This is a genomic window from Mesorhizobium sp. WSM4847 (assembly GCF_055811335.1).
On sequence record NZ_JBVVPY010000006.1, the window covers coordinates 1 to 57,105 of the forward strand.

47 protein-coding genes and 2 pseudogenes are annotated in these 57,105 nt (G+C 62.0%); 15 read left to right on the forward strand and 34 right to left on the reverse strand.

Annotation, left to right across the window (positions count from 1 at the left end):
• Positions 1-171 precede the first annotated feature (171 nt).
• Positions 172-735 carry a DUF6931 family protein gene (locus AC0L28_RS09960; protein ID WP_473477099.1) on the reverse strand — a complete coding sequence of 188 codons (564 nt, stop codon included), beginning with the start codon at positions 733-735 and terminating at the stop codon, positions 172-174.
• Between the two features lie 190 nt (positions 736-925).
• Here AC0L28_RS09960 and AC0L28_RS09965 point away from each other — a divergent pair, with 190 nt between their 5' ends.
• Entirely contained in the window at positions 926-1,456 is a 531-nt protein-coding gene (locus tag AC0L28_RS09965; RefSeq protein WP_023801284.1) for an OmpA family protein, read from the forward strand.
• 54 nt (positions 1,457-1,510) lie between these two features.
• Here the strand turns inward: AC0L28_RS09965 and AC0L28_RS09970 are convergent, their stop codons facing one another.
• From AC0L28_RS09970 to tagH (AC0L28_RS10005), 8 genes are all read right to left on the reverse strand, one after another.
• Positions 1,511-3,130, reverse strand: coding sequence for a caspase family protein (locus AC0L28_RS09970; protein ID WP_473477102.1), 1,620 nt, complete (start codon positions 3,128-3,130; stop codon positions 1,511-1,513).
• A 186-nt stretch (positions 3,131-3,316) separates the two neighbouring features.
• On the reverse strand, positions 3,317-5,650 hold the full coding sequence (locus AC0L28_RS09975) for a M23 family metallopeptidase (protein ID WP_473477104.1): 2,334 nt from the start codon (positions 5,648-5,650) through the stop codon (positions 3,317-3,319).
• Complete coding sequence (locus tag AC0L28_RS09980; protein ID WP_473477106.1) at positions 5,647-6,153, reverse strand: DUF1036 domain-containing protein; 507 nt, start codon at positions 6,151-6,153, stop codon at positions 5,647-5,649. Before AC0L28_RS09980 ends, AC0L28_RS09975 begins: the two co-directional genes overlap by 4 nt.
• An 11-nt stretch (positions 6,154-6,164) precedes the next feature.
• Entirely contained in the window at positions 6,165-8,831 is a 2,667-nt protein-coding gene (locus tag AC0L28_RS09985) for a serine/threonine-protein kinase (protein WP_473477108.1), read from the reverse strand.
• Positions 8,832-8,836: 5 nt separating this feature from the next.
• Entirely contained in the window at positions 8,837-9,604 is a 768-nt protein-coding gene (locus AC0L28_RS09990) for a PP2C family protein-serine/threonine phosphatase (protein ID WP_128172598.1), read from the reverse strand.
• Between the two features lie 159 nt (positions 9,605-9,763).
• Positions 9,764-13,327, reverse strand: a complete 3,564-nt coding sequence (gene tssM / locus AC0L28_RS09995) for a type VI secretion system membrane subunit TssM (protein ID WP_473477110.1) — start codon at positions 13,325-13,327, stop codon at positions 9,764-9,766.
• Positions 13,328-13,349: 22 nt separating this feature from the next.
• Positions 13,350-14,858 (reverse strand): type VI secretion system protein TssL, long form, encoded by a 1,509-nt coding sequence (gene tssL, locus AC0L28_RS10000; protein ID WP_473477113.1) that lies wholly within the window; start codon positions 14,856-14,858, stop codon positions 13,350-13,352.
• A 416-nt stretch (positions 14,859-15,274) separates the two neighbouring features.
• Positions 15,275-16,354, reverse strand: coding sequence for a type VI secretion system-associated FHA domain protein TagH (gene tagH, locus AC0L28_RS10005; protein WP_473477115.1), 1,080 nt, complete (start codon positions 16,352-16,354; stop codon positions 15,275-15,277).
• A gap of 200 nt (positions 16,355-16,554) precedes the next feature.
• On the opposite strand from tagH (AC0L28_RS10005), the gene AC0L28_RS10010 reads away from it, so the two are divergent.
• From AC0L28_RS10010 to AC0L28_RS10020, 3 genes are read left to right on the forward strand one after another with little or no spacing between them, the layout of a single operon-like run.
• A complete protein-coding gene (locus tag AC0L28_RS10010) occupies positions 16,555-18,882 on the forward strand; it encodes a type VI secretion system Vgr family protein (protein ID WP_473477118.1) in 2,328 nt (775 codons plus the stop codon).
• 8 nt (positions 18,883-18,890) lie between these two features.
• On the forward strand, positions 18,891-19,316 hold the full coding sequence (locus tag AC0L28_RS10015; protein ID WP_473477120.1) for a DUF6484 domain-containing protein: 426 nt from the start codon (positions 18,891-18,893) through the stop codon (positions 19,314-19,316).
• A gap of 7 nt (positions 19,317-19,323) precedes the next feature.
• Positions 19,324-20,406 carry a HEAT repeat domain-containing protein gene (locus AC0L28_RS10020; RefSeq protein ID WP_473477121.1) on the forward strand — a complete coding sequence of 361 codons (1,083 nt, stop codon included), beginning with the start codon at positions 19,324-19,326 and terminating at the stop codon, positions 20,404-20,406.
• A gap of 39 nt (positions 20,407-20,445) precedes the next feature.
• Here the strand turns inward: AC0L28_RS10020 and AC0L28_RS10025 are convergent, their stop codons facing one another.
• The 19 genes and pseudogenes from AC0L28_RS10025 to tssA form a co-directional block, all read right to left on the reverse strand.
• A complete protein-coding gene (locus tag AC0L28_RS10025; RefSeq protein ID WP_473477123.1) occupies positions 20,446-21,393 on the reverse strand; it encodes a type VI immunity family protein in 948 nt (315 codons plus the stop codon).
• A 13-nt stretch (positions 21,394-21,406) separates the two neighbouring features.
• The gene (locus AC0L28_RS10030; protein ID WP_473477125.1) at positions 21,407-21,967 is read right to left on the reverse strand and encodes an SMI1/KNR4 family protein; all 561 of its coding nucleotides are present in this window, start codon (positions 21,965-21,967) and stop codon (positions 21,407-21,409) included.
• A gap of 14 nt (positions 21,968-21,981) precedes the next feature.
• Complete coding sequence (locus tag AC0L28_RS10035; protein ID WP_473477127.1) at positions 21,982-22,926, reverse strand: DUF4150 domain-containing protein; 945 nt, start codon at positions 22,924-22,926, stop codon at positions 21,982-21,984.
• Positions 22,926-23,942 carry a beta-ketoacyl synthase N-terminal-like domain-containing protein gene (locus tag AC0L28_RS10040; RefSeq protein WP_473477129.1) on the reverse strand — a complete coding sequence of 339 codons (1,017 nt, stop codon included), beginning with the start codon at positions 23,940-23,942 and terminating at the stop codon, positions 22,926-22,928. The genes AC0L28_RS10035 and AC0L28_RS10040 overlap by 1 nt, the downstream gene beginning before the upstream one ends.
• A 41-nt stretch (positions 23,943-23,983) precedes the next feature.
• Positions 23,984-25,057: a DUF2169 family type VI secretion system accessory protein gene (locus AC0L28_RS10045; RefSeq protein ID WP_473477131.1), complete on the reverse strand. Its 1,074-nt coding sequence runs from the start codon at positions 25,055-25,057 to the stop codon at positions 23,984-23,986.
• A gap of 23 nt (positions 25,058-25,080) precedes the next feature.
• Positions 25,081-25,353, reverse strand: a pseudogene (locus AC0L28_RS10050) (DUF2169 domain-containing protein); the annotation flags it as partial.
• Entirely contained in the window at positions 25,353-25,880 is a 528-nt protein-coding gene (gene tagF, locus AC0L28_RS10055) for a type VI secretion system-associated protein TagF (protein WP_473477133.1), read from the reverse strand. The pseudogene AC0L28_RS10050 and the gene tagF, both read right to left, overlap by 1 nt.
• Positions 25,877-29,416 carry a type VI secretion system membrane subunit TssM gene (tssM, locus tag AC0L28_RS10060; protein WP_473477135.1) on the reverse strand — a complete coding sequence of 1,180 codons (3,540 nt, stop codon included), beginning with the start codon at positions 29,414-29,416 and terminating at the stop codon, positions 25,877-25,879. The genes tagF and tssM (AC0L28_RS10060) overlap by 4 nt, the downstream gene beginning before the upstream one ends.
• A gap of 1 nt (position 29,417) precedes the next feature.
• Complete coding sequence (gene icmH, locus AC0L28_RS10065; protein ID WP_473477138.1) at positions 29,418-30,740, reverse strand: type IVB secretion system protein IcmH/DotU; 1,323 nt, start codon at positions 30,738-30,740, stop codon at positions 29,418-29,420.
• Positions 30,741-30,744: 4 nt separating this feature from the next.
• Positions 30,745-32,079 carry a type VI secretion system baseplate subunit TssK gene (tssK, locus tag AC0L28_RS10070; RefSeq protein WP_023801305.1) on the reverse strand — a complete coding sequence of 445 codons (1,335 nt, stop codon included), beginning with the start codon at positions 32,077-32,079 and terminating at the stop codon, positions 30,745-30,747.
• A 39-nt stretch (positions 32,080-32,118) separates the two neighbouring features.
• Positions 32,119-32,571, reverse strand: coding sequence for a type VI secretion system lipoprotein TssJ (gene tssJ, locus AC0L28_RS10075; protein WP_027154116.1), 453 nt, complete (start codon positions 32,569-32,571; stop codon positions 32,119-32,121).
• A 4-nt stretch (positions 32,572-32,575) separates the two neighbouring features.
• The gene (gene tagH / locus AC0L28_RS10080) at positions 32,576-34,057 is read right to left on the reverse strand and encodes a type VI secretion system-associated FHA domain protein TagH (RefSeq protein WP_473477141.1); all 1,482 of its coding nucleotides are present in this window, start codon (positions 34,055-34,057) and stop codon (positions 32,576-32,578) included.
• Entirely contained in the window at positions 34,054-35,139 is a 1,086-nt protein-coding gene (gene tssG, locus AC0L28_RS10085; protein WP_128245378.1) for a type VI secretion system baseplate subunit TssG, read from the reverse strand. The genes tagH (AC0L28_RS10080) and tssG overlap by 4 nt, the downstream gene beginning before the upstream one ends.
• Entirely contained in the window at positions 35,103-36,977 is a 1,875-nt protein-coding gene (gene tssF / locus AC0L28_RS10090) for a type VI secretion system baseplate subunit TssF (protein ID WP_473477143.1), read from the reverse strand. Before tssF ends, tssG begins: the two co-directional genes overlap by 37 nt.
• A 1-nt stretch (position 36,978) precedes the next feature.
• Positions 36,979-37,734, reverse strand: a complete 756-nt coding sequence (gene tssE, locus AC0L28_RS10095; protein ID WP_023801310.1) for a type VI secretion system baseplate subunit TssE — start codon at positions 37,732-37,734, stop codon at positions 36,979-36,981.
• The gene (locus tag AC0L28_RS10100; RefSeq protein ID WP_023801311.1) at positions 37,721-38,176 is read right to left on the reverse strand and encodes an Hcp family type VI secretion system effector; all 456 of its coding nucleotides are present in this window, start codon (positions 38,174-38,176) and stop codon (positions 37,721-37,723) included. The genes tssE and AC0L28_RS10100 overlap by 14 nt, the downstream gene beginning before the upstream one ends.
• Positions 38,177-38,227: 51 nt before the next feature.
• Positions 38,228-39,733, reverse strand: a complete 1,506-nt coding sequence (gene tssC, locus AC0L28_RS10105; RefSeq protein WP_023801312.1) for a type VI secretion system contractile sheath large subunit — start codon at positions 39,731-39,733, stop codon at positions 38,228-38,230.
• Between the two features lie 3 nt (positions 39,734-39,736).
• Positions 39,737-40,276, reverse strand: a complete 540-nt coding sequence (gene tssB, locus AC0L28_RS10110) for a type VI secretion system contractile sheath small subunit (protein ID WP_023801313.1) — start codon at positions 40,274-40,276, stop codon at positions 39,737-39,739.
• A 6-nt stretch (positions 40,277-40,282) separates the two neighbouring features.
• Positions 40,283-41,476, reverse strand: a complete 1,194-nt coding sequence (gene tssA / locus AC0L28_RS10115; protein WP_473477146.1) for a type VI secretion system protein TssA — start codon at positions 41,474-41,476, stop codon at positions 40,283-40,285.
• 333 nt (positions 41,477-41,809) lie between these two features.
• Between tssA and tssH the strand changes: the two genes are divergently transcribed.
• Positions 41,810-44,575: a type VI secretion system ATPase TssH gene (gene tssH, locus AC0L28_RS10120; RefSeq protein WP_473477149.1), complete on the forward strand. Its 2,766-nt coding sequence runs from the start codon at positions 41,810-41,812 to the stop codon at positions 44,573-44,575.
• Positions 44,576-44,741: 166 nt separating this feature from the next.
• Positions 44,742-44,981, forward strand: a complete 240-nt coding sequence (locus AC0L28_RS10125; protein ID WP_023801316.1) for a hypothetical protein — start codon at positions 44,742-44,744, stop codon at positions 44,979-44,981.
• 483 nt (positions 44,982-45,464) lie between these two features.
• Here AC0L28_RS10125 and AC0L28_RS10130 read toward each other — a convergent pair whose 3' ends face one another.
• Together AC0L28_RS10130 and AC0L28_RS10135 are read right to left on the reverse strand one after the other, a co-directional pair.
• Positions 45,465-46,157 (reverse strand): DUF899 domain-containing protein, encoded by a 693-nt coding sequence (locus AC0L28_RS10130; protein ID WP_473477152.1) that lies wholly within the window; start codon positions 46,155-46,157, stop codon positions 45,465-45,467.
• Positions 46,158-46,159: 2 nt separating this feature from the next.
• Positions 46,160-46,453: a hypothetical protein gene (locus tag AC0L28_RS10135; protein ID WP_473477155.1), complete on the reverse strand. Its 294-nt coding sequence runs from the start codon at positions 46,451-46,453 to the stop codon at positions 46,160-46,162.
• 858 nt (positions 46,454-47,311) lie between these two features.
• Between AC0L28_RS10135 and AC0L28_RS10140 the strand changes: the two genes are divergently transcribed.
• The 4 genes from AC0L28_RS10140 to AC0L28_RS10155 all read left to right on the forward strand — a co-directional run bounded on the left by AC0L28_RS10140 (position 47,312) and on the right by AC0L28_RS10155 (position 50,426).
• Positions 47,312-47,515 (forward strand): hypothetical protein, encoded by a 204-nt coding sequence (locus AC0L28_RS10140; RefSeq protein WP_023801320.1) that lies wholly within the window; start codon positions 47,312-47,314, stop codon positions 47,513-47,515.
• 141 nt (positions 47,516-47,656) lie between these two features.
• Complete coding sequence (locus AC0L28_RS10145) at positions 47,657-48,943, forward strand: SDR family oxidoreductase (protein WP_473477158.1); 1,287 nt, start codon at positions 47,657-47,659, stop codon at positions 48,941-48,943.
• On the forward strand, positions 48,943-49,416 hold the full coding sequence (locus AC0L28_RS10150) for a DUF2269 family protein (protein WP_473477160.1): 474 nt from the start codon (positions 48,943-48,945) through the stop codon (positions 49,414-49,416). The genes AC0L28_RS10145 and AC0L28_RS10150 overlap by 1 nt, the downstream gene beginning before the upstream one ends.
• A gap of 59 nt (positions 49,417-49,475) precedes the next feature.
• Entirely contained in the window at positions 49,476-50,426 is a 951-nt protein-coding gene (locus tag AC0L28_RS10155; RefSeq protein ID WP_473477163.1) for an NAD(P)/FAD-dependent oxidoreductase, read from the forward strand.
• A gap of 60 nt (positions 50,427-50,486) precedes the next feature.
• Here AC0L28_RS10155 and AC0L28_RS10160 read toward each other — a convergent pair whose 3' ends face one another.
• Positions 50,487-51,104: a TetR/AcrR family transcriptional regulator gene (locus AC0L28_RS10160; protein ID WP_473477166.1), complete on the reverse strand. Its 618-nt coding sequence runs from the start codon at positions 51,102-51,104 to the stop codon at positions 50,487-50,489.
• A 97-nt stretch (positions 51,105-51,201) separates the two neighbouring features.
• Here AC0L28_RS10160 and AC0L28_RS10165 point away from each other — a divergent pair, with 97 nt between their 5' ends.
• Both AC0L28_RS10165 and AC0L28_RS10170 read left to right on the forward strand, forming a co-directional pair.
• Positions 51,202-51,426 carry a hypothetical protein gene (locus AC0L28_RS10165; protein ID WP_023801326.1) on the forward strand — a complete coding sequence of 75 codons (225 nt, stop codon included), beginning with the start codon at positions 51,202-51,204 and terminating at the stop codon, positions 51,424-51,426.
• 37 nt (positions 51,427-51,463) lie between these two features.
• Positions 51,464-51,907 (forward strand): GFA family protein, encoded by a 444-nt coding sequence (locus tag AC0L28_RS10170; RefSeq protein WP_473477169.1) that lies wholly within the window; start codon positions 51,464-51,466, stop codon positions 51,905-51,907.
• A 74-nt stretch (positions 51,908-51,981) separates the two neighbouring features.
• Here the strand turns inward: AC0L28_RS10170 and AC0L28_RS10175 are convergent, their stop codons facing one another.
• The gene (locus AC0L28_RS10175; protein WP_473477171.1) at positions 51,982-52,299 is read right to left on the reverse strand and encodes a hypothetical protein; all 318 of its coding nucleotides are present in this window, start codon (positions 52,297-52,299) and stop codon (positions 51,982-51,984) included.
• Positions 52,300-52,485: 186 nt separating this feature from the next.
• Here AC0L28_RS10175 and AC0L28_RS10180 point away from each other — a divergent pair, with 186 nt between their 5' ends.
• From AC0L28_RS10180 to AC0L28_RS10190, 3 genes are all read left to right on the forward strand, one after another.
• Positions 52,486-53,307, forward strand: coding sequence for an SIR2 family NAD-dependent protein deacylase (locus AC0L28_RS10180; protein WP_473477173.1), 822 nt, complete (start codon positions 52,486-52,488; stop codon positions 53,305-53,307).
• A gap of 81 nt (positions 53,308-53,388) precedes the next feature.
• Complete coding sequence (locus AC0L28_RS10185; RefSeq protein WP_287228727.1) at positions 53,389-53,637, forward strand: hypothetical protein; 249 nt, start codon at positions 53,389-53,391, stop codon at positions 53,635-53,637.
• A 141-nt stretch (positions 53,638-53,778) separates the two neighbouring features.
• Positions 53,779-54,093: a hypothetical protein gene (locus AC0L28_RS10190; RefSeq protein WP_473477175.1), complete on the forward strand. Its 315-nt coding sequence runs from the start codon at positions 53,779-53,781 to the stop codon at positions 54,091-54,093.
• Between the two features lie 13 nt (positions 54,094-54,106).
• Here AC0L28_RS10190 and AC0L28_RS10195 read toward each other — a convergent pair.
• Together AC0L28_RS10195 and AC0L28_RS10200 are read right to left on the reverse strand one after the other, a co-directional pair.
• Positions 54,107-54,436, reverse strand: a pseudogene (locus AC0L28_RS10195) (thiamine pyrophosphate-dependent enzyme); the annotation flags it as partial.
• Positions 54,437-55,130: 694 nt separating this feature from the next.
• Positions 55,131-56,453: an NAD(P)/FAD-dependent oxidoreductase gene (locus AC0L28_RS10200; protein WP_077382116.1), complete on the reverse strand. Its 1,323-nt coding sequence runs from the start codon at positions 56,451-56,453 to the stop codon at positions 55,131-55,133.
• Positions 56,454-57,105 lie beyond the last annotated feature (652 nt).

A 57,105-nucleotide genomic window follows, 5' to 3' on the forward strand; every position in this document is an offset into this window, starting at 1 on the left:
GGCTGGGGATAACGGTGAATGGCGGCTGCAGGTTAGCCAGGCAACTAATTCAGAGAATTCTGCAGCCAAGTGGAATCACCTGGCGTCGCAGGAATGCGGCTTAATCAAAGAGATAGAGCCGGATGCTCAGCTCAATTTGAACGTATCCCGCTCGCGGATCCGGGCGACGGTCTAACTCGCATCCGCTGACTGGCGCAGCGCCTCTGTCTCTGCCAACTGAATGCCCATTTCGACAAACGCGGAAAGAACTGAAAAGCGGTCCTCCAACGCAACACGTGCCAGTCCGGCCAGAACCCCCGCACTCACCGCGCGGGCGGCTGGCGGCAAGGCTGGCGCCTCCACAGCTGAACCGTTGCCATGCCGTCCTGCAGCCAGGGCAATCCAGGCGGCTGGCGTTGTTGGCGGCATTGCCGCAGCCTCGCTCACTTCCGGGCGATGGTGAGGGCTATCCGGTTCGCTGACCCAGTCACGAACAACCGCGAGCAATTCCTGGTCCCTGCTGTCGAGCAGAACGGTGAGGTGGCTCAGGCATTCATGAGCCCACCACACCGCAGCCCGCTCGGGAAGCAGATAGGCACAGAACGTAATCGCCTCCTCTGGCACCCGCCCGGCCAGCAGGGCGCGGCAAAATTCGATTGAAGGCTGTTCGGTCGGAAGTGCCACCATGTCCCTGGAAACAGCGGGGCAGGCCATGAAAAGGTCCCGTGCCGTTTTGAATCGAAGCTCATTGGCCATGGCGCCACGCTTTCCCTAGGGAACAATCGACACTGAAGCCCTGGGCGGGGCGGGTCAAGTCTCCAGTCCCTGGCAAGATGCGACTGCCCTTCATCACTCGTATGCTTGACGTTTATTGACAGACAACCGCTTCGCAATTTGGTATTGTCCGCAGTCGATGAAATCGATGCTCAAGACAGGAGTAACCGTTATGCGGTTGGGCAGTTTAGCCTTCGTGTTTACGGTCGCGTTTTATTCGACCCACGCTTTTGCTGATCCGCTTCAGAAATCAGAAGACATCGTGAAGTTTTTTGACGCGGCGAGCGAGCTCGGCCCGCCGCGTGGAATTTGCGTCGGCACCGAAGAAGAGTGCAACAGCAAGAACAAGGCAGCGCCTGCGGAAAAAACCAGCCTCGACATGCTGATCAATTTCGGCCTTGATTCTGCGGAACTCGATGCGACTGCGCGTGCTGAACTGGACGAGTTCGCCAAGGCACTGAAGGACAGCCGACTGAGCACTTTGAACTTCGTTGTCGAGGGTCACACAGATGCAACCGGCTCGGAGCGCTACAACGAGGGGCTGTCGGAACGCAGAGCCAGATCGGTAACAACCTTCCTCACCTCCAACGGCATCGATCCTGCCCGCATCAAAGCGACAGGCCTGGGCGAAGCGAGTCCGCGCAACCCCAATCCATTCGATCCGGTAAACCGCCGGGTGGAAATGCGGATAAGGACCGAGTAGGGCCGCTCCGGCCACCGAGGCACGGCCCGCGTCGACATGCCTGAAACCGGCTCGTCAGTTGTTGTTGAGCACGCCACCCACGGCCACACCGGTGCCGAAAATCAGCGCCTTGGTCAGGAAGTCGTTGTTGTCCGGCGGCGGAACATCCCGTCGAACCACGACCTGCTGCCTGCGGGGCTTCTGTGCCACCACCGGCTTTTGTGTGCGGGCCTTCTGTGCCACCGGCTTCTTTGTGCGGGCCTGCTGCACCTGTTTCTTCGGCTGTGCTCGAGCCAGATCGGCAGCGTAGCTGGCGCGCACCGATTCCATCATTGGATCCGTCTGGATCACCAGGAACGTCAGTTGCTCGCGTGTCAAAAAGGTCGTCTGCGGCAGGCCGTTTTTCGCTTGCCAGATGCCGATCGCCTGGCGGGTTTTTGGGCCTATGTTTCCGTCGATACGGCCAAGCTCGTTGCCCAAGGCTTCGATGCGCAACTGCAGATCGATACGGCCTTGGCGATCGAGACCGATCGCGCTTTCCGTCAACTCGGTGCCCGGGGCGTGCTTCACCTCGTCCGAAACCCCAACCGAGGTGCGAACGGCTGAGCCGGAAATTGCGTTGGCCTCGTCCTCATCGACTGCCGGGACCTGCCGATCTTCGGCCTTCGGTTCGTTCAACTGGTCGATGTTCAGCCGTGCCACCGTGGCGAAGCGGCCGCTCGGAAACTGTTCAAGATAGGCTTCGTAGAACGGAATGGAATTGCGCTTGGAAGCTTCGTCCCACAGACGCTGCTCAACCTCCCAGGAAGGAGGCTCGTTGGTCACCGGGGCAGGCGCCGGTGTCATCGCGCCGGACGCACCAGCGATCGGTTTTGTGGCAGGCGCCGCTTCCGCTTTGGACTGTCCCAGGAAGACCTCGCGTCCCAGTGATGCGTTGTGCCAAGGTCTTTGGCGACCTTGTGTCGTTTCGGTCACCTGGCCGCGCACACGCGTCAGCGCGCTCTGGATTTCAACGCCAGGTTCAGTCAGGTGTCTGGCGAGCGCCGCGGAGTAGGGACTGTTTACGCCGTTGCCGTCGAAAGCGATGGCGCCGGGGTCGGTTGCATACGCAATCAAGACTCCGCCGGTTCCAACGCCGTCCGATCTTGCTTCAATCGGCGCCAGTCCGGAGCCAAACGAGGCGGAACGGCTCTTCGGCATCGAGGCGGCCAGCGTCCTGGCCAATGGATTGTCGCGGCAGGCATCGAGGATGATGACGCCGATCGCCGGCTCGGCTGGTAACGCTGCCATGAAGTCGTCGATCTGAACGGTGCGGGTCTTGAGATGAGCGGGCGATGTCAGTTCGGCGTCTATCGGAATCAAGAAATTCTTGCCGTCGACCTGCATGCCGTGGCCGGCATAGAAAATGACGGCGAGCTCGGCATCGTAGGATTGCTCGGTAAACCGACTGATGAGGCTGTGCATGCCTGCATTGTCTTGATCGAGCCCCTCGATCACCTGGAAGCCGGCATTGCGTAGCGTGGATGCGATGAGGTGCGCATCGTTGGCGGGATTGGGCAAGGCAACGGCATGGACATATTTACTGTTGCCGATGACCAGTGCCACGCGTTTGGCATCAGGCGCGGCAGCCTCGGCTCCAAGCGACGTGATGACAAACAGGACAAACCCGCTCAGAAAGACGGCAAATGCTTTCATGGTCCAGCCCTCCGCCCCGCCGGGGCGCACTATCGATGTCTGCGCATGCCAAAATGGCTCCTGGCCGTATGTGATCTCGACCACAGTTTTGGTTCACAAAGGCCCAAAAAAAGTTGGCTATAGTAGCACTTGGCAGCAGGAACGCCAATGGACTAACGGCAAACTCGCGCGCCTCGAGAAGCACGTTCAAAGGGTATTCTGCATCGAGCCTATGAGAGCCGTGATCGCCTGCTTGTATTTTTCGAACTCGGGCGATGTCTGCCGGACTTCCGTCGTTGTCGTTGTTTGTTGGCTCGCTTCAACCATCGCCGGGCTCAGCTTCCGCCCCATTTTCCTTTCGGCCCAGCTCACGACATAGCTGGCGGACTTGCCGGTGAGAAACGGGTTGGCTTGAATGACGGCCGATCCGAGCACGGCGCTCAATTGCGCCGAGCCCGGCGACGACAACACTTGATGGGCGCCTTCCATCCCCAAGAAATGACAGAGATAAAGCCGGCCGGCTGTGATCTGGTGGCCGCGTGCCCGAAGATAGGCTTCGCCTTCGCGCGCCAGATTGCTGACCATCTCGCGCGAGATGGTGGCGTCAAAACGCAGAGCGAGCAGGTCGGCGGTTGACAGTGTCCGCGCCAGTTCCGGGCGGTAGGTGTTCATCATCCGGATCCACGTCTTGGTTATGAACTGACCGGCGCCGGTCGCCGAAGAAAGTGGGTTCTTGGCGCGGGCCTTGCCGCCACTTTCGACTTGAACGATACGCTCGGTCAGCGTTTCGACAGCGGAAGCGTCCGTCGCGACTGCCGTAACCGTGCCCAGCGGATCGATCGCCTGCCCATTGCGATAGAGTTCGAAATGCAGGTGCGGCCCGGTCGAAAGACCGGTGGTGCCGATATAGCCAATGATATCGCCTGCCTTCACCTTCGCGCCGACACCGGCCTTATCAGCGAATTTCTGCATATGCGCATAGCGCGTCTCGCTGCCGTCCCCGTGCGAAATCTTCACCAAATTGCCGTAACCACTTCCATCGCCCTGAAAGACGATTTCGCCGTCGAAGGCGGCGGCTATCGGCGTGCCCAGAGGCGCCGCCCAATCCACGCCCTTGTGGATACGAACGGTTCCGAGGATTGGGTGCTTGCGTGGGCCGAAAGTCGAGGTCATGACCCCGTTGACCGGGGTGACCATGCCATTGGCGATTGTCAGCGAGCGAACCTGATCGTCGCCGCTGACGCATGCAAACTGGCCGTCGGTCTGCTGGAACACGAAACAGTCGAGGCTTTTTTCGCTACCCTGGACGCCAACATACAGCACCCGTCCGGCCGTCTCTTCCTTGCCACGCGGTTTTTGCGAATAGATCAGGACCAGACGCTGGTCTTCGCTGGCGAAGGCATCCAGATCCTGTCCTCGCGACAGATACATGATCGCTTCTCCGATCACGCCGGTTGGAACTTTGTTGCGCGCTGCTGTCGAGTAGATCGCGTCGAGCAGCCGGTATTGCCTTTTGTGCGTGCCTTGCGCCTGTGCGCCCGAGTAGTTGAACAAATCTTCGCGGACCCAGGGGTCGACACCAGACACAAACACACCGGCGGCATTGCGCGTCAGCGTGCCGACAAATACGTTCCTGGCGTAGATCGAGACCTGCATGAGGGACATGGTTGTCGTCTCGCGCGTCGGCCTGAAACCGCGCATGGCGACGACATGACCTGGCTCAAGGCTCTCCCGATTGAAAAGCGCCTTCAGCGCTTCGCCTGCCAGCTTGGCATCCTCGGCGGAGAAATGCGCATCCAGGGCAACACTGTCCAGGCTGCGGTCGTTGAGGATCTTTACGAAAATGTCCTCGGTAGCCTCGTATCGTTGATGTTCACTGATGACATTTGCAACGCTTGTGTTGTTTTCGATCTGGGTTTTCTGGAACGCGGGAAGGGCTGCCTCGCCTGAATCGATTGTTTCGCCCCAACCTGCTTCGGCATCATCGACACCCCCCTGCGGGTCCGAAGCAACCGGAGCCTCGTTTGGAACGGGCGGTGGCTGAACGTCGTTTTGCAGATCGTTGGATGGCGCCGGCGCGGTCTGTCGCTGCGCCTGGAAGAATGCGAAATCTTCTTGCGTGGACGGTATCGTCGTCATGAACTTTTCGCTGGCGCTAAGCATCACGTCGGACAGAATCTCGATCTGCGGAGAAACGCCGACCTGGTCGAGTTCTGCCGGCCGCGGGATGACTTGGCTTTTTGTTGCGCCGCCGGTGTCGGGCGCAAGCGTGATCCACATCGGGTCGCCTGCGAGATCGATGATGGCAGGCACATAGACAGATGCGTCGGCCGGCACATCGTCGGTTCCCTCGACGGCATGCAACTCCTCATCCTCGTCGCCAAACGACCAATAATCCGCGGTGAGATAGAAGCCGACAGCGATCGACGACAGGACAGCCACAGCAAGACCGGCAAGCAGCCTGCGCCAGAGCCTGCGTCTGCGCAGGGCGGCGCGGGCCTGCTTTTTCAACTTGAAGCTTGTGTCGATACTGTGCGTCACGGATTGCTTCCGGTCAGAAAGAAGGTCCACCGCGCCTGTTCAAGCGTATCGACTTCGAGAAATCGTGCGGCGATATGGCCGCGCTGCCAGCATTCATCGATGCCGCGTATCGAGAAACGCCGCCGGTCGATGCACATTTCGGTCGACCCGGTCAGGGTCGCATGGCCAAAGACGTCCGTCGCATAGATGTAGATGTAGCGGTTCGAAAGTTCCTCGCGGATGACGTTGACGCACTGATTTGCGCCGATGGTCCACCAGCCATCGGTCTGGTCGGCATTGTCGACCTTTTGGCCGACAGCGAGATTGACGACGTCGAGCGTCTGATTGCAGACGGTGAATTCGGCGCGCGCTTCGTGAGGCGACAGGAGAGCCAGCAATGTCGCGCCCAATATGACCGTAAGTCTGATACGGCCTGTCAGGGCAAGCAGGCCGCGAAGCCAGTCACGCTGATTGTTGGGCGGGACAGCGGTCAGGAAGGAAAAACGCGAGCTGCGGAGGTCCATCGGCGTCCATGCTACCCGCCGAGCCGGAAGTACTTTGCCGTGGCGGAGAACTCAGCTCGGTTGGCGTCGATCTCTTCGAGTATCCTGGGCAACAGCAGCGCGGCTGGTGTCGGCTCGGAGAACGCCGCAGCGTGAATATCCTGTGGACCCGTGATCACCATTATGATCTGCGGCACGACCTTGCCGGCCGCCTTGTCGGCTGCGCCGAGATCGATCGGAATGTTGAAGGTCGCCTTGTCCGCTTGCGCCAGCATAAGATCGTCGAGGCTGAATGCCATGCCCCTGTGGTCGATCAGCAGCACGCTGGAAATCAGGCCGCCCTGCGTCACCAGCGTGCCGCCGATCGGCGAGCCGCTCGGCACCGTCGTTCGATCGAGAACAAGCTGCGGCTTGTCAGCCGGCATCTGGTCCAGAAAGCGCAGAAAGTTGGTGACTTCGCATTGAGCCGGCTCAATGAGGCGGACGCTGATGTCCGGTTCGACACGGAATCTTGCCTGGAAATCGGACAGCATTCGTTCGAACGGCTGGACCTCCGTGCCCAATCCTTCGATGGCGGCGGCGGCCTCGGTTGCCGACGTCAACGTCGCATAGAAACAGTCGCCGCCGTTGAAGTCCCGCACCCAGGAGACCCGTTGCGCAGCGGGGTCGAGGGCATTTTTCGGCGGCAGTTCCAGGTCCGGTTTCGGCACGTTCAAGGCAACAGTGGCTTCGCCCGGCTGTTTGCCTGCCGCCGGCTCGTCCTGCTGCCGTTTTGCGTTCGCATCATCCGTCTGGCTTGCCGCGGGTTCGGGCACCCGCCCGGCCGCCTTGGGTTGTGCCTGCTGGCTGGCCGGCCGATCGGGCTTCCGGCTCTCCATCATTTCGGGCTGGACCGCTGCGGGCGGCGAGGCCTTGTCGGCCGGCGGCATTGGCGCGACCTGGATGCGAGGCGGAACCGGCGTTTCCTCGGTTGGCGAAAGGACTTCGGCGGGCGGTGTCGGCTGCAACTTTTGATCAGCCGCGGCATCTGCCCGATCTTCAGCTGGCGATGGCGCCTCGGCTGCCGCCGGCTCCGAGGTGTCCTCGGCGGCCGCCCGCTGCGGGGTTTCCTCGGTTGGCGAGAGGACTTCGGCGGGCCGCGTCGGCTCCAGCCTTTGATCCGCCGCGGCATCTGCCCGATTTTCAGCTGGCAACTGCGCTTCTTCTGCTGCCGGCTCCGAGATTTCCGCGGATGCCGCCGGCTCCGAGCTTTCTTCCGATGCCAACCGCTCCGGGGTTTCCTCGGATGGTGAGAGGACTTCGGCGGGCCGTGCCGGCTCCAACTTTTGATCCGCGCCTGCCTGACTTTCGGTTGGCGGCGCAGTGGCTTCTGTTCGTGACTGCTCAGGTGCAACTGCTTTTGCCGGCTCATCGCCCGGCGAATTTGCCGCGCTGTCCGTCGGACCCGGTTTGGATGCTTTTGGCGACAAGAACGCTGTGTCGCCGGCGGTCGGCGTGGAAGGCGCCATCACGCCGCTGAGATAAACGCCTGCACCCGACGCGACAGCCAATGTCGCCAGGACAGCGATCGCGATCGATCGGGTCCTGGCGGACTTTGCCGGGACCTTTGGCAAGACCGCCCGAGCAGGACCGGCAACTGGCGACGGCCTTGGCTCGGACAGAAGCGCCGGCCGGACATGCGGAACGAAGCGCTGCTCACCGGCGGCCGCCGGAGATTGACTTGCAATCTTGGGGCCGGCAATCTCGGGGCCGGCAAGCCTGGGGCCAGGCGCGGCGGTTCCCCCGGTTCGCGGCGTCCGGTCGCGCGGTGTGATCGACGTTGGCGGCCTTGTCTCCTCGTCCGTGTCGTCACGTGTCGCCCTGGCGATATCGGCCATGCTGATCGGCCGGTCTTGTGGGTCCGGCTGCAGCATGGCCTCGACAATTTCGCGAAAATCGGCGTCGATGTCGGAGAGGTCCGGAACGGTTCGGCGTTTTTCCACGATCTCGTACTGGGAGCCGCCCATGTCGATCGGTTTCCCGCGCAGAGCAGCGGCCAGCACCAGGCCCAGGCTGTAGATGTCGGATTGCTCGCTGACATCGCCGCTGTACAGCCCGAGTTGCTCGGGAGAAACGTAATTGTACTTTCCCGCGAACTTTCCGCCGATCAGCGTCTCGCCGCCGACGGTCGCCGATCGCGCGATGCCAAAATCGATGATCTTTGCGCGATCGACCCGGCCTCCTGGCAGGATGATGTTATCCGGGGAGAGGTCGCGGTGTATCGCTCCGGCCTGGTGCACGGCGCTCAAGCCGGAAGCCAGACGATGGCAGAGCTTGCGCACGTCTTCCGTCGGCATCGGACCACGTCCCATGATATCGAACAGCGATTGGCCGTCGACGAACTCCATGGCGAGGTAGGGGCGACCAATACCCGGGTCGATCGTGAAGACGTGATATCGCACGACCGCGTCGTGCGACAAATGATTGAGGATCGTCGCTTCCTTGCGGAACAGCGACAGGATCGTCTGGTCACGGGCGAACTCGGGCAATACGATCTTGATGGCGACATGGTCGCCGGTCTGGATGTTGTGGCCACGGTAGACTTCGCCCATGCCACCGAATGCGATTCGCTCGTCCAGTTCATAGATGCCGCTGAGTTGCGTGCCGACCGCTGTGGTGGCCACGTCAGGCGATATCCGCGTCTTGTCGTCGGCGCTCATCGGCCTCAGCCTTCCGCTCTGGAAGGACCGGGATAGGCCCCATTGCGCCCGTCTCCGATCTTGACGAGCACGATCGTGACATTGTCCGTTCCCCCGCGCGCCAGCACCATCTGCAGCAGGTTTTCGCAGGCCGCCTGAGGTGTCGCCGACACCGCCGCCGCCTCGATCTCGGCGTCTGTGACATGCGCTGTCAGCCCGTCGGTGCTCAACACGAATATGTCGCCCGGCATGATTTCGCCTTGCTGGAAATCGATCACGATCTCGTCGCTGACGCCGACCGCATGGGTGATGACGTTGCGGCGCGGCCAGGCGAGTGCTTCGGCTGCGCTGATCATGCCCTTGTCGAGAAGTTCCTGGACTTCGGTATGGTCCTTCGAAATCTGCGAGATCGAGCCGTTGCGGATCAGGTAGACGCGACTGTCGCCTGCCCACAGGCAGGCAAACCGCCCATCCATCGCCAGCAGGGCGGCGACAGTGGAGCCAATGGTTACCCCACGGGATTGCGATATCCTGCGGATTTCGGCGTTGGCCCGGCTCAGCCGGTCCTCGAAGCGCGCGCGCAGATCCGGTGCAGAGCTTGCAATGCCGATCGTTGCCAGATGATCGACGATGCTGGCCGAAGCGACTTCCCCGGCATCATGGCCACCCATTCCATCGGCCACCACCCACAGGCCGGTTTCCGGCTCGACCAGATAGCTGTCTTCATTGAGCTCACGGACACAGCCTCTGTGGCTAACGCCGAAGCTTTCAAAGGGAAGGGCGACAGTGTTCACTTTGCCACCAAGCGCTTCTCAAGCGTCCTCTGCGGCGCCCCGTCAGGTGCTCGCTCGCGCCAGTTTGCCACAGGCTCGAACGTTAGAGTATCGAAATAAACGTCCGCCCATCTGTTGCCGATGGACAGCCGCACCGTGTTGGGAAATTCAAAAATCATCTCAAAACGCCTTTGGACAGCTGAACCCGGAAAGCGCAGGAAGGAAGAGAGGGTTTTGGTCCGAACTGGCCTGGACCGTATAGGCGACATCGCGTCCGCCGATCACGAAGCGGGCTTGCGTGTTGCCGCCGGTGCTGGTGATATCGGCCTTGTCCAGCAGGCGCTTCAGTGCCCACGGACCGTCGAACTTGATCGCGGACTCACGGCCCGGCATTTCGGGAATGAGGCTCAGGCTCGCCGACGCGGAAGCCATGCCGCTCGGCCAGGTCACCGTGCTTGGCGCGTTGCCGGCCTGGTTGCTTTGGACGATCTGGCCATCGACGTCGAGTACCGCCGTATCGGCATCGCCATGCAGTGAAAACGGTGTAAAGGTGACACTGACCGACGGCACCGAACCACCTGAAGGAAAGAAGGCGTTGCGGATTTCCGCCGCCAGCTGGAAGTTTTTCAAGGTCGACTTCGACAGGTCGCGCCCGAAACGCGCATCCTGCTTCCAGTTCCAGTCCTGGCCGGTCATGTCGATCAGCGATGCGAGATTCTGTGCGAAGAACCGGTCCATCAGCCCGCCTGGAGCGAACAGTTTCGCAAAATCCGCCATCGCAATATCCTCCGGGCCATCGCTGGCGAAGGGATAACGGCCCTCGACCATCTCCTCGCAGGCGCGCGTGACCGTCTGGTCGAGCAGCTGGTTCAAATTCGTCAGCGAGGTTTCTGCGACGTTGCCGTCAAGCTCGTCGGCGGTCGCAGTAACCATTCGGGCGAGTTGCTTGGGCAGCCGCGAGACATTGGCGCGAAGCGTGGATATCTGCAGCTGCAGATTCATGTTGGCGCGTTCCGTTTGCGAAGGGATATCGGCCGCCAATTGCAGGCTTTGATGGATGTCGCGGAAATTCTGGGTCAGTGCATCGATCGGGCGGCGCCCAGTGGGACCGCTCACCAAAGCCTGGAATGATCTGAATTGCGCTTCGATGTTCGCCCCGGGGTACTGGTTTTGCGCGCGAGCGGACCCCGTGCCGGCCCGGCTTTGCGATTTGCCGCCGGCGATTTGAATGCCGATGCGGGCCAATCCGCTGGCGATATCTGCAGCGTTTTGCGGCTGGTTTTGAAGCATGCCGGCTTCGGCCCCGGAGCCTGACTCTTCACTGGAACCAGCTTCTCGCGTCAGCGCTGTTTCGTCGGCTATCGCGGTAAAAAGCTGGTCGATTGGCGAGCTTGGTGACGCGGCGGCGGAGAGCGCGATATAGTCCGGCTTGTCCTCCAGCATTGGCTTGAACTTCAGCTTTTCGAGAACGCCGTTCCACGCCGCGGCGAACTCCCTGCCATAGCGCTCGACAAGTTCGGGACCGAGTTTTGGCAATTCCTGGTCGATGCCGCCTTGCTCGGCGCCGCCGCCGAGAACCCACTGGTCATCGACAAGCATCTGCGCGATGCGCGAGAGTTGTGCGAGATAGAAGTTGTTGAAGCCGCTATAGGTGTAGATACCGGGAACGCGCAGGCCCGACAGATCGCCACCATCGACACGCTCGAACAACAGCTGCGCTTCCGGGCCGCCTTTGACGGAGACTGAAAAATCGTCCAGTGCTGCGGCGTATACCGCCGACTTCACCAGGGCAGAGGCACGATCGGCAAGGCTCATGCGTCCAAGCGAGCGTTGAGCGGCTTCGACAAGTGGCTGATTGAGTTCGAAAACCGGATCATAGGCGTCGTCCAGCGCCAGCATGGCCCGCAGATGCTTTTCGAGTTGCGCCCGTCCCTCGCGGTTGTTTTCACCCGGATACCGGTTCTGCTCCCAGTCCTGCTTCATCCACGACACGATCAGCTCGTCGTCGACCTTGGGCGCCTTGCCGCCAAGCATCATGTAGATCTTCAGCGGTTGGTAGAGCGCGGTGGGATCAGCCATCCTGGCCTGGATCGTCCGTTCGGCCTGAAGCAGCAGGCGCGAGCGGAACATGCGCTCCAGCGCCTGCCGGTAAGCTGTCTTTGATGCCGAAAGAAGTCTTTCCCTCTGACTGAGGCCGAACGTCTCCTGGATCGGGGTCGGCAAGTCACCGGTGTCGAACCCCGCCGGCAGCTCGCGCAACTGGTCGAGCGGGCCGATGACGTTTTCGAGGTCGACATCGGCGACTTCAGTGCTTTTGAGGAGCGGGTCCGCCGTCTCGCGATACTGGCCTGCAGCTTGCGTGGTAGAAGCGATCAGCGACCTGTTGGCTGAAAAGCTCAGGGCCAGGGTGCCGAGAGCCGCGGCAGCCACCAATGCTATTGCGCCAAGGCCGCCATACCTGGCGATCGCTGCACGCCTTTCAGCCGATTTGTCGTATGAAACCCAGCCGGATTCCGCGAAAATGACGCTGGTCAGAAGATCATGCAGGAAGAAGCTCTTGCCGGTGCCGGAAAGATGGGCGCGAGAAGCGCTGCCGAAATTGCGGCCGATTGCGCCCAGCACCTGGTCGATCGGCGTGCCCTCCTGCGTGCCTGACGAAAAATAGAGACCACGCAGGCTGACATTCACCTGGCCGCGGGCCGGATCGAAGATGCCGGCGACGAAACCGGCAATACGGCTTTTTAGCGCGTCAAATTGAGCTGGAAAGCCAAAGATGGCTATGCGCGCGACCGGATCGGCCTCTTCCTGCAGGCGGTCGGCCATCTCCTCTGCCAGGCGCTTTGCCAGTGCGTCGAGTTCGGCCGGTGCCTCACCGGCCATGTTCTTGCTGCGATCGGCGGTCTGGAATGTCGCGCCCCACACTTTGCGGCGGCGCTGCTCGTCGAAGCCGCCAAAATAATCCATGAAACCGGAGACAAGGTCGGCCTTGGTGAAGAGCAGGTACACCGGGAACTGGATTTTCAGTGTTTCGTGAATTTCGCGCAGACGGCTGCGTATTTCGACGACATGGGCGTCAAGCTGCCGATCATCGAGGCTGATGAGATCGGCAAGGCTGATGGCCAGAATAACCCCGTTTATCGGTTGCCGGGTGCGGTATCCCTTGAGCAGCGACAAGAAGGCGAGCCAGCTCTTCTTGTCGCTCTGCGCATTGGAATCCTGCGTGGTGTAGCGCCCGGCGGTGTCGATCAGCACCGCCTGGTCGGTGAACCACCAGTCGCAGGATCGTGTGCCGCCAACGCCGGCCACTGGCTGGGCGTCGCCCGAACCGGCAAGCGGAAAATTCAGGCCCGAATTGACCAACGCCGTTGTCTTGCCGGCACCAGGCGGGCCGATGACGACGTACCAGGGAACCCCGTAGAGGAAATTGCGCTTGCCGCTCGACCGCTTGAGCGCAGCGATGGCTTCATTCATCCGAGTCTCGAGCACCTGCGAGTCGTCGTCCCGGTCGTCGTTGCGGGCGACTATCGTCTCGAGCGCCTTTTGCGCCTTTCGCTTTTGCCAGAGACGCACTCCATAAAACAGCGTCGCGATCGCAACGATCACGCCGATGATCGTCACGCGCAGCCAGACGGGTGCCAGTGGACGCGTGTCGGCAAAGCGGATCAATGGTCCGGCAAACCAGACGGCTGCCGCGAAACCGGCCAACGCAATCGCGCTGAATATCCGCAGCAGCCAGCGCGTCATGGGCGCTTCCAAATGGCCGTGCTCACAGCGTTTCCTCCTTGGGGATCATCAAGTCGACACGGCGGTTCTGGGCGCGGCCTTCCGGCGTCGCATTGTCGGCGATCGGTTCGTCTTCACCCTTGCCGTCGACGGTGATCCGGGAAGGCTTGCTGAACCGTGGCGCCATGACAGCTGCGACGGCCTTCGCCCGGGCGATGGAAAGGTCGAAGTTGGATTTGAACTCGCTCGATTTCCGCGGCTTCACATTATCTGTGTGGCCGACGATCATGATCGGTCCAGGCTCCGGTTCGAGTGCTGCGGCGATGTCCGCGGCGATTGGTCCAAACTCCGGTTTTATCTCGGCCCTGCCGGACGGGAACAGCAGGACATTGTTGATCTCCACGATGATGAACCTGCCCTGCGTGCCGACGCTCAGCCCGCCGCGCGCGATAGTCTTGGCCAGTGCCGCATGGATGCGATTGATCTGAGAACGGGTAGGGGCGACAGGCGGAGCGACTTTCACCGGCGCAGCCGACGGCACCACGCTGGCGCGTTCGATGGCGATCGGAGTCGACGGATCGAGCGCCAGCAATCTGCCGGCAAGGGCATCGCCCTCGTCGGTAATGAAGACCCGCAATGCGAAGAATGCCGCCGTCAGCAGCGCCGACGCAGCCGCCGCAATCACCCAGAGCGGCAGCCGGGCCGACGACTGTGGGCTGGACACCGCCAGGCTTTGCCAGTGGGGGGAGATGTCGTCGTCGGCGCGCGTCCTGAAGTAACGAAGCGTCTCGTAGACGTCGCGGCGAACGCGTTCGAGATTGTTGTCCTCGCGCGCAAGGCCTCGATACTGGCCTTCGAACCCCAGCGACAGGCAGGCATGCATCAGTTCAAGCAAATCGTAGTGTGCCTCCGGCGCCGCCAGTATCTTGTTCAGCGCTTGGTAGAAGCCTGAGCCGGTGGGCACGACGTGAAAGAACTGTGACAGCATGCTGTGCTGCGCCCAGGCGTCTGTCTGGGGCCAAGGCAGGTTGCCGATGAGGTCGTCAGCGGTTTCGCAGAGAGCAAATTTAGCGATCCGTGCATCTTCCTCGGGAACACCGGCTTTCTCCATTGTCCGGTCGAATTTTTCGATCGCCTCGGCGACATGTTCCGCCAGTTGCTCCGCCTGTCTTTCGACAGCCATAAGCCTGAGCTGGCCAAACAGCATCAGCAAAGGCGCGGCCGCGGCGAGGATCTGATTTGCTGCGGAATATCTGACGCTGTCCGTGGCATTCAGCAGGATGTCCTGCTGAATGCCCGGCGCCGCCGCAAAGGAGCTGGTTGCCGCCGCAGCGCCGGGGTCTGCAGCCTGATAAATCACGGTTCCGGATGTCCAGCCCGGCGGTGCATGCTGACCAGGATCGAAAACCGTTGAATCCTTGACCGGCGAGGGACCGGGGCGCCCGCCGTCGGCAACGGCCCGCTGGGGATCGGGCGCTGATTTTTCAGCACGGCGCGGTGCGCGAATGACGGTCTTGCCCGCTGGGCCGAAAGGGTCGTCCTTCGAGCTCATCGCCAATCGTCCGTGCACGCGTCGGTGCCGCATGCGCGCCACATCAGGGCAAGACGGTCCCCGGCCGGGCGCAGGGACTGCAGGCGCAAGAACTGCAGGCGCTGCTGACGAGGGCAGTGTCCGGAGGAAGGTCGGCTATATCTTTCTAACCCGCAGTAACATGACATGTGCCGCAGACCCCCAGGTCAATCAGCCTTACCCGCTGGCGAATTGTCGAAAATGATCGTAAGCTTAGAAACGGTCGATTGGAACCAGATGCAGCGCTGCCAAAGAATTTTTCTTCGCCAACGACAGCGCCGTATCTTTGGGCTCGCCAAGGATACATTCCACCTGGTGCGTGATCCGCTCCGCAGCCGAAGCTAAGCGCAGCAACCGATCCGATTTTCGGGGCACCTGCCAGGTTCAGTCCTGCCGGTCTACTTTTGCTTGTCGGCTTTGGCATAGGCTTCGCTGAAATAGGCCAGGAATATGTCCAGCATGCCGTTTTCGTGCGCTTCCTCCATGGTCCGCCATTTGGCGACGAAGGCGTCCCAAGCCAGGCCCTTCTTCGATGTGAACGACGTCGGTGGGAGTTTTTTGCTGATCGCCTCAGGCGACAAATCGTCAAGCAGCCGGGAGAGCGCAGCTTGCATGGCTGCATAGGTGGCAAATTCGTGCGTCTTGAGATCGCGGAACGCGTCTTCGACACTGTGCTTGGCATCAAGGTAGCCGGATCTGCGCCGCGCAAACATGATTTCTAGGATGTCGTCGGTTCCCGGGACGAACTTTAGGGGGTTGTTATCGGCAGCGCTGATCATCGTCCGGTGTGTGCTCTTGGCCAGTATTTTCGCAGCCGCACGTGCCTTCAGCAGCAGGGCCAGTTCCTCGACAACAGTCCGAAGCACCGCGCCGATTTCGGCGGCCGCTTCATGCGGATCACGCGATTGAAGCAGTTCCGGCGCGATGCCGGCTGCAATCGCGATGTCCCGCAGCACCTCGTCTTTCGTCGAAGCGAGAGGCGCGGGCGTCGAAGCGAGAGGCGCGGGCGGCGAAGACGTCGACACCGGTGCTCTCTGCCCGGGCCGTTGCTCCACCGGCTCGAAGAAAGGCTGGTCTCCGAAATCCCGCGGCCGGCCGGTGGTGATCGGCATTTGTCGCTGCGTCGAACCGTGGCTGCTTCGCGGAAGCCCTGTCGCGGCCCGCTCGTCGTCAATCGAAACCAGGACGACATAGCGGCCGATCAGCAACCGGTCGCCTTGACCGAGCCGGTGGGGGCCGGCCATGCGCTGGGTCGATCCGTTGATGAATGTGCCGTTGCGCGAGATGTCGTACAGCCAGAACGCGCCTGCCTGGTAACGCACTTCGCAGTGTCTGGCGGAGATGAACTTGTCGGGGTCGGGCAAGGTCCAGTCACAGGCCTCGCGGCCGATTTCGAAGCTGCGATCACGAGCGGAGTAGCCGGTCGACATACCGGCGGGCAGGGAGACGACATTGTTGATCTGCAGCCTGATATACATTCAAAATCGCCGTCGATCCTGTCGGGAAACTCACCCAGGACACCCCATTATACCAGCAATTTCTGAGCGCGGCGGCACAGAAGCGTTCAAGTCGATGATTCCACAGGGGGCCAGGCTGCAGTCACCAAGGGTCCCCTTTGGTCGGTGCAAGACATGTGCTAGGCTCAGGCAGAAACGAGCGGCGGGAGGGGGCACGACCCATGCCGAACGAACGTGCCACGGTTGTGCAGACGCCGGTTGGCGCTGACCTGTTGACCTTCACGCATCTTGTCGGGCGCGATGAGATCAGTCGTTGTTTGGCCTATACGGTCGGGTTCGTCAGCAGCAGCCCCGAAATCGATCCGCTGAAGATGCTGGGCGGCGCGGTTTCGATCGAAGGTGAATCAGACCCCAAACGCTGGTTCAGCGGCCTTGTCTCCGAGTTTCGGCTGACCCGGATCGAGGACCGTCTGGCCTACTACGAAGCCGTCATCAGGCCATGGCTCTGGTTTCTCGGCAATACCACCGATTGCCGTATTTTCCAGAACATGAGCGTCATCGAAATCGTCGAGGAGGTTTTCTCGAAATACAGCACGGCAAAATTCGAGAAGCGCCTGCAAGGGTCCTATCCGCCGCGCGAATACTGCGTCCAGTATGACGAGAGCGATCTCGATTTCGTGCAGCGGCTGCTCGAGCACGAAGGCATCCTGTATTTCTTCGAGCACGACGAGGGCAAGCACACGCTTGTGCTGGCCGATGCCATGAACAAGCTCAAGCCGGCGCCGGGCTATGAAAAGGTGCCCTATCACTTTGAAGGGCAGGGCTCCCGGCGCGATGTCGAATACATCACCGAATGGATTCCGGGCAGCTCGGTGCGGCCGGGCGCCTATGTCCATACCGACTATGATTTCGAGAAGCCGGGCGCCGACCTGATGGCCAAATCCGCCCAGCCGTTCAGCCACAAGCTGGCCGCGGGCGAGAATTACCGCCAGCCCGGCGCGCATCTCGACGTCGGTCGCGGCGACAGCCTTGCCGCGATCCGGCGCGAGGAAATCCAGGCTGTGCACCAGCGCATCGCTGCAGTCGGCACGGTGCGCGGCCTGTATTCGGGCTGCACGTTCAAGCTGGACGGCTTCCCAAGGGAAGACCAGAACCAGGAATATCTGGTGGTCAGCGCCGAATACAGGCTGTTCGATCCGGGCTACAGAGCCCTTGCCGACGTCGAAAGCGAGAACTTCAAGGTGATCCTCGGCGTGGCGCCGACCGCCTTGGCCTATCGCCCGCCGCGGGTCACGACACGGCCGATCATGCGCGGCCCGCAGACGGCGACGGTGGTCGGCCCATCCGGCGAGGAAATTTTTACCGACAAATATGCCCGGGTGAAGGTGCAGTTCCACTGGGACCGTCTCGGCAAGAAGGACCAGAACAGCTCCTGTTTCGTGCGGGTTTCGCAGACCTGGGCCGGCAGCGGCTGGGGTTTCATCCAGATACCGCGCATCGGCCAGGAGGTGATCGTCGACTTCATCGAAGGCGACCCGGATCTGCCGATCATCACCGGCTGCGTCTACAACGCCTCCCAGATGCCGCCCTACGGGCTGCCGGGCAGCGCCACGCAATCCGGCTGGAAATCGGACTCCTCGAAAGGCGGCGGCGGTTACAACGAGCTGATGTTCGAGGACAAGGCCGGCTCCGAACTGGTCAATTTCCAGGCGCAGAAGGACCACAACCTTCTGATCAAGAACGACCGCACCAAGCTGGTGCAGCACGACCAGTCCGACCGCATCGACCACGACGCCAAGCACTCCGTCGGCCACAACCTCGACGAGGACGTCGGCAACAACAAGACGGTCAAGGTCGGCGTCGACCAGACCACGGATATCGGCAACAACGACACCGAGACGGTGGGGGTGAACAGGTCGCTGACGGTGGGGTCGAATGAGACGATCAATGTTGGGTCGAACTCCACCGAAACGATCGGGGCCAATCACACGCAGACGGTGGCGCTTGTGCAGACGGTGACAGTCGGTACCGCGCGCGTCGATTCAGTGGGTGCTTCTGAAACCCGAAGTGTAGGCGGCCCACAAGCGAATACGATAGGGGCGACTCGGTCGGTGACGGTGGGGGCGGCGCAGAGCCACAGCATCGGCGCAACGGACAGCTGGCAGATCGCTTCCAACCAGAGTGTGTCCATAGGCGGCGGCCACACCGAGAGCATCGCGAAGGATCAAGGCTCGACGGTCGGCGGCGGACGCACCGCTTCGGTGGGCAAGGACGATTCGACATCCGTGGCCGGCGCGCATTCGCTTTCCGTCGGCAAAGACAGTGCCATTTCGGTCACAGGCAATGGCACGATCAAAATCGGCAAGAAGTTGGTCATCGATGCCGGTGACGAAATCCTCATCAAAACGGGCTCGGCCAAGATCATGATGAAGAAGGACGGCACGATCGCCATCGAGGGCAAGGACATCTCGGTCAAGGGATCGGGCAAGATCAGCATCAAGGCATCGGGCGACATCACTATGAAGGGCTCGAAGATTGCGGAGAATTAGGAGGACGCATGGGAAAGGTTCGTGATCGCATCGAAGGTGTCGTAATTGGCCAGTTTCTTGGCTTTGATGACGACGGGCCGCTGGTCGTTTTCCCCGGCAATCCGCAGGAGACGGCGTTGCCGGCGCGCAGCTTGGCCGAGTTGAGTTCCGACATGATCGGACAGGAGGTCGCGCTGCTGTTCGAGGACTGCGACCCGCAAAAGCCGCTGATCGTCGGCCGCATTGTGGAGCCTGCCAAGAAATCGTCTGGGGCCCAGGTCTTTCGCGATGGCGAGCGCGTGCGAATCCATGCCGAGGAGCGGCTCGAACTGCGCTGCGGCAAGGCCACGATCCTCATGGAGGCGGACGGCCGTATCACCATCCGCGGCACTTATGTCGCCAGCCATGCGAGCGCGACCAACCGCATGCGCGGCGGGTCGATCAGTTTGAATTGATAATCAGATGACGGCCGCGGCGAGAGTGAACCAGCCGGATATCACGGTGCAAAAGCAGATTGTCCCCGATATTGTGCGCCAGCACGTGGAGCAGGCGGCATTCTTCTGGACGCAGCGTGACATGCTGGCGGCGGAGGAACCACCGGACGAGAAGGTCATCGCGGATGTTGATCGGCGACTGGAGGCCAATCTCGACGCCTTGCGCATCGCCGGACCGGCCGCCTGGCCATTCATCATCACTGCCTATGAGGACTTTCCTGAGAAGGGCGAACTGTTCCTCTATGGCTGGGTGGCCATAGAGCAGACAGATGGGGGACGTATCCTCGAAGCTGTCGAGTTGGGCCGGACGCGGGAGGACGAAGCACACGGGTTGGTCGGCGCGCTCGCATGGCACGATGCTAAAGCGATCGGACCGCTGGTGCGCGACTGGATTGCGTCCAAGGATGAGTTCAAGCGCTATCTGGCGGTTGCCGCGTGCCTGGACCACGGCGTCGATCCAAAGGATCTTCTGGTCCGGCTCATCCGCGATCCCGATGCGCGCGTGCGCGCGACCAGTCTGCGCCTGGCCGGTAAGCTGAAGCGCGCCGACCTGGTGCGCGAGATTGCCGCCGCCTTGCAATCCCAAGACGAGCCGGTGCGCCTCTGGAGCGCCTGGGCACTCAACGAACTCGGCTTCGCCATCCTAGCGCAGCCCGAACTGCAGAAGCAGGTCTTGGCGAACGGGCCCAACGCGCTGACCGCCTTGCGCGCCATTGTGAAGAGCGGGCCGGACAAGGATGTCCGTACCTGGATGGGCGGCCTGCTGAAATCACCCGACACCGCGCCGCTCGCCGTCCGTGGCGCTGGCATGCTGGGCGACCGCACTATCCTAAACTGGCTCATTCACCAGATGCGCAACCCGGCGCTTGCAGTAGCGGCGGGTGGCGCATTGCTGGAGCTTTTTCCAGAGGCGCGCGATGCGGATCTCTTCACACTCGACCCCACGGAAATCGGCCAGGCATTCGAGGAATATTTTGGGGATTTTGGCCCGAATGTGCCTGTGGCGGACAGGGTGATGGCATGGGGACGCGCGGTCACCCTCCTTGGTTAACTGAATCGGTCGCCTGGAGCGGTCGTGGTTGCAAGGGCGTTACGCAGACGTCCAGGCGTTCGGCGCAGCAAATCGATGGATCCAGTCCACGGTACACCCCTTCTCAGCGAACGGTCCTTCGAATTCGGTGATGTTCGTCAGTAAAACAGGATCGAGGAGAAGCCCGGCCGCGAAATAGGAGGCCAACTCGGGCTCAAGACGGTGTCGGTCACCCAGGATCGGTTTCTCCCCCAGCTGAAGGAGCGCACCGGACCCACAGCGCTTGAGCACTGCGCCTGGGATCGTCTTCAACGACTGTCGCCGAGCCTCGAGCTTCGGGTCAGCCAGGAATTTGGCGCCGATGAATGTAAGCCAGGAAATCGCCTTCATGCCATTGTGCATAAACGGCAAGGCTGCGTTCAAATCCTCGACGTCGACGGCCCAGTAGCGTTTCGCCCACGGGAAAATCTGGGCGAAAGCGGTCGCCTTGAAGTAGGGGTCGTACAGGTGACAAAATCCGGCATGGCCGGACAGATACTTGACGTGTTTTCCCAATTCGTTGGCCAGGCTCGCCACGAGGGCCGGCGCTGTGTCCCAAGGGAAGAGAAACCGGTAGAAGACATGCTCCGGCTCGTCAGCCTGGTGTGCCAGGCGGTACATGCAGGCGCTCCAGCTTTGGGAGAGCTTCCCGTCCCAGATGCGAAATTCTGTTCGCCACCCCCGGACGGTTCGATGGCGGATACGGCGTAGGAACGGAAAGGCCGCGTCGTCCGAAAGCGAAGCATTAACGTAATCTCCGGCCGGTAACCTATTGAAGCCGATATCGGGCGATGCCTTAACCTTCGTCCAGACCTGTGCCGGCGCGTATCTGCGGTAGATATCAAGAACCGCCTCCCATTCCGGTACCGACAGCCGTTCCGCATAGATCGTCAGGTCGAGCCCGAGCTCCAGCAGTGGAACCGTCGGATCCCCCGGGGAGGGTAGCGCTAGGGGCGGGGGAGACGTCATCTGGAGCGCCTAGTTACTCTGCGTCGGGGTTCGGCCCCGCGTCCGCACCCTTCTCTTCCTTGATCCACTCGCGCACCTCGTCGTAGTTGCTCTTCAGATACGCGACCATATCCTTGTGCCGGGCAAGTTCTCCCTCTTCATAGGTGTATTCCACGAGATCCATTTCGCCATCGGGTCGGCGGGTATCGATGTCGAGGTAAACGACAAAGGTGGTATCCGCGCCACCGACCACCAGCAAATTTTCTGGATTGTAAGGGTCTTCCCCTTCGCGCATCATTTTCTTGAAGCTTTCGATGCGGTCACGAATTTCCTCCTCGTGGCGCTGCGCTAAAGACAGCAGGTCAGCTTCGTCCTCCAGGGCCGTCCAGCCATCGTGTAGCAACAGCATTTGGCGGTAGCTTGGAGGCAACGCGTAACCGAGGCTGCGTTCGAAGTTCTGTAGCTGCTGCTCGGAGGCAGGCGGCCCGAGGACCTGGTCAGCGGACCGCCCAAAGGCCACCTGGTAGAACTCTTCTCGGACGTCGAAAAGTTTCGAGATCAGGGTCTGTAGCTGTGTACGGATGTCTTTAGCCATCGTTCGATCCTCATCTATTTGCAACAATCGAGCGCGACGCCGGTGTGTGCCTTGACCTTTTTTCCGTTCGCGTAGGTAAAATCCGTGGTCTTGAAACCCTTGATCTTCGAGCCGATCCATTCGTTCGGTTTGGACGGCATCATCTTCAGGTTCGAGAAGTCTTTGGTCAAACCACCCACCTGGATTTCTTTCATGTGATCGGGGCTCATTCCCGGCAACTTGGGTTTGGCTCCCTGAGCCTTCCATCTTTCATGCGCGCACTCGTGCACGAAGTTGTCCTTGATGTCGTCGGGCGCTTCACCTGCATTGAGCCGATCGGTCAGCGCCTTGCGATAGGCGTTGGCCCCTGCGTTCCCGAGCTTACGCAAACTCTTTCGTCCGCTCGACCGCGGCGCGTGCGAAGCCTGGCGCCGAAAATTCCCCTGGTTGTTCATCTCCAAGCATTTGGCGCACATGCACTTTATGTCACATTCGCGTTTCTCTTTGTTCTTTTCCTCTTTGTAGTCGGAGCATTTGATGACCAGTGGATTGTCGCCGGCGCTGCACACGTCGGGGATAATTCCCGCCATGCAGATCGTGTTGCCGTGGTTCATCTTCAGCTTGTCGCTGAACCGGCACACGTTTGCCCCGTCCATTTTCACGTCGAAGGAGTACGTAATCCACGTCGCCTCCTTCATGTTGGTGCTCGATACAACGCCGCCAGCGGTCCCCGGCTCATCGCCTGAGCAGCGACTGAGTTCAGACCCCTTGATCGCGCAAGACTTCCCATCCACCTTTACGGTCGTCGTGCCGTTGGCCAGGTCGCTGGCCATGGAAATGATAACTGGATACGGAATAGGGACAGGTCCGCCGGGACTAGGTGTTTTGCACACGTCGGGAGCCGTGCTCATCGCGAAGTCGGAGCTGCCCTTGTGGACGATCCCGTTCATCGTGCCGTTGATCTTGACGGTTACCGACATCAGCGCGCTCGGGCCTCCGTACGGTCGTGGGCCAGGAATCCGCAGCGTTCACCCGACTCCGAACTCGTGAATGCCGCTAAGACAGGCCCTGCAGCGTACCTTTTGTTGGTAGCTGCTTCGGCCAACATAAGCAGCAACGGACCGGAAGCCGCGCCGACGTCGCCCCAGCAGTCTGCGGGGGCTGTAAACGCGTCGGGCTCGCGGAACAAGTCGGCCGCGCGGATGCTCGCAAAGCCAAACTCGTCCGCGCGGTACGGTTCGCCGTTCATGTCGCAGTACAGATGGTCCACTTTAACTGCGGGTGGCTCGCCTGCCAGGGCTCGGAACATCGCCAGCATGCCCTCGCCGGTGCACACCGTGTCGGTCTTGATCAGGTTCGTTTCGCGAGCGACGGCGACTGACATGAGCTCCAGCGCGGCCGATAGCTGATATCTTCGCGCCGCGGCCGTGGTCGTCAGCAACACAAACCCCGCTGCTTCGCCGGGGATGAAACCGTAGGCATTGTTCTCCGGACCGGCTGAGTGAACTTGATCGTTTCTTTCCAGCCACTCCAGCGTTTCCGGCTCAAGGTAGGAATCGACGCCGCCCGCCAGCGCAAACTCGGACGCGCCGGACCGCACCGCCTGCCACGCCCTTTCGATCGCCATCGTTCCGGCGGCGTGCCCGGATTCGATTACACCGATTTTTTCGATATGGCACAGGGAGGCCAGCTCTTCACGCAACCGAGCGACGACAGTGGCCGGCACGTCGTTTCTGCGACCCGGCCGCATAGGCGGTAAACCGACAAATAGGGAAACCGACAGTTGTCCGATCGAAGGCGCCGACGATGACGTGACAGCTTCAGCCGCCGCGGGTGCCGCCAGTTCCGCCAACCGGGCCGCACCCCTCACATCTATGCCGATGTATGGCGCTGCGGCCACGATCATGCTGTTGCCGGCAATGTCAACCACGAACGGATGTTCGCCGAAGCCGGCGATACCGGCACGCACGGCAGCGGCCGTCGCCGCCGCTGTCATCCCGATGGCCGTCCGCGCTCCAGATCCGATAATCGCGACCCTCACCGCTCTTCACCGCCTTCTTCGTCCGGCTCGCGCCAACCCCTATCAATCCCAGACGGGACCGAGCGCGGATGTGCGTTCGTCACCAACAACATGCTGATCCGCGTCTGGGTCAGCCGCTGCACATCGGCGTGCGCGCGCAGGGACGTCCGCCAGACCAGCACCACTCGCGGCACGTCCGGCTCGATGATCACGGTGTGCAGAACCCCACGGTGCGTGACGCGTGGCTTTCCCCTGATATCTGTTTCAAACCGGAAGGCGACGCGGGGTAGAAGAAATGCCAGCCGCCCGGTCGGCGTCAGGTTCAGCAATTCCACAGGCTCTCCGCCCCGGAAGAATTGTTTTGGGCGCTGGTCCTCAGGAGAGCAAAGAAAAAAGCGGTCATCCAAGTCGGCCGGATACAGCGGGCAGCGATTTTTCTGCCAAGCCTCGTCGTAGGTGCCTGCGTATTGGACGCGCTGGCACCAGTGCGGCGGGACCGGCCCGAAACCAGCCGGCTTACTCCCGCCGCTGGATCCCATAATTTCAATATTCGGAGCGATCCTGCCGGCCACGGGCACAAATCCGGTGCCGACCGGGTTGTATTGGTCGAAGTTGGGCCGCGTCGGGTCTTTGACCGGATTCGGCTCGGTCCCGCCATATGCGCGCTCGTAGACCAGCGGCATGCGTATGAACGGCTGCGGCGACCCAACGCTCAGACCAGACACTGAGTGCAGATAGGCCCGATCCCCAGTGATCCGCAGAGATTTTTGCAGGTCACCTACTCTCAAACTCACGTCCACGGACGTGGTGGGTTTGCCTCCGGAAGCGTAGGCATGGCCGTGAAGGAGCACATCGGTTGTCGGCTTCGTCAGATAGAAATCGGAGTCGTATACCAGGCTGCTCGCGCCCGGTCCGCCGACGAATTTGGGCGCCACAACCGGCGGCTCCTGCTTATCCGCTACGGCCGTCGTCCCATCTGGACTGATGCGAAAGCTGCACCGTACGGCGACCATCCAGACCTCGCCTCCGTCCCGATCACGGGTCCAGATGCCGCTTGCCATGAATGGCGTATCGTTCGCCACCTGCCACATTGTCAGCCAGTCTCCCAGCTGACTGGCACATAGGCGCAGCGATTGGCGAAAACGTCACAGCGCGGCTTGCGAAGTGCGAAGTCGGTCTCCCAAAGCATGGCCGAATAGCCCGGCATGCCCGTATGCGAGTCGGCCATCACCAGCGGAACCTGCTCGACCGATTTCTGCACCAGTCCGCCGGGTTTGTCCGGGAAGTCGAACGTGCCTTTCACCACCACGACGATCCACTCATGGCCGGTCTTGTCCATGCCCATGGTGAATTGATGCGGATACCCCATCTGGTTCCATATCTGCATCAGCTGGTCTCCCAACTGGCGGCAAAGATCCGTTCCAGCGTCGTTTGCGGAGATTGCGGATCGATGTCGAAAATATCCGAACGGGCGGTCCACATCACCAGCTCACCGACGATCTCGTCGTCCGGCTCGACAGTCGGCACCGGCAGTGCGGCCAGCGCGGCATCCAGTTCGTTGGGCGTCAGCTCGCCATGTTGGGCGGCGATGGCCGCCTCTTCGATGCTGGAAAACCACGACTCGGCCTCGGTCAGCCGAACGGGAGCCTCGGCAAGCTGCGCGACGATGGTCAAAGGGAATTGTCGGCCAACTCTGTCGGCACTCTGCAGAATAATGCCGGCCGATCCGCCGAAAGAAGCCGGACCGGCCAGGAAGCGTAGCGCGGTGGTGCGCGGCCAGGTTTCCAAACCCATCAGCGGCACGATGTGCTGCGCCAGCCAGCGGTCCCATGCGCGCACAAAATCTCCCGGCAGCCGCCGCGTGACGAAATCGCCGGTGGCAGGCATTTTGCCGTAAAAGCCGGGCAGGATCATATCTGCGGCGGACATGAGAATTTCTTGAACATTTGCAGATTGTAGGGATTTTCGACGCTTGCCGCCTTGAGCTCGAAATCGGCGTACATGCCTTGAGTGCCCAGTCGCAGGTTGTAGACGTCGGACAGCGAAGTGCCGGTGAAGCGGCCGCTGCGCAGCAGCCTCAGCCACGCCCAGCTGCCGGTTTCGTTCAACATGACTTCGGGCGAGCCGTCGATCGGCTGGAAGGCGAGCGAGATGACGCCGGTGCCGTCCTTGCCGGGCCAGGTCATCGGTTGCGGTCGCGTCGCGTTGTTGTAATAGACGAGGTTCTGGCCATCGAGATTGAGCGTCACCCGCGTGACGTTGGGCGACAGGTCCGTCGGTTGCAGCGTAAAACTCATCACCGGGCCGGTACCGCCTGGAAACAGATCGTCGCGGATCCGCCTGGCCTGTTCGAACGCCGCCAGAGCCGCCGCGTCGAGGCCAAAGTCGGCGCGCCATTTCCATGGCTGGCTGGCGGTGTCGACATAGCTGATCAAATGGTCGTTGATGAAGGCGTCGATCATCCCGGCCGGCCCGAACAGGCGGGCGAAATCGCGGACATTGACGTCGACCGCGCTTTCGGGGCTGAACGGATAGCGGTCGTTCAGCGCCGCCTGGCAGAACGGCAGGATGTCGGCGCGCCAGATGGCGTTGAGTTCCGAGGTGACCGCCTTCTGGGTTAGGCCGCTGGTGTCGCCGGCGATGCCGCCGAGCCAGTCGTCGACCGGATCGGGCAGGATCTGCGCTTGCCTGGCGACCGCTCCCGTCAGTTCGGCCAGCCCACCCTGCTTCTTGATGGCGTCCTGCGGGTCGGGATTGGCCGTGACCGTCTGCAGCACGTTCGAAAGTGCGGTTAGCGCCACCACCGCGGCGTCGAGTGCCGGCGGCTGGCCGTCGACCTCGGCGATCGCCCCCTTGAGCGGCTTGAAGTGTTCGGCCACCAGAGTGCCGGTAAGATCCACCTCGTTGGCGGAGCCTGCGCGCGGCAGCAGTTTTGCCCCTGTCTTTACGATCTTTCCAAGCTTCCCCAGCTTGCCGAGCAGTTTGGATGTGCCCTTGGATGCCGCCTTGTTGTCGGCGGCCGGCGCTTCATCGGATCGGGTTAGCTCGGTCTCCTGAACGACCGCCGTAAGCAGGCGCTTCAGCGCGGAATCGGCACTCGAAAGGTCCTTGAGGTTCTCGCTGGCGACATTCAGGTCGGCCAATGGCGCGAGCCTGATATCGCGCAGGATGCTGTCCCATTGCGCGATGTAGTCTTCGTAATAGAGTTTCAGGATATCCTCCGACAGCGCCGAGACCGAGGTTTCGGAATTTTCCGAACAGCCTCCGGCAAACACCGCCCGATCCAGTGCCGCCTGGGCGGCGACATCCTCGACCCGGTCGAGAATGGCATCGTGGAAGCCGGAATAGGTGAACGCGCCCGAAATGCCGACGCGCAGCGTCTTGTCGGAACGCCGTGCAAAGACCTTGGCGCCGTTGGGGCCGGCGAAATTCGCCGGGATCCATTCCTTGAGTCCGGCCACCGCCGGATCGGCCAGCAACTGCCTGTAGGCACGCGCCGGCAGCGAAATCGTGCAAACCGTTTTCAGCGCCTCGGCGACCAGCGCCTGATCCGCTGATATGTAGCTGTCGTCGACCGCCATGCGACGGATCGCGGCAAGCTGGTGCTCTTCCGCATCGGCGGTCGGAAACGGCGCCGCCGGTGCGAATTCCGGCAAATCGTTGACCCACCAGCTCTGGACGTAATCGGCGTCCATCTGCGACAGGCCGGTCATCATCCGATAGGTCTTCAGCGCCCCCAGCATGAAATCCGGATCGCGGATCTGCCGCCACATCGTCGCCTCGAGCAGGGCGACCATGTGCGGCTCGAGGACGTTGCGCAAAGCGTGCTCGTAAGTGTCGGCCTGCGCCCGCAGCAGCTCCGCCGACGCCGATGGCCCGAGCAGGTCCTGGGCACTGCTCGGCGGTGCGGTACGGGCATTTGCGACCTCGGCCATCGCATTGAGCGCGCTGTCGATGGCGGGCTGCTCGACCGATGCCGGGCTCGCGGCTGCCGCGGTCAGCGGCGCCTGCAGCGCTTCGAACTGGCCCGCCTGCGCTGCGATCGCATTGCGGTTGTCATAGTAGGACCACGTGAACATCGCACCGGCCAACAGGGCGGCGGCGGCACAGGCGGCCGCGGCGCCACGCCAGATCCAGGCGCGGCGGCGCTGCGCCAGCGGATCGAACGTCCCCAGGCCGGCTTCCCTGAAGATGACCTCGGTCAGCAGGTTCTTCAGGAAAAAGCTGCGCTTTTCAACGCGCGGCGCCGGCATCGCCCGTCGCGGCGGAAGGCCGAAGGATGAAGACAGCGCCGCGGTCAGCCGGTCGATGGGCGCCCCTTCCTGGGTCGCCGACGTCAGATAGAGGCCGCGCAGCCAGGCGGCTTCTTCGTAGCGGCTTTCGCCGAACATCGCCTCGACCAGCACCCGGATAGGCTCGGACAGGCTCGTGAGCTGGGCGGGAAACCTGAAAATCTCGGCGCGGGCGGCGAGTTTGTCCTCGTCCTCCAGGCGCGGCACCAGCCGTCGCTCGAGTTCCGTCGCAAGGGTGGCGATTTCCCGCTCTATCGTCTTTGCGTCGACACGCGCATCCAGCGCGAAGGTCGTGCCCCAGACCTGCTCGCGCGAGGCCGTCGACAGGCCGCCGAAGAAAGCCTCGAAGCCCTTGATCAGATCGGCCTTGGTCAGCATCAGATAGACTGGAAGGCGGATTTCGAGCCGGTCGTTGAGCTCTGCCAGGCGACGACGGATCTTGCGGCCATGCGCCTTGATGGCTTCGTCGCCCTCTGAAAGCGCATCGATCGAAAGCGCGACGATCACGCCGTTGAGCGCCCGGCGGCCGCGATGCTTTTTCAAGAGGTCGAGGAAGCCAAGCCATTCCACCGCATCGACGTCGGGCTGGCTCTCCTGCTGCACATAGCGGCCCGCCGTGTCGATCAGAACTGCGTTCTCGGAGAAAAACCAGTCGCAGTTGCGCGTGCCGCCAACTCCCTGCAGATCGTCGGTGAGGTCGATCGGAAAGTTCAGGCCGGACTGGCGCAAGGCCGTGGTCTTGCCGGTGGCCGGCGGCCCGACGATCACGTACCAGGGCATCTCGCGCAGGAATTTTCGTCCGCCGAGCTTGCGGCGCTTCAATTCGACCATAACCTCGGCGAACTTGGCGCCGACGGCGGCGACGTTCTCTTCGCCGGGGCTCAGCGGTTTCTCCACCACGGGCGCAGCGATTTCGGCGACGAACATGCGGTTGGCCCGGATCGCCCGGCGCTGCGCGACGATCAGCCAGATCAGCCAGAAGGTGACCAGCAGCGCAATGATGACGATGCGGACATTTTCCGAGGCGAAGGGTTCGTAAGCACCGACCCTGACGATCGGGCCGAACACCCAGATAACCAGAGAAAGCAGCGCGATGCCGATCAGCGTCCACAGCCAGCGCGATGTCAGAACCGCCCAGAGGAAGCGCAGGATGAACATCTCACAGCCTCTTTTCGACCAGCACCTCGACGCGGCGGTTCAAGGCCCGTCCCGCGCGGGTGCTGTCGTCGGCCACTGGATCGGTAGCTGCACGTCCTTCGAAGCGAATGCGGTCCTGCGGCACACCGTTCTGGACCAGCATCTCGGTAATGGTTGCTGCGCGCGCTTCCGACAGCCGCTGGTTGGTGGAAAGCGGATTGGACCGTTGCAAGGGAATACTGTCGGTATGGCCGACCACGGTGATGTTGCCGATCAGTTCCTGATTGGCGAGGATCACTTTGGCGATTGAACCGATCAGCGGTTCGAAGCCTTCCGTCAGTGTCGGCCGCGACGACTGGAACAGTTCGGGGTTGGAGGCCTGGATGATCAGCCTGGCCAGCGAAACGCTCTCGGTGCCGCTGAGCGCGGCTCTGAGATTGGCCGGCGCTCCGGCCTGAAACTCCGGCACCAGCGCGAAATCCACTGCCTCCGGCGGCGGCGCGTCGACCTGTGGCGATGTCCGGCTGATTTCGCCGCGGGCTGGCGGCGGCAAGGCACGAACCAGCGTCGAAAGCTCGACCGCCTGGCTGCTCAGTCCCATCGACAGGCCGAGGTAGATTGCCGTGGCGAGAACCGCCGCGCCGAGCCCCATCACCCAGATCGGCACGATGAAACGCTGCGGCTCGTCGGATGCGATCACGCCTTTCCAGTTCGGCGACAGCGGCGCGCCGTCGGCATCGGCATCGCGCAGAAAGCGCGCCGCGGCAACGCGAACCGCATTGAGCGAGCGGTCGCCCGACCGGCCTGGCACACGATATTTGCCGCGGAAGCCGAGCGCCAGGCAATGATATTGCAGTTCGAGCAATTCGCGATCCCGGTTCGGGTGCCGCTCCAGTTCATCGAGACGCGTGAAGAACTGCGTGCCGGCATCGACATCGCCTCGCAGCATCACCACAAGCGGCTGGCGCGGCCATGCGCTGGCGCCGCCCCATGGCGTGTTCAGGGCCAGGTCATCGAGCAATGCCGCCACCACCCAGGCTGCCTGGTCGGCGCGCTCCAGGGAGGACCCCGCCGCCATTGCCGCGTCACGCGCCCGAACCAGTTCATCGAGCAACCGGGTGCGCAACGCTTCCGGGTTTTCCGGCGGCAGCGCGCTTTCAAGCTCGGGCGCAAACTCGAGCAGCGGCGCGAATGCGTTGACCAGCGTGTTCGGATGGGTGCGCGACCGCTTGATTGGCGCGCCCGACAGCAGTGGCGTCATCGGTCGCGGCATCGGCGCGCCGGTCAGTCGTATGCGCGTGCGTTCGCGATCCTCCGATAGTCCGAAAGGATCATCCCGGCTCATCATCTCACCTGTTTACCGAATAGCAGTCGACCTGCGGCTCGCTCGGCAGCACGCCCGACACGCCGATGACGAAGCCGGGGGCATCGAGCAGCGAGGCCCAGTGCTCGCTTTTCTGATCCAGCTCAAGGCACAGCCGATCGCCGTCGTAGGGGATTTCGCGCGGCTGGGAATGAAGCGGCTTCAGTGGAATGCCGGGCAGACGGGATTTCCACAGGCCTTCGAACTGATCGGCCGAACCGACGGTCGCCTGGTTGACGAAAATCTTGCGCAAGGCATCTTCCGACAGCTCGGAGCCGACCCGGATGACGATCCGGCTGGCCACCAGCAGCTTCGGGTTGTCGATGCGGATTTTCCAGACATTGGTCGAATGCCGCATGACCGGCAGTGCGCGTGATTTAGGCTCGATGTAGCGCAGGCTCAGGATGAGCGAGCGCAGGGCGTCGGCCAGCGCCGAATAGGCGGGGCCGGGCGCCATGTGATCATAGGCGGGCAACTCGCTCAGCCGTCGCGCGCTCGAGCCATAGGTCGCCATTGAACCGGCAAGACCGGCAAGCTCCAGGTAAAGCTCGGCCGGATGGAAGACATCCTGCGCCAGCATGTGCGCCAGTCGCGGACGCGCTGCATTGGCGAGATTGAGCATCAGCAGGTCTTCGACGCTGCGCCCTGGCCCGCCCATGACCATTTTGCCATGCGCCTCGGCGATCTGGTCGAGGCCGGTGACAACCTCCAAAAGCAACTGCCGGTACCAGGCCACCGCTCCGGTAACCAGTGTCGGCGGCAGGAACGTCTCGTCCAGCGAGACGCCGCCGTCGGCTCGAACCCCTTTGATGTCGGCTATCGGCAAGGCGGTGTAGCCGCCAACCGATTTTCCCGGTGCAATCAGCAGCGCCTGCGGGCGGGCGATTTCGATTTCTTCAGGATCCGACCCGCCCTGGACGGCGTCGCGCACCGAAACGATCCGCCCATGATAGCGTGCGCCCGTCGATGCGGCGTGCGCCGGATCGAAGCCGACACCGCCGGCAGGCTCGAGCGGCAGGGCGACCAGCACCGGTCCGGCGCCCGTATCGGCGGTGACCGGCAGCGGTCGTGGCGCGTCCATCAGGTCAGGGATGGAGAAGGGGGTTCCATCCGGAAAGATGCCGCGTGCCGACAGGATCGAGACCTGGCCGGCATCGAGCATTGCCTGGTCCAGCGTCAGCTGCTGAAAGCCGAACGTATGCAGCTGCCCGGCCTGCAACGCGCCGCGCACGGTCGCCTCGAAAAAGCGATCCTGCTGCTGAAAATGCTGGGTCCGGAGAAACAGGCCTTCGGACCACAGCACCCTGTTTGCATCGCTCATGCCGCTACTTCCTGCATCAAGCACCCCTTGCCCTGGCCGCTAGGCGGAAATGCCGCCGCTGCCAAGCGTGACGTTGACGGTAACTGTTGATCCCGACGACACCGACTTGGTTGTCCGCCAGGTCCGGCCGCCGGGCTCGCGAACCAGGGCAACGAAGCCCAGCGCAGCCGCGTCCGGCTCGACCGTGATGGTCTTGGATGCGGTCTTTCCAGGCCCGACGGAGATCTGGTCGGATCCAATGAGATCGCCTGCGAGCGCGGAGCCGGCATCCCCCTGCAGCGCGAAATAATCGGCCGAGTTGAATTTGCCGGTGCTGCGCAGCCGCATCACCAGGACCGTCACCGGCCGGTCGCCGCCGCCTGGTCCCGGGTTCATGCCGGCCGCGCCGGTCAGGTTGACGGTCACCGCGGATGGTTTTGGCGGACCGCTCTGGCAAGCAGCAAGCAGCCCGGTTGCGCCCAGGGCAACGACAAATTCGCGGCGATCGATCATTTTTTCACTCCTCCTCATATGCATCCCGAAAATCAGCGCCGATTTCGCCCAAAAAGCTCGATTCCGCACTCTGGGCGATGTCACGATGGCGTTTCTGGTAAAGCTCCCACAGCCTGGCGCGGCGTCCGCCCGAAAGCACGGTGCCGATCGCGGAACTCGATTTGAGCTCTTCCTCGATCGCTGCCGGGTCAAAACGGTCGATCATTCGCCGCAAGGCGGACTGCACGCCTCGCCAGGCGCGCACATGATGTTGCGCGAGATCGCGGACCGCGTCGGCGATTGCCGCTTCACCGGCCAGAAATCCGGGGCTGCGCTCGGCGATGAGGGTCACGATGGCGTCGTCGACCGTCGGCAGAAATTTTAGCGGATTGACTTCAGAGGCCCCAACCACCGTCTGGGCGACGCGAGCGTTGCCTTTTTCCTCGGCCCGCTTGCGCAGCAGCTGCATCAGGCCTTCCATCATCAGCCGATACTCGCGACCGAACTTCTCCATTTCCGCTTTGCTTTCGCGTCGGGTAAAATCGGCTACCTCAACACCCAGGCCTCCCAACACCGCGGTGCTAATGGGGGTTTTCGCGGGTTGCGCCGCGGCGGGGGTGGGGGGGGGTTTGGGGGCACCGCCAGCACGTGGCTGAGCAGGGATAGCTGCCGCGGGGCCAGGCAAATCCCAGGGATGGGCCGGCTCTCCGGCGACGTGTTTGCGTTGACCGGCCGGGCCGGCGCCGTTTCTCAAATCGGGCGACGCGGCTGGCCCGAAACCGAAACCGTCATCGAATTCGGAGGACTTTCTTGAAACGGGCTGGCTTGAAACGGGCTGGCCTGGAACGGGCTCGCTTGCACCGGAAGGCACCGGATCGAAGCTGAATGGGTCTGCGGCGTCCGGCGCACGACGCGGTTCGGAATAGCCAGCGCCATTCGGCGCCGGCGTCGATACCGGGTCGAGGCTGAACGGGTCGTCGAAGGCAGGCGAACTGCGCTGGTTGGCGCGCTCGAACGCTCCTGGAACGGGTTGCTCGAACGGGTTCGGCAGATCGGCGGGACGCGGTCGGCGCGGCTCTTCTTCGACCGTGGCCGAAAAGAAGTCATCGCGGCCGATGCTTACCGGCGCTCGCGATGCCGGCGGCGACCGTTCGGCGAACGTTTGGCTGGCCGCTGGTGCGTGAGCGACCGGCGTCTGCAGATCGACGCATACGATGTAGTCGCCCAGCCTCAGCCGCATGCCGTTCTGAAGACGGGCCGAGGTGCCGGTGCCGAGCGGGCTGTCGGAATCGTTTATGAACAAGCCGCTGCTTGATGTGTCGGTGACGAAATACCCGTCCCGCCCACCGGTGATCCTGCAATGGGCGCGTGAAACGAACATGTCGGGATCGTCGATCTGCCAGTCCGCCTCCGCGCTACGGCCGATCACCAGTTCACCCTCGTCCAGCCGGGTCTGCCGTACCGCCTGGGTGCGTGGTCCGTGCTCCAGCGTCAGCAGCAGACTCATGCCGCGACCTCCGCCATTTCCGGCCGCCATCCGACGATCGTCCGCAGCCGCATATCGTCAGCATCGCCCCTTTCAGCGGGCCGCGCAAGCCAGGTGGTTCGGCCGAGCTGTACCGCTCCGATACGGGGCGGCGGCACCGCTTCACGCGCCAGCACGATCCGCAGATCGACGTCGAGCGATTCCCCCACCATGTCGCGAACCGCCTGCTTGAACATCTTCAGACGTTGACCGCCCGGCAGGAACGCCTTGAATTCCTCATACCCGAGCGGGCCGACGCGGAGTTCGATCCTGCTTTGGCGGCTGAAAACGCGCGGGCCGATCGTCGCCCCGCGACCCAGCACTGCGTAAGCCTGGGTAAGCCGGGTCTGGAGCGTCGCCGGTATGGTCATCCAGGTGGCAACGAACTCCTTGATCGCGACCGGCACCTTGAACGCTTCCGCCAGGAACAGCGTCAGCCGCTCCGGACCGTCGACCTGGCTGGCGAGCGACGCGGCCTGGCGAAGCTTCACGGCGTCGAGATCGGGATTTTGGGTGCCGGGAAGTCCGGTTCCCGCCATGGCTTCAAGCATGGCCCTTACCCGGCCGCCGACCGCGCGTTCGACCTGTACCGCCGGATGCGCGTCGGCCCAGGCTCGATAGTACAGGGCGATCATGCGGTGCTGGAGAATATTGACGAAGTCCACGAACGTCGTGTCGCTGGTCTGCCGTGCGTCAGCGCCGGTGAACCAGCGCTGCGACAGACGATCGAGCACCCAACGTGTCAAATGAAGCGGCATCGGGCCTTCCGGTCCCATCAGCCCGAGATTGGCAACCGTGACCCGGGCCGGCACCCCGTCGTTCCCCGGCGTCTTGTCCTTCGCTTCGCGGAATTCGACCACGTCCTTGGCGGAAAAGCTAAGACGCACATGCTGCCCGAGCCTTGCCGGCTCGCGATCTGCGCGGCCGGAATAGCCGAACAGCCCGCCCCGTTGTTCGAGCCGGCGCAACAGTTCGAAGAAGTCGAACGTATCATCCAGTTCTTCGGCCCGGACCGGGTCGAGCTTGCCTAGATCAGGTAGCGATTGCCGGGCGTCATCGGCCATGGCACATCCTCCTGCTTCTGCAGCAACCGCGTGCGGGCCCGCACAAAGCCGTTTATCCCGGCGTGACGGGCAAACAGCCGGGCAAGCAAGGCTGAAAGCAGCAATGTGCTTTGCCCGGCCAGGACCGACTGGTCCACATGCAATGTCACTTCCGTGCCCCGTCCGAAGCACATCGGCCCATCGATCTGCAGCCGTTCGATGACGGATCGCGAGTCGATGCGAACGATCGAGTGCACGTTGCGAGCCAGGCTCGGATCTCCCCGGTCGGCATAAAGATCGAGCAGCGCATGCAGCGGATCGACACCGCGGCCTTCCTTGGCGAGGCTGAGAAAGTTGAGGGCCAACTGCGCCACGAGCCGCCATGCGAGATTGTCGGCTCGAGATTCGCCTTCGGCGCCGGCGGGCAGCGCGGCCGGGATCGCCGGCTGGGGCGGGCGCAAAGCACCGATAAGCCGGACCGTTTCGACCGGATCGCCTGTCTCCAGCGTCAGGGTAGGGTTGTCGTCGAGGATCGGCAGATCGCGGTTGGTGCAAAGCGCCATGATGTCGAGCCGCTTCAGCGGCCGGTTCGCCGGGCTTCCGGCCGGCCGGGAAACCGAAAGGAAAACGTCGTCTCCGGTGTAGGAAGTGCGGGTCAGCCCGTCGCGCCGTTCATCTTCGGTGGCCCGGCGAGGGCGCCGTTCGGTGGAATAGACCCAGCCATTGCTGCGGTTTTGCCCCAGGCTGAAGAGTTCTGGAATTTCGGCGTCAGGACCCTCGGCATCGGCGTCCTCGATATGGGTCACCCGATAGATTTCGAAGTCGCGCGCCCGCGTGCGGTCGGCATGCAGCACCTGCCGCGTTCTGCGCGGATCGAGCTCGATGACGTTGCAGTCACGCTCGAACAGGTTGATGATCGGTGTCGCGAAAAGTTCGAAATCCGCCGGCGTCACATCGGCAAGCTCGGGTACCGGACGCCGGAACATGAAGATGATCTCGACCCCGGCCTCGCATCGGCGCACGACCGGTTGCAGTCCTGAAACCCGCACGTAGTGAAAGCGCTCGGGCATCATGAAATATTCACGCAGCAGGCGGTAGCCTTCGAATGTCGGCCGGGTACGAGGCATCAACGCCTCGTCGTCGCTGATGCCGACCATTTCGGGTTCCGGCAACCGCGACAGCGGATTGGCCTTGCCCTCGGCGCGTGCGCCAACCGCCGAGCAGGCGCCGAAAATCGCGTCGAACAGCAATGGCGCTTTGGTGCGCCCGGCAAAATAGAAATCAAGCCGGTCGAGCGCCAGTTCGCCGAGCTTGCCTTTTCCGGTCCGACCCAGCGTGATGCGCAGCGCCGCCTCGCCGCCTGCGCCGCCGATCGGTGTTATGCCGGCCGCCGCCAACCCGCTGCGATCCTGGAAATAGCTGACCGAATTGATGGTTATCGGCCACAGCGTGATTTCCTGCGCGGTGGTGAATGTGCAGCGCGTCGACAGGCCGGGTTGCAGACTGGACACCAGCCGCGTGTTCCGCTTGATGACATGGCCGGCAATCATCGACTGGACCTGCTGGCCGGGTTTCAGCACTGCCATTGCCGTAGCCGGGGCCGGGGTAACCAGATCGGGATACAGCACATCCAGCACGCTGCGTGAAAACCGCGAACGCTCGGCGTCGACTTTCAACCGGGTGCGTGCAGCGAGGAAGGCGACGCCGTCAAGCAGCCGCTCGACATACGGATCCGGGCACGGGACGGTATCGAGAGAAAGATTGCGCGCCACCGCCGGATGCATGTCGGCAAATTCCGCCGCGAGTCCGCGGATATGGGTCAGTTCCTCCTCGTAATATTCTACGAAGACCCGATCCATCTCAGCTGTCCCTGAATTCGGTCCGCGCCAGGCCGTTATCGAGATTGATCGTGGTGCGCAGGCGCATGCGTTCCGGCGTCGGCGTCATGATCAGAACGGCGTCTATCTCGATCTTCAGGCCGACACTTTTGTCACCGAGGGTCACCGTTACCTTGGTTGCGCTTTCCTTGAGACGGGGCTCGAAGGTGGCAAGGACCGAGCGGATCTCGCGCGCCAGGGTCTCGCGATCAAAGTCGCGGGACGAACGGCCCGAAAACGACGGCACGCCGTAGTTGACCACACTTCGGCGCACCTCCGGAAAATCGGCCAGCGACGGCGGATTGTCTGCGGCCTGTTCGCTTTCGAAATCGGAAAGAAGCGGAACAGCTTCAAAACGCTCGGTGTTGAACAAGGCCTCGATGTCGCGCCGCACCGCCTCCCTGAGGACGCGGGCCGATACAACCACGCCACGGCTTTCGATCTCGGCGCGGTGTTGGGTCTGAAAGGCCAGGCGGTGCAGACGCCGCTTCTGATCGGGAGTCAGCTCCGCGTCGGCGTCGATCAGCCGCGCGCTGCCCGCCAGCAGCGTGTCCAGCCGGTCCGCGCCCAACTCGTCCTGCAAGGTCTGGCGCAGCCCGTCTATCTCGGAGGTGACGCCCGGCAGGTCGTTGACGAGGCGGTCCCAAAGAGAGGGCTGGACCGCCTCGCGTTTTGCTCGCGAACTGCCGGTTACCTGCAGCTTGTCGGCGCCGGGCCGCCGCGCCTCACTTGCCGACATAGACATCCATTTCGATTTCGTCATCCTTGTCATAGACGAACTTGATCTTCTTGTAGGCGAAGCTGACCTCCTCCTCGATCAGGTCTTCCTCGTCCTCGGCCTGCGACATGTCGTATTCCATGATCGAAGCGTCGGTCAGGGTGACGACCAGATAATCGCTGGTCTCGCCATCGATGGTCCGGCGGGCGGAGAACACAACTTCGTCCAGCGCCTTGTTGTCGAACAGCGCCTTTTTCAGATAGGGCGATGACTTGTCATAATGCTTGGTGAACTTGATCATCCCCAGCGACACGCGACCGCGGCGTGAGAGCGAATTCGGATCGTATGGCGCGATTATCTTGTAATCGACCCCGTGGACTTCGATTTCGTCCTCATGACCGTCGCGAACGCTTGGCCCTTTGATATCCGGAACTTTTAGAAAACCATCAATTTTCACGGGCATTGTCTTCCTCCAGCGCTTTCAAAACAAAACAAGGTGGATGTTGCTGCAAAATCAAGCCTTTACGGACGGTAGTTCTGACACCAGTCGAAGCGAGGCGTTGATGCCCTCCAACTGGTAATGCGGGCGCAGATAGAAGCGGGCGTTGTAGTAGCCCGGCCGCCCCTCGACGCTGTCCACCTGGACTTCAGCGGCGGCAAGCGGGCGCTTGGCGCGCGCCTTGTCGTCGGCAAAGGCCGGGTTGGCCAGCACGTAGCGGTTGATCCACTCGGTCAACCAGATCTGCATGTCGGAGCGCTCCTTGAACGACCCTATCTTGTCGCGCGCAATGGCCTTGAGGTAGTGCGCAAAGCGCGAAACCGGGAAAAGATAGGGCAGGTTGGCGCTCAGCCGTTCATTTGACTGGGCGTCGGGATCGACCAGCCGCCCGGCGCGCGTCTCGTCGTCCTGCAGCGAATGCGCACCGATAAAGGCTGCGAGATCGGTGTTCTTGCGGTGCAGAATGGGCATCAGGCCGAGCTTGGCCAGTTCCGCCTCGCGCCGGTCGTCGATGGCAACTTCCGTCGGGCATTTCATCGCGATCGATCCGTCGTCCGTGGGGAAGGAGTGCACCGGCAGGTTGATCACTGTGCCGCCGTTCTCGACTCCGCGGATCTGCGTGCCCCAGCCATAGAGCTTGTGACTGCGGTTTATGTTGACGCCCATCGGGAAGGCGGCGTTCATCCAGACATATTTGTTGTGGTCGCCCTGCACTTCTTCCTCGAAAGTGAAGCCCTTCACCGGAACGGTTTCCGAGCCATACGGCAGTCGCGCCAGAACACGTGGCATGGTCAGGCCGATGTAGCGCGCGTCCTCGCTCTCGCGCAGCGATTGCCACGAGGCATAGGCCGGGTTGGAGACGATCATCTGCAGGTCCTGCGGGTTCGGCAGTTCCTGCCAGCTGTCCATGCGGAACAGCCGCGGGTCGGCGGCTGCGATGAACGGCGTATGCGCGGAGGCACAGATGCCCGAGATGTTGCGCAACAGGCCGACGTCACGCGGATGGTTCGAGAATTCGTAGGCGCCGATCAGGCAGCCGATCGGCTCGCCACCCAGCATCGAATACTCGTCCGTATAGACCTTCTTGAAGATCGGGCTTTGATCCCACATCTGGCCTTCGTAGTCTTCAAGCGTGTCGGCAAGCTGAACCTTGGAAATGTTCATCACCCGGATCTTCAGCTTCTGATCCGTCTCGGTGTTGTTGACGAGATACCATAGGCCGCGCCATGTGCCTTCCATTTCGCGCACTTCCGGCGCATGCAGAATCTCGTTCACCTGGGTAGTCAGCATCTTGTCGATGCCTGCTATCAGCGACTTGATCGATTTGATCGCGTTGGACGAGATGGTCGTGGTATCGGAGCGGGACTGCGCCGCCAGCGCGAGATTACGGACGAGCTGCTGCAGCTTCTCGCTGTCGTCCTTCTTGACCTTGAAATCCTTCTCGAGGAGCCCGCTGAATTCTCCGAGGTCTATGGCTTCCGCCTCAGCGGCGACGGCTGCGGTTTTTTGTTGTTCGGCCATGATTTACTCCTGAACCTTGTCGTCGTCGGATAATGCCTGGTTGGCGATCTTGCCGAGAAGCGGCTCGTTGTTCAGAAGTTGCGCGATGCGCTTTTCGGCGTCGACACGGCCGTCCATGAAACCGAGCAGCTCCTCGAGCTGACGACGCATCTTGAGGATCTCGGCCAATTGCGGGACTTGTTCGGCGATCTTGTCCGGGGCGAAATCGCCCATTTTGGTGAAGGTAAGATCGAGTGCTAGCTCTTCGTCCCGCTCGGCGCCCTCAGCCTGGGGCAGCGTATTCTTCACACGGGCTTTGACGCGCGGCCCGAGCGCCTCCATGAAACGGGGGAAGCGGTTGGCGTCAGTCTCGACAAAGGAGCGGTCCAGTACCGACTTCATCGCTTCCCTGGTCTGTGAAGCGCCGGAGAGGTCGGCCATCACGCCCATGACGAACGGCAATTCGATCGTCGTCGGGCTGCCATAGGTTTCCACGTCATAGGCGATCTGCACGCGCGGAGCGCGGTTCCGTTCGATGACTTTCGCTTTGCTTTCAGCTGCCATGGCTCGTTACCTTTCATCCTTCTGGGCCGTCTTCTTGGCATCGGGAACGCCGGCAAGCAGCCGGAATTCCTTCAGCCCCGACGGGGCGAGATCTTCCATCAGTTCAACGAAATCCATATGCACCATCCGGCGCACCCGGCGGGCCAGGTGCGGGATCGGGCTCGACGGTTCGGTGCGGTCATAAAAGGCGATGACGAGGTCGAGGCATTTCACGACGTCGTCGCGCGAGGAAATCCGCTCCGGCAGCCCCGTGCTCGGTTCCGCGTAACTCGCCACACTTGCCATAGTATCGGCTCCATGGCCCTTTGCAGGCATTTGACCGTTTCGAGCAGGCATTTCCGGATCTGCAGTCGTGGGGGCTGGCTCGGCCGCGCCGTTCGTCGCCGTTTCGATTGCCGAATTCCGTTCGAGGGTCGACAGCAAACGCTGCAGAAACCGTTTCAATTCCGGAACAGCGGCGCCACCGCCCTGCAGACGGCCGTTGAGAGCCGTCTCGACCGCATCAAGAGCCGTGATCGCCGCATGAGCATCGGCAATGAGCGACATCATCTCCGCATTGGCTTGATCGGCCTGCGCCTTGCACCCGCTATGAACCCGGTTCAGCAGTTGACCGTGCGCGCTGGCCAGCGTTGCCTTTTCCGCCGCATTCAATCCCGAAGCCGCTTCCAGAAGCATGACCCGCTCGTCGAGTGCGGCTTGTTCCAGATCGCGTCCGCTGATCGGTCCCATAGGGCGCGGCTCGAAGAAAATCATTCGCCGCAAGTCCGCCAGCAGCCCGTCCTGGCCATTCTGGAGGTCGAGCAGGGCGTTGATGCGACGCAAGGCGGCGTCGCGTGGTGAAGCACTGGGCCGCAGGGCCGGGTGCATGGTCTCCCAATGCTGATCGAAGCTCCGCGCAACAAGGGTCAGGCCATGTGCGAGCCCGGCGAGCCGCTGCTCATTGGCCAGCGCGCGCGTGACAATGACGAGCAGGCGCAGATCCCGGCCATGCCCACGCAATTCCTCCGCCTTGTCGAGGACGGCAGGCCAGTCGACCGGAATGGTGCTTTGCGACGAGGGCTGGTTGTGGCCGCCATGGACGACCTTGACCTGCGGCTCGGTGAGACGCTCCAGTTCATGAAAGGCTGGATCGTTGCGCAAATCCTCCCCTGACGGATTTTCACCGTCCAGCGGATTCAGCCAGAGTGCGAGATCAAGCACACCATCCCCCAGCGCGCGGCTCGTGGGCCGTGCCTGACCCAACGTTACCACACTGCGACACTTTACCACAATTTAGTTGATGCTCAATCTTAATACGAGCCTGCAACCGGCGCGCTGGGCTCAAAAGTGCTGGCGGATTTGTCGAACCCTGTCGGTGAACGCATCGCCAACAGGCGGGGCGTTCGATGGCGTTGCAGCCGATGGCGCCGGCGCCTGCCGGGACGGAAGAAATCGACTGAATCGCACACCCGGACGCCCCGCTGATAAACGCTCTTTGTCAAGTCGCTGCTTATGTGGCAGTTTGTTGGCTGGCAGATTGGAGGGGCAAGTTCGATGGAACAGCGCCGGTCGTCGCAGAGCTTTAAACGCAAGGAACTGGTCGGCAAGCTCAACCCCATCTGTTTGCGCGCCTTCAAGGCTGCGGCCGACACCGCCAAGCTGCGCGGCAATCCTTATGTCGAGCTCGTTCACTTCATCGAGCAGCTGGTGCTTTCAGAGCGATCGGATGTGCAGCTGATACTGGCAGACGCCGGGGTGGATGCGAGCCGGCTCACGGCCGATATGACCCGCGCCGTCGACAAGCTGCCTTACGGCGCCACTTCGATCGAGGAATTTTCCGATCATATCTTTCACGCCATCCAGGAGGCCTGGGGCCTGGCGGGACTGGAATTCAGCGTCGAGGAAGTGCGCAGTGCGCATATTCTGCTCGCCTGCCTGAAGACGCCGGTGCTGGAAGGCCTGCTGTCGAAGATCAGCGGCGAATTCGACAAGATCGATGCGCAGGCCGTTGTTGCGCGGTTCGCGGACGTCATGGAGGGTTCGCTCGAAGCCGGCGCCGCGACTGCGGTTGCCGCCGCCGAAACACCGCGGCGGGCTCCGGGCGGGGATTCGGCGCTGGCCAAATATGCCACCGACCTGACCCAGCGCGCCCGCGACGGCAAGATCGATCCGGTCGTCGGCCGCGATCCCGAGATCAGGCAGATCGTCGATATCCTGATGCGGCGCCGGCAAAATAACCCGATCCTGACCGGCGAGGCGGGGGTCGGCAAAACCGCGGTCGTCGAGGGCTTTGCCTTGCGCATTGCCGAGGGCGACGTGCCGCCGACGCTGCAGGGCGTCAGCGTGCGCATGCTCGATGTCGGCCTGATGCAGGCGGGCGCCAGCGTAAAGGGCGAATTCGAAAAACGGCTGAAGGCGGTCATTGACGAGGTGCAATCCTCGGAAACGCCGGTCATCCTCTTCATCGATGAAGCGCACACCTTGATCGGCGCCGGCGGCGCGGCAGGAACCGGTGATGCGGCCAATCTGCTGAAGCCGGCGCTGGCGCGCGGCGAGCTTCGCACGATCGCGGCGACGACCTGGGCCGAATACAAGCAGCACATCGAGAAGGACCCGGCGCTTACCCGTCGCTTCCAGGTCGTCAAGATAGATGAGCCGTCGGAAGCGGTCGCCGTTCTCATGCTGCGTGGTGTCGCCGGTGTCCTCGAGCAGCATCACAAGGTGCAGATACTCGATGAGGCGATCGAGGCGGCGGTCAGCCTGTCCCACCGCTACATCCCGGCACGGCAACTGCCCGACAAGGCCGTGAGCCTTCTCGACACCGCCTGCGCCCGTGTCGCCATTTCGCAGCATGCCACCCCGGCCGAGGTCGAGGACATCATGCGCCGCCGCCAGGCGCTGGAGGTCGAGCGCGCCATCATCGGCCGCGAGGCAGCGATTGGCATCGACGTGGCCGACCGGCAGGCTCGGGTCGAAACCGGGCTTGCCGAGACCGAACTCACGCTTGCTGCCGCGCAGCAACGCTGGGATCGGGAAAAGGCGCTGGTTGGCGAGATACTCGAACTGCGCGCCAGGCTGCGCGGCGAGGGTGTGCCGCTCGACGCCGTGGAGCCTTCGGGGGCGGTGGCCGAAACCGCAGGCGCCGATGTATCTGAGATCAAAGCGCCCGAACCCGATGCGCCCGAACCCGATGCGGAAGCAACGGCCGCTGCCGGTCCTTCTCCACCCGACCCGGCTGCCGATCTCGCGCGGCTGCGCGAGTTGATGGCCGAACTCGCAGAAGCGCAGGGCGAGACGCCGCTGATCCTGCCGTCGGTCGACCGCAACGCCGTGGCGGCGGTGGTGCAGGACTGGACCGGCATCCCGACTGGCCGGATGCTGTCGAGCCAGACCGAAAAGGCGCTGCGGCTCGCCGTCACGCTGTCCGAGCGCGTGGTCGGTCAGGATCACGCCATGGAAATGATTGCCAAGCGCGTGCAGACCAGCCGCGCCGGGCTCGGCGCGCCCGAAAAGCCGGTGGGGGTTTTTCTGCTCTGCGGTCCCTCGGGCGTCGGCAAGACCGAAACCGCGCTGGCCCTGGCCGAGACGCTCTATGGCGGCGAGCAGAACCTCATTTCGATCAACATGTCCGAGTTCCAGGAGGCGCACACCGTCTCTACCTTGAAGGGCGCGCCACCCGGATATGTCGGCTACGGCAAGGGCGGCATCCTCACCGAGGCGGTCCGGCGCAAGCCCTACTCGGTGATCCTGCTTGACGAGGTCGAGAAGGCGCATCCGGACGTGCATGAAATCTTCTTCCAGGTCTTCGACAAGGGAATGATGGACGACAGTGAAGGCCGGCGGATCGATTTCAAAAACACGCTGATCCTGCTCACCTCGAACGTTGGCTCCGAAGTCATCATGGACCGGACCAACAGTGGCACGGTGCGGGCGGGGCTCGACGATCTCGACACAGCATTGCGCGCCCCGCTGCTGAAGGTTTTTCCAGCGGCCTTCTTGGGCCGGGTGGTGACCATCCCTTACTACCCGCTCTCGGACATGATGATCGAAGCGATCACCCGCCATCAGTTCGCCAAGATCGCCCGCCGGCTGCGCTCGAGCAACGATGCCGAGTTGGTGATCGGTGACGGTGTCATGGATCTGGTCAAGGCCCGCTGCACCGAGATCGAATCCGGCGGCCGAATGATCGACGCCATTTTGACAAACACGCTTCTGCCGGAATTGAGCCGTGGCGTGCTGAACCGGTCGCTCGAGGGCGAAAAAATGACGAAGGTGACGGTCGGAGCCTCCGAAGGAGGTTTCACCTATTCCTTCGAATAGCTGAGCAGCAATCTGTGGTTAACCGGCGCCGTAGCACCGCTCAGGGTTGATCCACCGCATTTTGCGCCCGAGCACCAGAGCCAATTTGGCGTGGTTTCGCGCGTCGGTTGCATCCTGGCCCCAGACACGCTACTATACCCTCTCGCGTTCCCGGGGGGGAAGGTGGATGAGCATCGTCCATAGGGTCGGTCCAGTTCTAGATCAGGCGATTGCCGCAGTCCTCAACAGGGCCGGCTATGGCGACACCGTCTCGGTCAAAGCGGCATTAAACCAGGTTCGGCAGGCTGCACCTGGTTTGGTCGCATCCAATGACGATCTGACCGAAGCTATCCTCGAAGTCGCTGCTGCTTTGGGCCTGTTGGTGGCTTTCGATGAGCACGAGCAGTATCCGCTCAATCCCGCTTAGTTATCCGGTCACCGCTCGAAAGATCTAATGCATGTCGCGTAAGCGGTTTTGCGATAACGACATGCATAAAACAAGAACTTAGCGTCACATGAATACATTCAGCCGAGACGCGCTTTAGCGAGATAATCCGGCCCCTCATGGAACCCTTTGGCAAGCGACGAGTTGCGTTCAAAGCTGAAGGTGATCGTCATGGCAACCAGAGAGAGCGATCGTGGTTTCCGAGACCTGGTCCGTTCGGAAGACAATCGTCGGAGCCTACGCAAGCGATTAGGACTGGAAGGCGATCCAACCCTGTCGCCGAGGCTTCTCGCATTAGCTCTGAAGCTTCAGAAGGAGCTCGATCGGCGAGAGCAAGAACTGGTTGACGAGAACCCTCCATCACCCTGAAGTCATAGCACTCATTCCGGTGACCGTAGATAGCAACGCGTGACAGAGCGGGCCATAAGATCCTTGCCGACGCCGTTCCACCGTCCCCCCGCGGGTCTACGCGTAGCGGTCGTGGCGGCGCACCCAGTCCATTCCCTCAGCTTCGTTGCGGCCCTTTGGCATCAGGTCGAGCATGGCGTAGGTGCCCATCATCACCTCCACACCGCGGCCGTAGGTGGAGTAGGTGTGAAAGACGGTGCCAGCCTCATCCTTGTAGAAGGCGCTCAGGCCAGGCCATTCCTCGCCGGTTTCCCGCCATTCGCCGTAGTTGTAGTCGATGTGCCCGGTAGCGACCTCTTCGGGCGTGAAACTGACCCGGAAATCGTAGTTGAACGGACTGCCGTTCGAGGACACCCATCGGAACTGCCAGCCCATACGTCTGCGGTAGCGCTCAATATCGGCCAGCGGCGCGCGCGAGACGGCGATCATGGTTACATCGTGATGCGCCAGATGCCTGTTCATGCCGTCGGTGTGATCAGCCATGAACGAGCAACTTGGGCAGCCTTCCTTCCATCCCGGCGCGAACATGAAATGTTGCACGAGAAGTTGCGAGCGGCCGTCGAAGAGGTCGGCGAGCGCACGCGGACCGTCCGGCGTGTCAAACAAATATTCCTTGTCGATACGCACCCATGGCAGCGCGAGCCGCTCGCGTGCGACCTTGTCGCGAAGATGCGTGAGTTCCTTCTCCGCTCGCAGGAGGTCCCGGCGGGCGCTCAGCCAGTTATCGCGTGAAACGACAGCGTGTTGCATTGTCAGTCTCCTTGGGTTTGGGCGACGGAAGTGTTGCAGTGCTGCGAACGGGCGGAAAAGAGCTTCAGCCACGGCGATACGTGAAAGAGGCTCATCAGCAGGTACATCAGGGCCATGTCGTTGACCGGCATGAAAGGCGAGGCGGCAGAGCACATGGTCATGCCCGGCGAGCCGACAGTAGAAATCCAGGCCATCAGGGCAAAGGTCGGTGCGGCGGCGAGCCCGAGCCAGCGGGCAAAACCGACCGCCTGCCCGAGCAACGATGTGGCTTTCTCTTTTGCTGCAAACATCGTCATTTCCGGTCCTGCGGTCGAATTCGCAGTTTCCACGTTTTCGATAAAAAGACGCTATCTCGGGCAGCCGGAGAGGTGAGAGTTACAAGTGTGACGGGATTTCAATGTTGGGCTGCAAACGGACCTGCAGCAATCGCCTACCGCAATAATTGGGAGCGCGCATTAGCCCTCAATCCAACGCAAATCTCACCGCGCTTGGCCGACACGGAAACGAATGAGACGACTCCCGGTTGTTGGCAGGGTTGACCCAATGCAGTCTTTCAGCGCGAGCATCGCTTGCTGGAGCTGCGTGGTCGGTCGGAGGCCAATGGTGTTTCTAATGGAACGCTAATATACAATGGACGCTCGAACGAGCAGCGCCTGCCAAATACCTGGGGAACGCCATGCGAAGCCTCGTCTTCACGATGTGTATCGCCACCGCAACTGCCGCCAGCGCCCATGATTGGTACGAGGACAGGATTGACCCACTGACGAAATTCAAGTGTTGCGGTGGCTCTGATTGCCGCGCCATACCTCGGTCGTCGGTACGGTCCAGGATAGACGGTGGTTACACTTACTTGCCGCATAATTTCAACATCCCACGGGACCGTGTGCAGGAATCGCCGGACGGCCAATACCACATCTGCGAGAGTACCTACGTCGTCACTAATCAGCTGTATTGGCGTTGCTTTTTCGCACCTCGCGCAAATGTCTCTCTAATTCTCCCACATTAAGATACTGCCTGAATTCCTTGCCGCCCGGACAAGTGGAGCTGGACCAGTCCCAGCGCTTCGGCCGGAGAAGCAGCTGTTGTGATCGATCATCCGGGGAACATTTTCGTCAGCCTTCAATTAAGCAGAGGAGCTGGTTTGGAGCAGATCAATGGGCATTTTTTCCGACCTTGATAAAAAACTGACGGAAAATCTCTACGCGCACGGCAACGACCTCGTCGATCCTGCTGCGGATCTTCCCGAGAGCGTCGAGGAACGGGTCGAACTCTTGATGCCGTTCGTTCAGCCGGAGGCTCGCGAGTTGGTCCGTTCGCAGATCCTTGGTCTCATTCATGAGTACAGGAATGAGGATTGAACGCCTATGGTCATCATCAACCCTGAGCAGATGGCCGAAAGACGTGTGCTTTCGCAGCGCCGGAAAAACATCGACGATGTGGAGGAGATACGCGCCGAATAGAACGGCGACGATCTCGTGGCTGCCGGAGATCGGGGTCCGATGAGAATTCTCGTTGTTGGAGCCACCGGCTTGATCGGCGCTTCGATCTGCGCCCGCCTCGTTTCCCAAGGACATGAGGTGGTCGGCATCGCCCGTAGCCCGCGGGCAAATGCCGCCCGTAATTATCAGACATTGGTGCTGGATATGGCAGCCGCGCTACGCCCTGAAGATTGGCTGCCGCATCTGACTGGCGTCGATGCCGTGGTGAACTGTGCCGGCGTTCTGCAGGACAGCCCGCGCGAAAAGACCGGGCAAGTCCATCGCGATGCGGCGGCGGCTCTTTTTCTCGCCTGCGCGCGGGCAGGCGTTGCCAAGGTGATCCACTTCTCGGCAATGGGAGTGGATCGGGCACAGCCTTCGTCGTTCTCGGCGACGAAATATGCCGGGGATCAGGCGCTGATGGCGCTTGACCTGGACTGGATAATCCTTCGCCCTTCCGTGGTGCTCGGCCGGCCTGTGTTTGGAGCCAGTGCATTGTTTCGCGGTCTGGCCTCGCTGCCGATCCTGCCGTCAATGCCAGATACCGGCCGGCTGCAGGTCGTGCAGCTCGAGGATGTGGTCTCGACGGTCCTCTTCTTTCTCAATCCCGGCAGTCCGTCTCGTATGGCGCTGGAGCTTGCCGGTCCCGAACATCTGACCATGGATGAGATCGTCGGTACTTTCCGCCGCTGGCTCGGCTGGGCTCCTGCAGCCAGGCTGGTCTTGCCGGGATGGGGCGCGCGGCTTCTCTACCGCCTCGGCGATTTTGCCGCGATGCTCGGCTGGCGGCCTCCGATGCGCACCAATGCCGCCAGGGAGATCGCACGGGGGGCGCTCGGAGATCCCTCGGACTGGATTTCCCTGACCGGCATACAGCCACAAAGCCTGGCGCAGTTCCTCGCGCTCAATCCTGCGACGGTGCAGGAAAAATGGTTTGCCGGGCTTTATGTCATCAAGCCTGCAGTCTTCGTCGTGCTGCCGTTCTTCTGGATCATGACAGGGATTGTGTCGCTTACCACTGGCTACGGCAACGGCATCGACCTCATGCAAAGCACGGGGGCTGGCATGTTGTCGGCGCCTGCCGTGATCGCCGGCGCTCTTGCCGACATCGTCGTCGGCGCACTCATAGCCTGGCGGCCAACGGCGCGAAAAGGTCTCTACGCTGGCATCGCGCTCTCGCTGTTCTATCTGGCCGTTGGCACGTTCCTGCGCCCGGACCTGTGGAACGAACCACTTGGGCCATTCCTGAAGGTCTTGCCGATCGTCGTCCTTCACTTCGTTGCCTTGGCGATCCTGGAGGAGCGCTGATGCTCTATTTCGTGCTGAAGTTCCTGCATGTCATCGGAGCCAGCGTGCTGCTTGGCACCGGGGCCGGCATCGCCTTCTTCATGCTTCTCGCCCACAGGACCGGCAATGCGGCAACAATTGCGGCAGTGGCGCGCATCGTGGTGGTCGCCGACTTTCTCTTCACGGCAACTGCCGTCGTGGCGCAGCCGATAACCGGCGTCGCGCTCGCCTGGCTGGCGGGCTACTCGCTCTCCGAAGGCTGGATCGTGCTGTCCATCGCGCTCTATATCGTCACCGGTGTGTTCTGGCTGCCGGTGGTATGGATGCAGATGGAAATGCGCAATCTGGCGTCCGCAGCCGCCAAAACGGGGACCCCGCTGCCGGCCCGGTATATCAGGCTTTTCCGGCTGTGGTTCGCCTTCGGCTTTCCCGCCTTTGCTGCCGTCCTCGGGATTTTCTGGCTGATGATCGCGCGGCCGACGATCGAGTGGTGACGCCTTGCCGCGACAGATGTCGTCGCTTGGATTTCGGCGCTGGAACATCTTTGCCATGAATGCGTTCGGCGCGGATGGATCAACCCGCGCGCAAACGCCGACATTCAGCCTCGTCCGCGACCGAAGCGGATGTTCTCATTGTTGGCGGTGGACCTGCGGGGCTGGCGGCTGCTACCTATCTCGGCAGGTTCCGTCATCGGGTCGTCGTGGTCGACGCGGGTGAATCGCGCGCAAGGTTGGTTGCGGAAAGCCGCAACTGCCCGGGATTTCCGGAAGGGATCAGCGGCCCCGATCTTCTTCAGCGGCTTCGCGCCCAGGCCGCCAAGTTCGGAGCGACACTGATCCAGGATCACGCGTCATCGGTCGAGCCGACCGTAGGCGGGTTCGGCGCCGAAACCAACGGCGGGCGGATCGTCGCCCGAAAGGTATTCCTGGCGACAGGTATCGTCGATGTCGTGCCTGCAATTCCGCGTCTGCGCGAGGCCATCGCCAAAGGCAGCGTACGCCTTTGCCCGGTTTGTGACGGCTACGAAGTCATAGATCGTCAGGTCGCGGTCATCGGTCACGAGGCGCAGGTGCTGCGAGAGGCCTTGTTCCTCAAGCAGTATACGCAGCACGTCACAATGATCGCACGCTATCTTCCAGATTTTTCCGCGAGCACACGACGCGTGGCCACGGAAGAGAACATTGCTATTTGCGACGCATTCAAAAAGTTTGTTCCCACCGACAGCGGCTACCAGGCCATCCTCAAGGACGGCGAGGTGCGCCATTTCGACGTCATCTATCCGGCGATGGGATGCCAGGTGCGTTCCGACCTTGCGCTGGCAATGGGCGTCAAATGCTGCGACCAGGGCTATGTCATCGTCGACAAGCATCAGCGGACTTCGGTCGAGGGGGTGTATGCCATCGGCGACCTGGTCAAGGCTCTGAACCAGATCGCAGTCGCCTTCGGCCAGGCTGCGATCGCTGCGACAGATGTTCACAATGACCTGGCCCTCGGCTACGAATAAGGCCCCTGAACATTAAAGGGCACAGATATACGGTAGGCGGGGCGAGCGGGATGGCACCAGCTATTGTTGTGGTGCTGGGTTTCCCAGCCCCTCCAACAGTGTGCTCAAGGCCGCATCCAAGGGGGCCGATCCCACCTTCTCGGGCACCAGGAGTCCATCGATCGCAAGCATGGTCATGCCGTGGATGAGCCCCCAGCCGGCTGCCGCCTGACCTTCTATCGGCCGCTTGCGAATGCTCCCCGCGGCCTGGCCGCGCCGGAGGATTTCGAGGAGAACGTCGAATACCGCCAGCGCCCGCTCATTGAGATGCATTCCCACCGCTTTTCCCTCCTCCGCGCTAAACATCAGGCGGTAGAGAGCCGGGTTGTCCGTTCCGAACGCGACGTAGGCTCGAGCTATCGGAGTAATTTCCTCGCGCAGAGTTTTCGGCGCTTCAGCGTTCGCCGCCGATAGGGACACGCGCAGCCGGTCGAACCCAATCATAGCGATCTCCGCAAGCAGCGCGGACTTATCGGGGAAGTGCTTGTACGGTGCCGCGTGGCTTACGCCAGCCCGGCGGGCAACTTCCCGCAGCGTAAACTGCCAGCCCTTCTCCTCCCGAAGCATATCCAGCGCTGTCTCGATAACCGCACGGCGGAGATCGCCGTGGTGATAGGGGCGGTTGGGTGCGTCCTGCATGCTACCTCAAAGTTTCTTGCGAATACATTGTTGACACTGGCTACTTAAGGGACTACATCAGGGGCGTAAGTTTCTTCTGTCTACATCGGAGTGGACCATGAACGCAATCGCAAAAATCACCGATGCAGATCGGCTAGGCAGTCTCCTCGCCGGCCAGCGTGCTGCCTTCATGCATGATGCTGCGCCTTCGCTGGCGCAGCGACGCGCTGATCTGGCCAAGTTCAGGGTCACGATCATCGGGCGCCGCAAGGCGATCGAAGATGCCATCAATGCCGATTTCGGACATCGATGCTTCGGCGATTGGAATTCCGTTTCCCAATGACAACGAGGAGCATCAGCACATGACCATGGACCCATCGTTGGCGCTACGCGGCTCCTGCGAATGCAGCGCTTGCTCGTTCGAGGTGCATACGTTGCCGAAAGCCAGGTTCCGGTGCCACTGTTTGATCTGCCAGGCCTTCAACGGCAAACCGTTCGCGGATGTGGTCGCCGTTCGCGCCAAGGGTGTCGTGCTGAAAAACGCCGGCAATATTTCATTCAAGAAATACCGTCCGCCGCCGAACTTCAATCGCGGGGTCTGCCGGACCTGCGGCAAGCCGGTTGTGGAGGTTGCCGGCGTCGGGCCGCTCAAGGTGATGTTCATCCCGGTCAGCAATTTCGAGCCCGAGGCCCGGCTGCCGCCGGTTCGGATGGATATATTCTATCACCATCGTGTGCTGGACGTGCCCGGTAGCCTGCCCAAGTACAGCGGCTATTACCCGAGCCTTTTGGCAGTCGGGAAAATGATCATGAGTGGCTTGTGAATTGGTGAATCGATTTACTTGGGTGCCTGTGCCCGTTTCATGTTCGGGACCATAAGCTCTCGAAACCAATCTCGCTAGCGCAGCAGGGCTGCCAGCAGGAAGGCCGCGGCGGCTACGAGAACGACTGCGGCAATCACCAGCACCGGCCAGTTCTTGCCAGGCTGAAGACCAGGCTCGCTTGCTGCCGGCCGCATCGCATCGCCGAAGCTTGCTTCATTGGTGAACTCAGGCTGTCGCCGTGGACGAGCCTCGGCGACAGGATTTGGCATACCGGCCGCTTCGGCGTCGGTCTTTTCAGGTGCCGCGGCAGGGTCGAACCCCGGGGTCTTGTCCTGTGTCGCCCCGGCCTGAATATCGCCTCTCGCTTTGGTCTGATCTCGTCGGACGGCCATCATGGTCTCTCCCCTGACACCAAACTTCGATCTGGCTCAGCGGTTCCAATCTGCGCCGCATTTGCTGAACACACCCGATTTTCCGAACAGACCCGGTTTCTGAACAGACTTGGCGCTGATCCGGCTTCTGCGGAACAGAGGGCGGCTTTCGCAGTTGTGTTTGGATCATTGCCTGGTGAGTTGGCCATGCCGTCTGCACTTGAGCAACTGGCTCAATCCGTGAAAGAGCGACGAGCGATCTTGTTCGTGGGGGCGGGTGTGTCGATGAGCGTCGGCCTGCCATCCTGGGAGACGCTCATCGAGCATATGGTGGATGAACTCGGCCTCGATCGAGACGTGGTCGACAGGCCAGAGTCCAGTTACCAGGCTCTTGCCGAATATTACCGGCTAAAGCATGGCAGTCTCGGCCCCTTGCGCAGCTGGATGGATCGCGAATGGAGCGTCTCGCGGGAAAAAGTCAAGCGATCGGCGATCCACAAGCTGATCGTGTCACTCGATTTCCCGATCATCTACACAACCAACTATGATCGAAACCTTGAGGTTGCGTTCGAAGTCCATGACCGCGCGTTCGTAAAAGTGGCCAATGCCAAGGATATCGCCAAGGTGAACGGCGAGGTTACCCAGATCATCAAATATCACGGCGATTTCGACGACGACGCATCGCTGGTCCTGGCGGAGTCCGACTATTTCGAGCGGCTGTCGTTCGAGTCGCCGTTGGACGTGAAGTTTCGCGCCGACGCACTCGGGCGCACCGTCCTGTTCATCGGCTACAGCATGTCAGACATGAACATCCGTCTGTTGCTGTATCGGCTTTGGGAAACCTGGCGCCGGTCCGGTTATGAAAGGAATCGTCCGAAATCGTTCGTCTTCATGCCGCAACCGAGCGTCGTCCAGGAAGCGGTCCTCGGACGCTGGGGTATCGACATGCTGACCGAGGAGGCCGATCGGCCGGAGGATGCTCTGGTGGCATTCCTGAGCAAGCTCAAGGACGCGATAGACCAGGCTTAGTGCCGATGCGTTCGGCCGGGAACATTGTAGATCGTTGCGACGTTCATAGCTGCGAAGGGATGCTGTTTGCGGAGGCCTATGATGGGCCAGTTCCAAATGATCGATCTCGTTTCCGTCATCGACGCCTGCACCACCGACCGCGCCGCAGGGCGATTGGTGTCGATGGCCAAAGCCGTCGAAGAGTTGCGGGTGCTGACCGGTGATTTCATCTCGCCGGACGAAATCGTGGCCAACGCACTGTCGCCGGTGGCGTGGGCGCGCGGCTGCGCGGTCCTTTTCGACGAGCAGCCGGGCGCCGATATCCTGCACACGCCATGGCAGGATGCCTGACTGAGGACGCCTGAGCGCGCCGAATATCGGCAGCCGCGCCGGCCGGGCGCTGCACGCATCGCATATGCCGCCGCCGGGAGCGCTGGCGGCGGTACCGCAACAGGAGTGTTTAGCCACAATCCGTGAAACCGGAGAAATGCTATGAACAAAAACGAGACCCGTTACGAACATGGCGCGACAAAGTACCCGGCAAAGAAAGATGCCGACGCGTCGGATCAATTCTCGCAGGAGGCAGCCGGCAACAAGAAGCCTGCCGGCGGCATGGGCCTGACCCGGTCAAGGGACGAGGTGGAGGACAAAACCCATCAATCCGAAGGGCGGGACCCGCCCAGGCGGTCTACGCCCAGCGCAGCGACCGAAAAGACATCCGGCGCCGGTCCGTCGATCGCCGAGCGTTCCAAGGACGCCAAGGCTCCGAAGAGCGGCCGCCAGCCAGGCGCCTACACCAAGGACTGACCGGCCAGGGAGCTCAGCCCATCATCGTCTTCAGCGGCTCCCTAGCGAGGTTTGCTTCGATCTCCTTGCGGCCCGGCGTTTCCCGTAGGGCTGTGCGCATGTTCTTGCGATATTCGTTCGGCATGCGCGGCGGCAGCATAGGTTCATATGCGTCGACGACCGCCTCTATGATCACCGGACCTTCCGCGGCAAATGCAGCATCAAGAACCCCATCGACGTCCTCAGGCCGGGTGACGCTGTAGCCGATGCCCCCCATGGCTTCCGCGGCCAGGGCGAAATCGATCGGCTGGAGTTCGCAGGCAAATTGCGGGTTGCCAAGGAACATCATTTGCTCCCAGGCGATCTGGTTGAGCATGTTGTTCTTGATCACCAGAAGCTTGAGCGGAAATCCTGTAACGCACGGCCGTCGAAATGTGTCGACAAGGATCTCGGCGGTGTTGGGCATGGTTGCCTCCAGTGTGTTGTCCCGGGCCAATGACCGCCCCAGGCCAAGGACAACCGGGAGAAGCAGGGCGAGGGCGCTTGTAAGAAGCGGCGCTGAGATTGACGCCTCCGGCGTGGACGAGGTGCGGGGCCGCTCCGCCTGTGGAAGAGCTGGGTGAGATAAAGCCGTGCGTGCCCCGCGCAGGGGGCGAGCATCCACAGGTTGGTTAAGACGTTGTCGACGACACCCCAGCGCCGTAGAAACCGGTCTCCCGCATGATGCCGTAGTGCAGGGCCACGGCGTTGAGTTTGCGCTGCCACGTGTGTAGGTTGCGGCAAACATCCCGGCCGCTGGCGCGGCGTATGGGCCGAGCAATTCGCCTTACCGGCAGAAGCAGAAAACGCTAGAATGAACTCCTGCGACGGTTCCAACTGCGCCAAAGACGAGCGCGATGAGCGCGGCGCTCTCCCGAGCGGATTCTGGTGCAACTCCTACCACGTTGCGCTCATGCACCCGGAGACTTGACTGCGAGGGGACGTGGGGATTCCGCTCACCCGTCTGCTGACACTTTGACTTCGCTTGGTGCGCGTCAGGCCTGACTTCCGGCTGATCTTCAGATAGCGGCGATGTCCAGCTTCGAGCCGTCGACCAGACGCGACAGGCGGAACGGTGTAGGATCGACGCAAGGCGTGTCGTTTACGACAAGCTCTGCGGCCAGATAGCCAAGCCCCGGGCCCAAACCGAAGCCGTGGCCCGAGCAGCCCGCCGCGAGGACGAGGCCTTTCACCCCGTCCACCTGCGACACCACAGGCACTGCGTCCGGCGTGCAATCGACGAAGCCGCCCCAGGCACTATCGATCTCTATATCGCCGAGTTGGGGGAAGGTCTTCCGGACACTCTCCACCACTTGGCTTACCAGCCATTTTAAGGGTGGAGGATCCAGCACCCGATTCTGTTCGAAGATCCGATCGTCGCTGGTCAGCAGCGCCGGCATTGAATCCGGCCCCGAAAGGAACGATTGGCCGATGCCGAGCCTGACGTTCTTCAGGCGACGCAAGAATTGCGGCATGAATTCCCGGCTATACCGGATAGCCTGGGGCGTGATTTCGAGGTTCGCCTTGCCGCTGATCGCAAGCGTATAGCTGCCGTCCAGTCGGCGCGTGATCGTGCAGTAGGGTGTGGAGACCGCCTCGCCTATGTTGATTGTCGGGGTGGAACGCAGCGCGGTCTGCCGGATGCTCGCTTGGGGGAAACTGATCCCGAGCGGCCTAAGGAAGCGCGAGGACCAGGCGCCAGCGGCGCACAGCACCGCGCTGGTTCTGATGTAGCCCTTCTCCGTGTGCACGCCCGCAATCTTGCCATTGGCCAAGTCGAGCGCCCGCGCGGCGCATTCCTGGTGGATGGTGGCGCCCAGAGCTCTGGCCCCATCGGCGATAGCCGGCGCGGCGAGCGCAGGTTCGGCCTTACCATCCCGGTCCGAATAGGTCCCGCCGACCCATTTGTCGCGCGCTTCGGGGACGCGCTCGGCCACCTCCGCCCGGCTCAGCATGCGGGTGTCGACCTCGTACTCCCTGGCGACCTCGCGCCACCTTTCCCAGCCGGCGAGCACAGCCTCGTCGTGAGTGGCATAGACGAGACCGCAGCGTCGAAATCCAAGGTCCCGATTGATATCGCGCGTCAGCTCGTCCCACAGTCGCATGGAGATCACCGAGAGCGGCAGTTCGCGCCGATCGCGGTTCTGCTGGCGGCACCAACCCCAGTTTCGGCTCGATTGTTCACAGGCGACGTGGCCCTTCTCGAGCAGAGCCACAGAGAGGCCACGCTTCGCCAGGAAATAGGCGGCCGTAGAGCCGAGGATGCCGCCGCCGACGATGACGACGTCGACCTCGGCCGGGAGACGCTCATCGCTGTGAATGCGTTCGACTCGGGGCGACATGTTCCAACCAACCTCGGCTGCCAAGAATGCGGAAGCAAAGTTCCGATCAGCCCTTCATCGCATCGTGCGCTCGAAAGAATGTGCCGAAATCATCCAGGACTTCGCCAGATGTGCGGGTTTTTGATCCCTTGATCGATACGAGCTGCTCAAGCCCGACCGAGTTCCAGTTCGGCGCAGGGCGGCGTAACCTGCTCGCGAGTCCGTTGGATCGCGCTTGAGGGTCTTGAGCCTGCGAGCGAAGTTGTAGGCAGCAACGAAGTCGGCGAGGTGTTACCTGAGCTGATCGTGGCTCTCGTAGTAGAAGCGTTTGACCGTGGCGTCCTTGATCGTGCGGTCCATCCTCTTGCAGCTTTACGCGCTCGCTGCGGCGGGGCGTCAGACGTGGACATAGGCGATCAGTCGCCGAACGACGGGAGATGCTCTGATGTTCCATCGGAACACCGCGGGGAGAAAAACTGACGGATCATGGCAAATGCGGATAGCAGCCCGGAGCAGATGAGCGAATAGACGGTTTATTCGGCCGCCATCTCGGAACGATCCCGCCGCCCTGCCATTATCGCCATAAGGACAGGCTCAGATCGTGGTGGCGCACGATTGGTCCGCTTCGGCAAGGACCGTGGCCAACTGCAATCACCGGAAGTGGACGGTTCCG

What these genes read in the sequence shown, in the direction of transcription:
- AC0L28_RS09960 (WP_473477099.1), bottom strand. Translation starts at nt 735, where the DNA reads ATGGCCAATGAGCTTCGATTCAAAACGGCACGGGACCTTTTCATGGCC.
- AC0L28_RS09965 (WP_023801284.1), top strand. Translation starts at nt 926, where the DNA reads ATGCGGTTGGGCAGTTTAGCCTTCGTGTTTACGGTCGCGTTTTATTCG.
- AC0L28_RS09970 (WP_473477102.1), bottom strand. Translation starts at nt 3,130, where the DNA reads ATGAAAGCATTTGCCGTCTTTCTGAGCGGGTTTGTCCTGTTTGTCATC.
- AC0L28_RS09980 (WP_473477106.1), bottom strand. Translation starts at nt 6,153, where the DNA reads ATGGACCTCCGCAGCTCGCGTTTTTCCTTCCTGACCGCTGTCCCGCCC.
- AC0L28_RS09985 (WP_473477108.1), bottom strand. Translation starts at nt 8,831, where the DNA reads ATGAGCGCCGACGACAAGACGCGGATATCGCCTGACGTGGCCACCACA.
- tssM (WP_473477110.1), bottom strand. Translation starts at nt 13,327, where the DNA reads ATGACGCGCTGGCTGCTGCGGATATTCAGCGCGATTGCGTTGGCCGGT.
- tssL (WP_473477113.1), bottom strand. Translation starts at nt 14,858, where the DNA reads ATGAGCTCGAAGGACGACCCTTTCGGCCCAGCGGGCAAGACCGTCATT.
- tagH (WP_473477115.1), bottom strand. Translation starts at nt 16,354, where the DNA reads ATGTATATCAGGCTGCAGATCAACAATGTCGTCTCCCTGCCCGCCGGT.
- AC0L28_RS10010 (WP_473477118.1), top strand. Translation starts at nt 16,555, where the DNA reads ATGCCGAACGAACGTGCCACGGTTGTGCAGACGCCGGTTGGCGCTGAC.
- AC0L28_RS10015 (WP_473477120.1), top strand. Translation starts at nt 18,891, where the DNA reads ATGGGAAAGGTTCGTGATCGCATCGAAGGTGTCGTAATTGGCCAGTTT.
- AC0L28_RS10020 (WP_473477121.1), top strand. Translation starts at nt 19,324, where the DNA reads ATGACGGCCGCGGCGAGAGTGAACCAGCCGGATATCACGGTGCAAAAG.
- AC0L28_RS10025 (WP_473477123.1), bottom strand. Translation starts at nt 21,393, where the DNA reads ATGACGTCTCCCCCGCCCCTAGCGCTACCCTCCCCGGGGGATCCGACG.
- AC0L28_RS10030 (WP_473477125.1), bottom strand. Translation starts at nt 21,967, where the DNA reads ATGGCTAAAGACATCCGTACACAGCTACAGACCCTGATCTCGAAACTT.
- AC0L28_RS10035 (WP_473477127.1), bottom strand. Translation starts at nt 22,926, where the DNA reads ATGTCGGTAACCGTCAAGATCAACGGCACGATGAACGGGATCGTCCAC.
- AC0L28_RS10040 (WP_473477129.1), bottom strand. Translation starts at nt 23,942, where the DNA reads ATGACAGCGGCGGCGACGGCCGCTGCCGTGCGTGCCGGTATCGCCGGC.
- AC0L28_RS10045 (WP_473477131.1), bottom strand. Translation starts at nt 25,057, where the DNA reads ATGTGGCAGGTGGCGAACGATACGCCATTCATGGCAAGCGGCATCTGG.
- tagF (WP_473477133.1), bottom strand. Translation starts at nt 25,880, where the DNA reads ATGATCCTGCCCGGCTTTTACGGCAAAATGCCTGCCACCGGCGATTTC.
- tssM (WP_473477135.1), bottom strand. Translation starts at nt 29,416, where the DNA reads ATGTTCATCCTGCGCTTCCTCTGGGCGGTTCTGACATCGCGCTGGCTG.
- icmH (WP_473477138.1), bottom strand. Translation starts at nt 30,740, where the DNA reads ATGAGCCGGGATGATCCTTTCGGACTATCGGAGGATCGCGAACGCACG.
- tssK (WP_023801305.1), bottom strand. Translation starts at nt 32,079, where the DNA reads ATGAGCGATGCAAACAGGGTGCTGTGGTCCGAAGGCCTGTTTCTCCGG.
- tssJ (WP_027154116.1), bottom strand. Translation starts at nt 32,571, where the DNA reads ATGATCGATCGCCGCGAATTTGTCGTTGCCCTGGGCGCAACCGGGCTG.
- tagH (WP_473477141.1), bottom strand. Translation starts at nt 34,057, where the DNA reads ATGAGTCTGCTGCTGACGCTGGAGCACGGACCACGCACCCAGGCGGTA.
- tssG (WP_128245378.1), bottom strand. Translation starts at nt 35,139, where the DNA reads ATGGCCGATGACGCCCGGCAATCGCTACCTGATCTAGGCAAGCTCGAC.
- tssF (WP_473477143.1), bottom strand. Translation starts at nt 36,977, where the DNA reads ATGGATCGGGTCTTCGTAGAATATTACGAGGAGGAACTGACCCATATC.
- tssE (WP_023801310.1), bottom strand. Translation starts at nt 37,734, where the DNA reads ATGTCGGCAAGTGAGGCGCGGCGGCCCGGCGCCGACAAGCTGCAGGTA.
- AC0L28_RS10100 (WP_023801311.1), bottom strand. Translation starts at nt 38,176, where the DNA reads ATGCCCGTGAAAATTGATGGTTTTCTAAAAGTTCCGGATATCAAAGGG.
- tssC (WP_023801312.1), bottom strand. Translation starts at nt 39,733, where the DNA reads ATGGCCGAACAACAAAAAACCGCAGCCGTCGCCGCTGAGGCGGAAGCC.
- tssB (WP_023801313.1), bottom strand. Translation starts at nt 40,276, where the DNA reads ATGGCAGCTGAAAGCAAAGCGAAAGTCATCGAACGGAACCGCGCTCCG.
- tssH (WP_473477149.1), top strand. Translation starts at nt 41,810, where the DNA reads ATGGAACAGCGCCGGTCGTCGCAGAGCTTTAAACGCAAGGAACTGGTC.
- AC0L28_RS10125 (WP_023801316.1), top strand. Translation starts at nt 44,742, where the DNA reads ATGAGCATCGTCCATAGGGTCGGTCCAGTTCTAGATCAGGCGATTGCC.
- AC0L28_RS10130 (WP_473477152.1), bottom strand. Translation starts at nt 46,157, where the DNA reads ATGCAACACGCTGTCGTTTCACGCGATAACTGGCTGAGCGCCCGCCGG.
- AC0L28_RS10135 (WP_473477155.1), bottom strand. Translation starts at nt 46,453, where the DNA reads ATGACGATGTTTGCAGCAAAAGAGAAAGCCACATCGTTGCTCGGGCAG.
- AC0L28_RS10140 (WP_023801320.1), top strand. Translation starts at nt 47,312, where the DNA reads ATGGGCATTTTTTCCGACCTTGATAAAAAACTGACGGAAAATCTCTAC.
- AC0L28_RS10145 (WP_473477158.1), top strand. Translation starts at nt 47,657, where the DNA reads ATGAGAATTCTCGTTGTTGGAGCCACCGGCTTGATCGGCGCTTCGATC.
- AC0L28_RS10150 (WP_473477160.1), top strand. Translation starts at nt 48,943, where the DNA reads ATGCTCTATTTCGTGCTGAAGTTCCTGCATGTCATCGGAGCCAGCGTG.
- AC0L28_RS10155 (WP_473477163.1), top strand. Translation starts at nt 49,476, where the DNA reads ATGCGTTCGGCGCGGATGGATCAACCCGCGCGCAAACGCCGACATTCA.
- AC0L28_RS10160 (WP_473477166.1), bottom strand. Translation starts at nt 51,104, where the DNA reads ATGCAGGACGCACCCAACCGCCCCTATCACCACGGCGATCTCCGCCGT.
- AC0L28_RS10165 (WP_023801326.1), top strand. Translation starts at nt 51,202, where the DNA reads ATGAACGCAATCGCAAAAATCACCGATGCAGATCGGCTAGGCAGTCTC.
- AC0L28_RS10175 (WP_473477171.1), bottom strand. Translation starts at nt 52,299, where the DNA reads ATGGCCGTCCGACGAGATCAGACCAAAGCGAGAGGCGATATTCAGGCC.
- AC0L28_RS10180 (WP_473477173.1), top strand. Translation starts at nt 52,486, where the DNA reads ATGCCGTCTGCACTTGAGCAACTGGCTCAATCCGTGAAAGAGCGACGA.
- AC0L28_RS10185 (WP_287228727.1), top strand. Translation starts at nt 53,389, where the DNA reads ATGGGCCAGTTCCAAATGATCGATCTCGTTTCCGTCATCGACGCCTGC.
- AC0L28_RS10190 (WP_473477175.1), top strand. Translation starts at nt 53,779, where the DNA reads ATGAACAAAAACGAGACCCGTTACGAACATGGCGCGACAAAGTACCCG.
- AC0L28_RS10200 (WP_077382116.1), bottom strand. Translation starts at nt 56,453, where the DNA reads ATGTCGCCCCGAGTCGAACGCATTCACAGCGATGAGCGTCTCCCGGCC.